Source organism: Micromonospora sp. NPDC049359, from assembly GCF_044466585.1.
In the GTDB taxonomy this organism is placed as follows: Bacteria; Actinomycetota; Actinomycetes; order Mycobacteriales; family Micromonosporaceae; genus Micromonospora.
Genome location: NZ_JBITMW010000014.1, coordinates 1 through 56,247 on the forward strand (window position 1 = coordinate 1; position 56,247 = coordinate 56,247).

Here is a 56,247-nt window from a genome sequence, read left to right on the forward strand (position 1 = left end):
CAGGGTGTCCAGCCGCAGCACCCCGCCGCTCTGCGTGGCGGCCACCGCCTGCTGGCCGGCGAACGCCAGATCCCGGCAGGTGCCGCCGATCCAGCCGGCCTGCACCGACTGCCATTTGACGTCGGACTCGAACAGCCGGGTGCGGTGACAGCCCTGACCGGGCTTCTTCGGGTCCGGCTCGCCCGCGCCGCTCCACAGCAGGGTGGCCGGGCCGTCGTACTGCACCGCGAGGACCCGGTTGTCCACGTTGGAGAGCCCGACGTGCGTGAAGCTGCCCGGCCGGCCGCCGGCCGTCGACAGGTACACCCCGAAGCTGGCCTGCGCCGCGACCGCCACGCCCGGCGCGCCGCGCTCGGAGACGAAGGCGCGGACCGCGTAGAAGCCCCGGTCGGCGTCGGAAGGGTCGACGAGGATCTGCAACGGCACCGCGCCGGGCAGCAGCGACACCTCGTACAGCCCGGTGTCGGTCGCGACCAGCAGCGCTCCCGCGCCGTCGCGGTCCAGCCACGCCACGTCGGAGATCCGCGAGTCCAGGTCGGTCAGCAGCGACCACGTCTCACCCAGGTCGGTGCTCAGTCGTACCCGGGAGCCGCCCGACTCGCGCACTGTCACCACGGCCACCGAGCCGGGACGCGCCACGATGCCGGGCCGCACCGGGGCGGGGGCGGGCGCGACCCGCAGCACCGTCTCGTCGTCGTCGAACCGGCCGGCCGGCTCCCAGCCCGAGCCCGCGTTGCTGGAGCGGAACAGCACCGGGCCACGCCCGGCGTACCAGGTGCGCGGCTGGTACGCGTCGACGGCGAGGGCGCGGACGTTGGCGTCGGGCGCCTCGTCGACCACGAACCGCACCGACTCGACGTACCGCACGCCCGGCTCGGCCTGCTCCAACAGCCGGTACACGTTGGACGCCCGCAGCGGCTCACCGAACGGCCACCCGCTCGGGTTGAGCGCGGTGGGCAGCGGGCTGAGCGTCTGGTGCAGCCGGTCGTGGATGCGCCGCCGGACCGCGTCCACGTCCTCCTCCCGCCGCACCACCACGCGGGCCCGCACCGACACCGCCTTGAACCGGGCCCAGCTCGCCCGCGAGCGGATACCGACCATCCGGCGCTGTTCCAGGTCCGCCTCGACGCGGTGGCGGGCCTCGGGCACCTCGTACTCGCGCAGCACCGCCACCGGCAGCCGGCCGCCCGGTCGGGCCGCCGGTGGCACGTACGGCACCAGCACCACCTCGACCTCACCCGGGCGGGCGAAGCTGTAGACGGCCGAGCGGGTGAAGGCGCGGGCCCGCGCCACCGCGCCCGAGCTGGTGGCCAGGACCTCGAAGTCGCGGGCGGTGACCGCGCGCTGCTGGGCGAAGAACTCGTACGGGCCGCGCAGCAGCACCGACTCCAACGCCTCCATCTCCCGGCCGCCGGCCGCCCGGGTGGGGTTGTCGACGCGTACCCCGGGCAGTGGATCGCGCAGGGTGGTCAGCGTGCCGGCGGCGACGTTGCCGGCCGGACCGCCGCCGGCCCGGTACCAGAGGCGGACCTGCCGCCCGGCCGGGGGCACGGCGGCCACCGGCGTCGGCCCGGCGGTGCCGTCGGCGGACGGCCGCAGGTCCAGGGCCGGGGCGAAGGTGACGGTGCCCGAGCAGCGGTCCACCAGGTACGCCTTGGCCTGCGGGCCGAGCCCGGCGAAGCTGTCCACCGGTTGCCAGATCTCGAACGTGTGGCCCTCGTGCTCGCGGGCCGCCGCTCCCAGCTCCACCGAGCCGGTCGGCACCTCCACGCCGAGCAGCAGGTCCAGCGGCTCGGCGGTGTGGGCCAGGGGAGCGCGGGCCGCGCGCAGCACCTGCCCCGGCTGGCCGGTGCCGAGACCCAGCAGCTCCGCGTCCACCGGCTCGCAGTGGTGCATCCGGACGGTCACCGAGGACTCGCCGGCCGGCAGCGTCGCCGGCTCGGTCGTGACGAACACGACGGGCCGGGGGTCGGCGCCACGCGCCGCCGCGACCCGCAGCCCGGCCGGGATCCGCACCGCCGAGGTGTCGACGCCGGCCCGGCTGAACACCACGTCCGCCCAGGCCGCGGTGGGCGCGTGCCGCGCCACCCCGAGCAGGTTCAGGAACTGCACGTACGCCTTCTCCGGCAACTGGTTCAGCCGGTAGATCATCACCTCGGTCAGGTGCGCGAACGCCTCCACCAGCGCCATGCCGGGGTCGTGCGCCGACAGGTCGGTCCAGCCGGGGCAGGACTGGCGGATCCGCTCGCGGGCCTCGGTGACGAGGTCGAGGAAACCTCGGTCGTCCAGGTGCGGCACGGGCAGCGTCATGACGATTCTCCCGGTTCGTCGTCGGCGGGGAGCAGATCCACGGAGAACACCAACTGACCGGGCGTCAGGCTGGCCCGCACCCGGTAGTCCAGCCGGATCACCAGCCGCCACGCGTCGTCCACGTCGGGCCCGGCGTCGACGTCGATGACCTCGACCCGGGGCTCCCAGCGGGCGATGGCCTGCCGCACGTAGTGGATCGCCAGCCCGGCCGTGGTGTCGTCGTTGGGCGCGAAGATCAGCCGGTGCAGCCGGGAGCCGTACCCGGGCCGCATCAGCCGCTCGCCGGGCGTCGTCGACAAGAGCAGGAACAGCGCCTGGCGTACGCTCTCGTCGCCCTCGGTCATGGCCAGCCCGCCGGCCGCGGTGAGGGCCAACCCGCCGCCCCGGCCGGCGTCGAAGCCGGCCCCGACGAAGCGGAACGCCCTCACCGGTCCGCCCCCAGGAAGCGCTGTCGGGGGTCGCGGACGGTGTGGTGGATCGCGTCCGGCGGTGTGCCGTCGGTGAACCCCTCCAGGTGCGAGAGCACCACCCGGCGTCCGTCGACGCGGAGCCAGTCGCTGTAGCCGACGCGGACGGTCAGCGTCTTCGCGCACGGTTTGATGGTCGGTCCGTAGTTCGGGCAGGCGACGATCTTCCGTCCCTCCGGGTCGTCGTCCACCAGCACCGGCACGGCGGTGACGGTCACCCACCGCTGCGACGGTTGGTTCTCGACCCGGCCGTCGTGGTCACAGGCGATCACCGAGTCGCGGTGGATCCAACGCATCAGCCGCCTCCTTCGTGGTGGGCGCGGGCGAGCGAACGGGCCTGCCGCGCCGCGGTGGTCGGGTCCTCGGTCGCCTCGGCGTGCAGGAAGTCCACGCTGCGGGCGCGGACCACCATGGCCCGGCCCGGTGCGGAGATCACCAGGTCGGTCGCCGCGTGCAGGGTGGCCAGCTCGGGGGTGAGCTCCAGCCAACTGCCGCCCTCGGTGCCGAGCCGCAGGCTGCGCTGGACGTCGTCCACGACGATCGACTGTCCGCCGGCTGTGCGCAGCGTCCAGCGCCGGGCCCGACCGTCGTCGATGCCCGCGTCGTACGGCTCGACGGCCCCGAACAGCGAACCCAGCACGATGCCCGAGGCCGGCTCGCCGCCGGGCAGCACCACCAGCACGGTGTCGTCCGGATCGGGGAGCGCCACCAGACCCTTGCCACGTCCCGCACCCGGGCAGAGCACGCCGAGCCAACCGGCGTCCAGATCCCCGTACGCGGGCAGGGTCAGCCGTACCCGGCCCAACCCGTCCGGGTCGGCCACGTCGGTCACGGTGCCGAGGGTGACGACCGCGCCGGCGACCGCCGTCGGCGGCACGACCGGCGGCACGGTCGAGAACCGGGTGAGGTACCCCTCGCCGTCCACGGTGTGCACCACCTCGGTCAGCACGTACGCCCCCGCGAGGGGGTCGGGAACCCCGGCCAGGTCGATCCGCCGGCCCGGCCGCAGCGCCGGGTCACCCTCGGCCACCCCCTCGGCGGTGGACAGGGCGGCGGCGCGCAGGTCCAGTCGCGCCTGGGCCAGCGCGGCCACCTCGTCGTCGCTGCGTCCCGGCTGGTCGACGCTGGTGCGGACGCCGTCGGCCCCCACGTCGGCCGGGTCCGGACGGTCACCGGACGGCCGACCGCAGCGCGCCTCGTCGGCCCGCTGGCTGATCGGCTCGGCCCGCTGCGGGTGCCACCCCAATGCGACGCTCGGGCCGCTGGCCTGGTCCGTGTTCGTGGACAACCGCAGGGTGTGCACGCCCGCGCCGAGGGTCAGCGGGACCGGCTCACCGTAGCCGGCGAGGGTCACCAGTCGTACGCCGTCGCCGTCGGCGGCCAGGTGCAGCCCGGCCCGCCCGGCGACCTCGCAGAGCAGCTCCAGGTCACTGTGCCGGTGCTGGACCAACCGTTCCAGCCGCGGGCCGTCGTCCTCGGCCGTCACGGTCAGCCCCACCCCGCCGCACAGGTCCCGGGCCAGCTCCGCCGCCGTCACCGAGGTGAAGACCCGCAGGTCCTGCCGCTTGCGTAGCCGGTGCAGCGCGTCGTACGCCCGCAGCCGCAGCACGACCGCGCCATCAGCGGCGTACTCGACCTCCACGCAGGTCACCTCCCCGACGAACAGCGCGTCGGTGTGGTCGGCGAGCCGTACGTCGAGGGTCGTTCCGGTGCGCACGGCCGGGTCGAGCGCCGCGGTGCCGGCCGCGGTCGCGAGCACCAGCTCGGCCTGGGTCGGCTGGTCGAGCCGGGCGGCCACCCGCAGCGAGCGGATCCGCTGGCGGGCCACGGCGTTCAGCTCGACGCCGTCGAGCAGAACGGTCAGCGCCCGGGGCGCGACGCTGGTCACGGCGTACCCCCCGCGACTGGTGCGCCGCCGGTCGACGCGGTCCCGCTCGCGGCGGCCGTTCCGGTCGGGCCGGCCCCGGTCGAGGCGGCCGTTGCGGTCGGGCCGGCCCCGGTCGAGGCGGCGATCGAGGCGGCCCAACTCGCGGCGGCGGCGATCGAGGCGTCCACGAACGACCCCCCGGCCCGTGCCATCGCGCCGAGCGTCGACTCCGGCGCGGAGCCGCCCGAGCCGACGGGGGGCACCGCCAGGGTCGTACCGGCCGGCACCGCGAGCGGGTCGGTGATCCGGTTGTGTTCGGCCAGCAGCCGCCACCGCAGCGGCGAGCCGAGCGCGTCGTTGGCCAGCAGGTCGAAACGGACCCCGGCGTGGCCCGGCTCGGTGGCCCCGTCGCCGGCCGCGACCACGGCGCTGCCCGGCGCGGCCACCGGCGTACTCGCCGCGGCGAGCTCCTCGGCGAACCCGGCCTGCGCCTGGTCGGCGCTCTCGGCGGTCCGGACCAGCTTCAGCCGCAGCCAGGAGCGCCGGGGCGAGCCGGTACCGGTGAACGCGTCGAACCGCTCGGCCACCGCCACGATCACGCCCGGCACGTTCCACGTCTTGCCCCAGACCACCCGGACCAGCGGCGGACGCAGCCAGCCGTGCTCGACGTCGGAGTTCTCCGCCAGCATCCACAACGGTCGGGTCAGCATCCGTACGTCGGTGGGGCGCGCCTGCGCCTGGACGAAGTCGACGTCGAAGAGCAGATCCAGCACCAACTCCGTACGGCCACCGCCGGTGAAGACCAGCGGGTCGTCGGCCAGACCGGAACCGGTGAGCTGCGCGCCGCCCGCACCCCGATGGCGTACGCCGGCGAGCCGGGTCACCTGCACGGTCTCCGGGTTGAGCAGGCAGTCCACCCGCTCCCCGGTGGAGTCGATGAGGAAGGCCACACGTTCCATCAGCCGCCCGCCTGCTCCCGGTCGAGCCGGCGCTCGTGGCCCGCGTCGAGCGTCGCGCCGGGCACCGTCCACAGCGGTCCGTCATCCGGTAGCGCCGGCCACGGGTCCACGCCGGGCGCGACGGCCGCCGACGGGAACGGCGCGCTGACCGGCCAGTGCCCGGCGCTGTCGACCTCGGCGGTGCCCGTCCGGTACCCCGGTTGAGCGTCCCACCGCCCGACCTCGCCGCCGCGCCGCCCATCGGCGTACGGGTTGTCGGCGCGCTGGTCGCGGTCCGGCCGGGTGTGCTGGCCGTGGTGCGGTGTGTCGTGCTGGTCGGGCCCCTCCGGCCCCCCGCGCCGGCCCGTTGGTTGCTGGTCAGGAAGCCGGTTCGCGTGCTGCTCGGGCAACGGCTTGGAGCGTCCCCGGCGGTGGTGCTCTCCGAGTCGCCCGGCCCGTTGGTCGGGGAGCCGGTCGCGGTGCTGTTCGAGATGGTGGCCGGCGTGGGGCCGGGCGTGCCGCTCGGTGGGGTGCTCTCCGAGCCGGGCCGGCCTGGCCGGCTCGCCCGGCAGAGCGGGCCAGGATGGTCCGTCCACCCTCCCGCCGCCGCGTCCGTGCCGCGCCGTCGTGGCGTCCAGAGTGGGTCGTCGAGAGGAAGCCCTTGCGGAGGTGTCGAAACCTTCGCCGGGTGGCACAGGTGTGGGGGGTAGCTGTGTCGCGGTGCCGGGGGTGGCGACCGTCTGCCCGGGGTGGGCGACACCGGGCGCTCGGAACGGCCTGCCGACGCTCGCCGCGCCGTCCCGCCCGTTCGCCGACGCTGCGCCGTCGGACCGGGCCGTCCCGCTCGACGATGTCGCGCCGTCCGGGGTCGCTGGTCGAATCTTCGGGAGCCGTCGTTCGGATTCGCCGTCCGGGTGTCCGGGACCGTCCGGCCCGGGGCCAGGGTAGGCGTGATCACCAGCGCCGCCCGGTCGGGCGCGCGGGTGCGGGTCGCCGGGTCGGCCGTGGGCGGCGGCGACCGGCCGGCCGGTCCGACCGGCGACCCGAGGGGAGGCCGAGTCGACCGGGTCGCCCGAGCGGTCCTGCCGCCGTGATGGCGGGGTCTCGTCCCGCGTCGGCGCGGCCTGGTCGACGTCGAGGTCCAGCTCACGGAGCAGGCCGGGGGCGTGCGCGGCGACCAGGTCCACCCAGTGCTGCGGCGGCTCGCCGAGACGACGCGGCGGGTCCGCCGGACGTTCCGGCTCGGCGGTCGGGGTGTCGACGCGTCCGGCGAGGCGCTGCACCGCGCCGGCCACCGAGCGGAGGCGACCGGCCAGCCAGCTACGCGGGCGTCGGCGCGGCGGCACCGCCGGCCTCCAGTTCGAGGCCCTCGTAGCGCAGCGTCAGCGACGCGATGGCGATCTCGTGGCTCACCGTGTTGAGGTGCGCTCCGCGCCACCGGGTGGGCCACGCGTCGATCAGGTTCCAGCGCAGCACCTCGGCGGTGCCCGCCGCGTCGAGCAGCACCACCGACACGTTGCGGCGGTTGAGGGTGCCCTTGGCGGTGGCGTTCACCCAGTCCCACAGCTCACGGGACGCGGTGAGGCCGAAGTGCAGTGTCACCGGCTCGTACTCGGCCTGGCCGGGGACCATCCGCGTCGGTCCGGGGCCGTGCTCCCGGTACGGCTGCCCGGGGATGTTCACCTCCAGTCCGCTCATCTCGGTGAAGTGGCCGTTGGTGACGCCGTTGATGAGCAGCCGGAAGTTGTAGGCCCGGTACGGGTCGACGGGCGCGCCGGGCTGTGGGGTGGCGGGGGTGGCCATGTCAGCCTCCGATCGTCTCGGTCTCGGTGCCGCCGGCCCACTGGCTGAGCTTGAACACCACGAATTCGGCGGGCTTGACGACGGCGATGCCGATGTGGGCGATCACCATGCCGGCGTCGCGGACGTCCGGCGGGTTGGTCTCCTCGTCGCACTTGACGAAGAACGCCTCCTCGGGGCTGCGCCCCAGCAGCGCGCCGTCGCGCCACACCCGGGTGAGGAACGCCCCGATGTCGCGCCGGATCGAGCGCCAGAGGGTGAAGTCGTTCGGTTCGAAGACCATCCACCGGGTGCCGTTGGCGATGGCCTGTTCGATGGCGATGCTGAGCCGCCGGACGTTGAGGTAGCGCCACTCGCTGGCCTCGGCGGCGAGCGTACGGGCGCCCCAGACGCGGATGCCCTCGCCGGCGAAGTAGCGGATCACGTTGACGCCCTTGGGGTTGAGCACGTCGTGCTCGGGGCGGGTGACCCGGTAGCCGAGGTCGACTGCGCCCCGGACCGGTTCGTTGGCCGGCGCCTTGTGCACGCCGCGCAGGGCGTCGGTGCGGGCCCAGATGCCGGCCAGGTGCCCGCTCGGCGGGGTCAGTTCCAGCTCGCCGGTGATCGGGTCACGGACCTGCAGGTACGGGTAGTAGAACGCGGCGAACTCGGACTGCCGGGGCCGGTACGCCGGCGGTCCCTCCCCGCCGCCCGGACCAGCGGCAGGGCCCGCACCCTCGGCGGGTTTCGGCGGCTTGCCGGAGGACGGGGTGGCGACCCGGGTCAGCGCGGAGATGTCGTCGATGTCCGGGGCCGGGTCGCAGATCGCCACCATGGTGCGGGTCCGCTCGGCCATGCTGATCAGCGCGTCGTGGGACACCGGGTCGGAGAAGCCCGGAGCGGCGATGATAGAGATCTCGTCGACGGCCTCCAGCAGTTGCAGGCCGCCGCGTTGCTTGCCGGCGCCGGTGATCGCGCCGCCGTCGCCGACGTTGACCACCCAGCAGCGCGCGCCCCCGTTGTCCAGGAAACCGAAGACGGCCCGCGCGAGGGGGGTGCTCTCGACCTGGTCGCCGTCGGCGAAGAGCCGTAGGAACTCGGTCCAGTTGTTGACCGGTACGGCCTTGCCCAGGTGGGCGTCGCGGTTCGGGGCGACGCCGACGAACGCGGCGATGCTGGTGCTCACCGGTCCGATCGGTCGGGCGCCGCTGGGGACCTCCTCGACGTAGATGCCGGGGGAGAAGTAGCTGGGCATCGGTCCTCCTGTGTGGGGCGGGCGTCAGTGGGTCGGTGGCGCGCAGACGATGACGATGTCGTCGTCGTCCGCGTCCACGTCGGCGGTGAGCACGAGCCCGCGACCGCTCAGTCGCAGTCGTACCGGATGAGGGTGTTCGGGGTCGTGCGGGACCCCGGCGATCAGGAACCGGCCGTCGGGCCCGGTGCGGGTCGCGGACGCCGTGCCGGGCACCTCGACGCGCATGGCGGCGAGGGGCTGGTCCTGCGGGCCGACGACCCGGCCGGCGAGCGCGCGCACCGCGACCTGACGCAGCCGCAGCGGCTGCAGGACCGGGGGCGCGGCCGGTGTCGGGTGGTCCACCTGAGCCGGTACGTCGATCAGCAGCGCCGGGCGGGGCGCGGCGTCCAGCGCGTGCCACAGCGCCGCCGCTCCGGCCTCCAGCACCACCGGGTAGCGGCCGTCCCGGGTCGTGGCGGCGAGCACCCGGTCCAGCACGGCGAGCCCGGCCGGACCGGCCACGCTGAGCAGGTAGCGGACCGTGAACCGGTACGGCTCGCGGACCGCGCCGCTGGAGCGGGTCTGCTGGGCCGGGCGCAGTTCGAGGGGCCACAGGGTCAGCCCGTCGGCGTCGCCACCCGCGCGGGGTGGACCGATCGGGACGGGTTCCCCCGCCGCGCCGGTCAGCCATTCGACCAGCTCGGCGGTGGCCGTCTCGATCGGTCCGCGCCCGTCAACGGTCATCGCGGCGGCGTCCCCTGGATGCGGTACGCGATGGCCTCGTTCCACACGTGCGGGTAGACGCCGATCTCGAAGTAGCGGGTGAACCGGTTGATCGGCGCGTTGGTGTGGTCGTGGTAGATCAGCCAGATCGGCGCGATGGTGAAGAGCGCGTAGTTCGCCAGCACCAGCGGGATGTACAGCGGTCCGAGCAGTCGCGCCTGGAAGATGTGCACGTCCTCGTGGCGTTGGATGCCGGAGTTGGAGCCCGCGCAGACGGTGCCGATGGTGGTGGCGTAGCGCGGGGAGACCCCCTGCACCACGCAGACCCGGCCGCTGGCGGCCGACGTGGGCCGGTCCAACGAGTGCCCGAAGACGAGGTGCACGACCAGGTAGACGGCCCCGACCACCGTGTTGAGCAGGCTCCACGTGTGGTCGACGACGAAGAGGACGATGCCGCGGGCGTCCGGGGCGTACACCCCGGCGGAGGTGACCGCCCAGCCGAACACGGCCCCGACCAGCAGGCCCACGACGGCCCCGACGAGCAGGCCGATCGGCCCGCCGGCCAGCAGGCCGAAGACGGCGCCGGCAGCCATCTGGATCACCGCGCTGAGGATTCCGAAGATCATGACGACACCCCCTCAGACCCAGGAGCGGAAGACGCGGGGCTCGCGACCGCTCGCGAGTTGGGTGGGTGTCGCCTGGCGGTTGCCGGGCGGGAACTGGTTGACGCCGAGCGCGGCGGAGAAGATGACCAGCGCGTTGAAGAACGCGATGACCCACTTCTCGCCGCCGACCTCGTCGGCGAACACCGCCGAGAGGTAGGACAGCAGCAGGGCGATGGCGATGGCGATCCACTTGCGCAGCTTGTCGCCGCTCGGACCGATCAACCCGCCGATGACGTTGGTGGCCAGCAGGGTGGCGGCGCTCGCTCCGGCGAGACTGCCCAGGGCTGCCCAGGTGAAGAGATCGTTCACGGCGATCCCCCCTTTTCTGCAGTGGTGCGACCGGGATGTGGTGGTGGTGAGGCCGGCGCTCCCGCGCGGGGAGTGCCGACGCCGGTCGCCGCCGTCGCGGGGCGGCCGGAGCAGGGACGCGGCCGGCGGAGGCCGGCCACCGGATGCGTCAGCCGGGCCCGGGCGCGCCGGCGGGCGGCCCCGGCGGGGTCGGGCCGGGCGCGGTCGGGTCGGTCGCGGTCGGACCGGCTGCCGCCGGCGCCGTCGAGCGACGGCGACGCAACAGGAGTACGGCCACAGCGGTGAGGACGAGCAGCAGGAGCACGCCGCCGACGACCAGCAGCCACGGGAAACCACCCGAGTCGGTGTCGGCGGCTGCCGGCGAGGCCGAGGGGCGCGGCGGCGCCTCGGCGACGGCGCGCAGTTCCATCGGCTTGTCCTGGTTGGCGTCGACCTTCCAGGTGACCGATCGACCGTTGACGGTGCCATTGGTGTCGATCACCCGTCCGGGAAAGGTCACCGAGATCTCGAACGACATCAGCTTGAGGAAGGCCTGCTGCTGTTGCGGATTCTGCTGGGCGGCTTTCCCGCCGTATTTCTTCGGATCCAGCGGTAACGTGAAACGGTAGAAGTCGCCGTCCCGGACCAGTTTGACGCTCTCGCTGTCGAAGCCGGCCAGCGGCGCCTTGCGATAATTGATCTGTGCGCCGAAGAGCTTGCTGTCCTCGTAGCCGGTCTCCTCGCCGGGAGGCAGCGCCGGAATGTTCTTCCGCAGCTCGGCGAACGCGGCCGGGATGTTCTTGTTCTGGGAGCTCAGCACCGACTTCTGGGCGGTCAGCAGCAACTGCCCGTCGACCGTGTCGTCGGCGTTCACGGTGAGCCCCATGTTGAGTTGCATGCAGCCGCTCAACGCGACGAGAAGAAGGAGGCACACCGCGACGCGGAGTGCCCTACCGCGGTTGACGCTCCTGTTCATGCGCTCAGTGTGTGTGATCCAATTCACCACGAGCAGTCAGCGATTGGTCACAAGGTAGTCGCCGATTGTACCGGCGCACTGTCGTATTTGGCCGAGGCGGAGAGCGGCCCCGAAGAATAGACTGAAGCTTTGCGCCGCCGGCCGGAATGGCGGGCGACTCAGCCCTGCGGCGGCCGCCAGTCGACGCACCAGGTCATGCTCCGCAGCGTGACGCTGGCCGGGACGAGGCGCAGCGCGGCGGTACGGGCCGCGAGGGCGAGAGGGTTCCGCAGTTGCTGGCCGTACCGCCCGGCGCGCAGGGACGCGCGGGCGATGGCCTGGGTGCGGGGGCGACGCTGCTCGTCGTACGCCGCCAGGGCGGCCGGCAACCCCTGCGCGCCCCCGGCGCAGGCCGCGCCGAGCACCACCGCGTCCTCGATGGCCTGGCCGGCGCCCTGCCCGAGGTTCGGCGTCATCGCGTGGGCCGCGTCGCCGAGCAGCGCCACCCGTCCCCGCACGTAGGACGGCAGCGCCGTGGCCAGGTGGTGGATGTCGTTGCGGAGAACCACTTTGGGTGGGGTGGCCGCCAGCAGCGCGGGGATGGGGTCGTGCCACGTGCCGAAGTGCTCCCGAACCGCCGCCAGCTCGTCCGGGGCGTGGCCGCCGGGCGGGGCGTTGCGGGCCGCGTACCAGTAGAGCCAGCCGTCGCCGATCGGCACCATGCCGAACTCGGCGGCCGGGCCCCAGGTGATCGCCGTCGGGATCGGCTCCGGGAACGCGATGGCGGCCCGCCAGGCCGTCGAGCCCGCGTACACCGGGGCGGGAATCTCCGGCCAGAGCTGGGCGCGCAGCCGGCTGCGCAGGCCGTCGGCACCGACCACCAGGTCGGCGTGGAGGGTTCGCGGGCCGTCGGGCCCGCGGTAGCGCACCGTCGCGTGGTCGGAGTCGGAGTCGACGTGCTCGACCTCGGCCCCGGTGTGCAGCGACGACGCGGGCAGCGCCTCGCGCAGGATGCGGTGCAGGGTGGCCCGGTGGACGCCGAGCGCGCTGGTGCCAAGCTGTCGGACCATCTCTGCCGCGTCCATGCGGGACAGCCACCGGCCCCGCCGGTCGCGGACCCCGCCGGGGGCCTCGGCGTGTGCGTTGGACCGCAGGGCAGAGCTGAGGCCGAGGGCGTCCAGGGCGCGTAGCGCGTTGGCCATCAGGCTCAACCCAGCGCCCACCTCGCGCAGTTCGGGGGCGCGTTCCAGGACGGTGACCCGCCAGTCACGCCGGTGCAGGGCGAGCGCCGCGCTCAGCCCTCCGATGCCCCCGCCGACCACCACCGCGTGTGGCTCGTCCATGTCGTCCACCCTTCTACACCTGTAGAAGGGGGATACTACCTGCGCACCGCGCAGAGGAGGAACCCCGTTGAACGCCCGCGCCCACCGGATCGCGCTGTTGACCGACGCGGCCATCGAGCTGATCGCCGACGGCGGCATGCGGGCGCTCACCCACCGGGCCGTCGACGCCCGCGCCGAGCTGCCGCCCGGCACCACCTCGGCGTACCTGCGCACCCGCCAGGCGCTGATCGAGGCGGTGGTGCGGCGCCTCGTCGAGCGTGACCGGGCCGACCTGGCCGCGTACGACCTGCCGACCGAGCCGCCCGCCCCGCAGGCGGGCCCCCGCCTGGACGGCGACGACCTCGACCAGCTCGCCGCCGGGGTGGCCGAGGTGCTCGACCGCTGGCTGGGCGTCGGACGCAGCCGTACCCTGACCCGCTACGCCTGCCTGCTGGAGGCGGTGCACCGCCCCGAACTACGCGGCATCCTGCGACACGGCATCGGCATCCGGGCCCAGTCCCGCGATCTGCTGACCCGCGCCGGCGCCACCGACCCGGACCGGCAGGGCGACCAGTTCGTCGCGTACGTCGACGGGCTCCTCTTCGACCGGCTGGTCGGCGCGGGAGCGCTCACCGCCCCGACCCCCGGCACCCCGGACAGCCGCGCCGATCTCGCGGACGCCGTCCGTACGCTGCTGCGCGCCCTGACCGGGAGGTGACCGGAGCCGGTGATCGCGCGCCGGACGCGACGGCGGCCGACGGGCGGCCCGGTCGGCGGCTCCGCCGGCCGATGGTGGACGATCGCGGAGGGCGAGCCGGCGGACGCCGGTGATCGCTGACGGCCGCACAACGCGTCGGTCGACCGGTGGGAGGTGCCGATGGCGTGGTTCGCGGGCCTGCGGGTCGCCGGCCACCGGTTGCGGCAGGGGTGGCGGCCGGTGCTGGAGGCGACCGTCGCGGCGACCGTGGCCTGGCTGCTCGCCACCCGCCTGCTCGGGCATCCGCAGCCGTTCTTCGCGCCGGCCGCCGCGCTGATCGTCCTCGGTCAGGCCCGTGGGCAGCGCATCCGGCGGGCCGTCGAGGTCGTGCTCGGGGTGGCCGCCGGGGTGCTCGTCGCGGACCTGGTCGTGCAGGCGCTGGGCCCCGGCAGCACCTGGACGGTCTGCACGGTCATCCTGCTCACCGTCCTGCTCGCGGTCGCCTTCGGGGCCACCGGCGTCACCCTCGTACAGGCCGCCGTCTCCGCGCTCTACCTGGTGGTGGTCGCGCCGCCGGACGGGTCGCTGGTGCCGTTCCGCTTCGTCGACGCGCTGATCGGCGGCGCGGTGGCGCTCGCCGTCAGCCTGCTCGTCGACGCCCGGCACCCGCTCGCGCCGCTCGTCGTCGAGGTGCGGCGCACGTTCGACGAGCTGGCCGGCCTGCTGGGCGGGATCGCCGACGCGCTGGACGGGCGCGACGAGCCGGCGGCGGTGGCCGCCCTGGCGCGCGCCCGGGGCATGGACGCCCGGGTCGACGGGCTGCGGGACGGCGTGCTGGCCGCCGGCGAGGCGCTGCGGCTCAACGTGCGCCGACGCCGGCACATCGGCCGGTTGCGGTCGGTGGACGAGTCGGTCCGGCAGATCGACTACGTGGTCCGCAACGTCCGGGTGCTGGCCCGCGCGGGCGTGACGCTCAGTCGACTCGGGACCTCCACCCCGCCCGAGCTGGGCGACGCGCTGCGCTGCCTGGTGGAGGCGGTCCGGGAGGCCGGCGCGGCGCTCGCCGCCGACCTGGACGGGCAGGAGGAGGTCGCCGACCGGCACGCCCTGCGGGCGGACGAGGCGGCGCTGGCGGCCGTCCGTACCGCGGGGCAGCTCTTCGGGTCGACCCAGACCCTCCCCCTCGCCATGATCATCGGCCAGGTCCGGGCGACGGCGATCGACCTGCTGCGGGGCGTGCATCCCGACGACGACGTCGCCGTCCTGGCCCGCGTGGACGCGGCCCTCGGCCTACCCGCCGTCTGACCGACACCGGGGGTCACCCGGTGAGCCACCCGGTGGCCCTCGCCCGGATCTCCGCGGGCAGCTCATGGCCGCCGGTGAACTCCTCGTAGGTGACGTCGTAGCCGATTCCGCGCAGGTGCGGCACGAAGCGGCGGCTGCACACGTCGACGGGCAGCACCGGGTCGTCCACCCCGTGCGAGACGAAGATCCGTGGTCGCCCACGGACGACCGGCGGCGCGGCGAAGCCGGGGGAGAAGGCCAGCACCGCGTCGACCAGGTCGCCGTTGGCCAGGCCCAGCGAGAGCGCGTACGAGGCTCCGTCGGAGAAACCGCCGAGCGTCACACCCTGTACGGGGTAGCCGTCGAACGCGCTGGCCAGCAACGCGTCGATGTGCCCGACGTCCACCCCGAGGCCACCGGCGATCAGGTCCCAACTGGTCGCCGACGACTGCGGGGCGATCAGCAGCAGGTGCTGCGCGTCCGCCTCCGCGAGCAGCAGGTCCAGTCCGTGCCGCGCGGAACCACCCGCCCCGTGCAGGAGCACCACCAGCCGGTACGCGGCCCCGTCGGCGGCCGGCTCCGGCACGTACGCCATCGCGGGCCGACCACCGTCACCGCCGGGCAGCGGCACGATGCCGGTCGGCCCGGTCACCACCGGCGGGTGTGGGCGGGTGGTCAACCGGCCGTGCCGGTGACCCTGCGCGGGCGCCCGGCTCGGCGGCACGGGGTCGGACACGGGCCACCAACTCCTCGCGGTCGACGAGAGGTGCGAGGCGGTTACCCGGCCGGCCGCCGGTTAACCGGGCGGCCGCTCAGGCGCTGTCCCGGGCCACCAGGTCGGACGGGAAGAGCGTCACCGGCGCTCCCGGGCGACCGGCCAGCACGGCGGCGGCCGCCGCGGCGGCGATCCGGCCCACGGGGTGGCTCGCGGTGGTCAGCGCCGGCGCGGTCATGCCGGCCAGCGGGATGTCGTCGAAGCCGGCCACCGCGACGTCACCGGGCACCCGGACGCCGTCCTCACGCAGCTCCGCGATCACGCCCAGGGCCGTCTCGTCGCTGATCGCGTAGATCGCGTCGACGTCCGGCCAGCGCCGCAGCGCCTCGCCGGCCGCCTCCCGGCCCCGCGCCGCCGTGAAGTCCCCCCGCACGACCCGCTCCGGCAGGCCGGCCTCGCGCATCAGGTGGCGGTACGCCCGCACCGGCCGCTGCGCGCACGGCAGCCACCGTGGACCGGTCACCATGGCGATCCGGCGGCGGCCCGTGCCGTACAGGTGGCGTAACACCGCGCCCGCGCCGGTGGTGTTGTCGACGTCGAACGACGGCACCGTGGCCGAGCCGATGCCGATCGAGGCGATCCGGCCGTGCAGCGCCCGGGGTACGGCCGCCAGCAGGTCCTCGGTGGTGTTGACCAGCACGACCCCGCACACGCTGCGGTCGGCGGCGAGCTGGTCGAGGCCGCGCGGGTCACCCAGCGGCAGCCAGTGCAGGGCCACCCCGACGCCGGCCGGCGCGCACACCCGGGCGGCCGAGCCGACCACGCGGTCCACGTACGGGTCGTCCAGCACGGCCGCGCTGGTCCCCAGGGCGGCCACCACCAGCCGTACGCCGCCGCCGCGGACCAGTGCGCGGGCGGCCGGGTTGGGCACGTAGCCGAGCTGGTCGGCGGCCGTCACCACCCGTGCCCGGGCGGCCGGCGAGGCGAACCCGGTGCCGGCGATCACCCGCGAGGCGGTGGACCGGGACACTCCGGCGGCCCGGGCGACGTCCTCCAGGGTGGCTGGGCGCGGTGCCGCTGCCGTCATCGTGTCCTCCCCGACGACGCCCGCCCCCGGCGGGCGTGCGCCTGCCGGCCATCATCCCCCGACCTGCGGGCCTGCGGTAAGGGGTGGGGCCCGCTTGTGGTGGTAGCGCTCTCAGGTGTGCGATCGTGCCAGGAGATCACCCCTAGGAAGAGGACCACCCCGTGAGTGCCCCCACCAGTCCCGCCATCGCCCCGGACGCCACCGCGCCGGCGCGGGCCGTCGTGCTCGCCCGCAACGGCGTCGCCCTGACCTTCACCCTGAACGGCCTGGCCGTCGGTAGCTGGTTCTCCCGGGTGCCGGCCGTCCGGGAGGCGCTGGACCTGTCCGCCGGCCGCCTCGGGCTGCTGTTGCTCGCGTTGAGCGTCGGCGCGCTGCTCGCCATGCCGACGTCCGGGCTGCTCGCCCAGCGCCTCGGCTCCGCCCGCACCGTGACCCTCTCGACCGTGCTGGTCGCGGTGGGCCTGATCGTGGCTGGGCTGGGCGCGACGGTCGCCGGGTCGGCCGCCGTCGTCGCGCTGGGCATGGTCGCCTTCGGCTACGGCTCCGGCGCGTGTGACGTGGCGATGAACGTCGAGGGCGCGGCGGTGGAGCGTCGGTTGGGGCGTACCGTCATGCCCCGTTTCCACGCGGCCTGGAGCCTCGGGTCGGTGGCCGGCGCGGGCGTCGGCGCCGGGGCGGCCCGCCTGGACGTGCCGGTGGGCGCGCACCTCGCCGTGGTGGCCGTGGTGGTCCTGGTCGGCACCGTCTTCGCGTCCCGGGCGTACCTGCCCCAGCCCGTCGTGGACGCGGCCAACGGGCCGACGGACACCAGCCCGGCCGGCCGTCGGCGGGCCCAGCTCGCCGCCTGGCGCGAGCCGCGCACCCTGCTGATCGGGTTGTTCGTGCTGGTGGCGGCCTTCACCGAGGGCAGCGCCAACGACTGGCTGGCGGTCGCGTTCGTGGACGGCCGGGACCTGAGCGAGGCGGCCGGTGCCGCGGTCTTCGGTGTGTTCGTCGTCGGCATGACCCTCGGTCGTACCGCCGGCACGGTCGCGCTGGACCGTTGGGGGCGGGTGCCGGTCCTCACCGGCACCGTCCTGCTCGCCGCCGCCGGCGCGACGCTGGCCGTGCTGGCCGGCTCGGGGCCGGTGGCCATCGTCGGCGTCGCGCTGTGGGGGATCGGCGCGTCTCTCGGCTTCCCCGTCGGCATGAGCGCGGCGGCCGACGAGGAGGCGCACGCGGCGGTACGGGTCAGCGTCGTCGCCGTGATCGGCTACACGGCCTTCCTGGGTGGCCCGCCGCTGCTGGGCCTGCTCGGCGACCACGTCGGCGTCCTGCGGGCGCTGCTGGTGGTGCCGCTGCTGCTCCTGCCGACGTTGGCCCTGGTGCCGGCGCTGCGCCCGCCGCGCGCCGCCGAGCGGGAGCAGTCGTCGGCAGCACAACAAAACTAGCCCGGATCAGGGCGTGCCGGTATCGGGCGCGCGGCCGAGTGCGCCGCACGCCCGTGCTGGCTACGGTCGCCCGATGCCAATCGACGAGATCACCGCCGCCGCGGCGGGCACCTGGACCCTGGGCGACCGCACGGTGCGCCGGATGGGCTTCGGCTCGATGCGGATCACCGCGAACCCCGACCGCGAGCGCGCGATCGCGCTGCTGCGCCGCGCCGTCGAGCTGGGCGTCAACCACCTCGACACGGCCGCGTTCTACGTCTCGCCCGGCGGGACCCTGCGGGTGGGCACCGGTCCCGCCCGGTACGCCACCGAGCTGATCCGGGCGGCCCTCGCCCCGTACCCCGAGGATCTGGTGATCGCCACCAAGGTCGGCTTCGGCTACGACCCGGTGGACGGGTTCACCGAGGCGTTCACCCCCGCGCAGTTGCGCGCGCAGGTCGAGGAGAACCTGCGTCGTCTCGGCCGCGACCAGCTCGACGTGGTGAACCTACGGCTCGGCCGGGGGCCGGGGGCGGTGCCGCTGGCCGAGCGGTTCGGCGCCCTGGCCGAGCTGCGCGACGCCGGGCTGATCCGGCACCTCGGGCTGTCCAACGTCCGGCCCGAGCAGCTGGACGAGGTGGCCGGCATCGCGCCGGTGGTCTGCGTGCAGAACAACTACGGCTTGGACGCCTACCGGGAACAGGACGCCTTCGTCCGGGCCTGCGGCGAGCGGGGAGTCGCCTACGTGCCGTTCTTCGCGCTGGCCGGAACCTCCCGGGAGGCGGGAGCGACCGCCGCGCCGGGCGCGGCCGTCGAGGCGGTCGCCCGCGACCACGGCGTCACCCCTTCGCAGGTACGCCTGGCCTGGACCCTGCACCAGGGCCCGCACGTCCTCGCCATCCCCGGCACCAGCGACCCCGCACACCTCGAGGAGAACATAGCCGCCGCGTCCCTGGACCTGACCCCGGAGGACCTGACCCGCCTGGGCTGACGCCGTCCCCCACCCCCGTCCCGCCGGCGTTGATCATGAAGTTGTTGCCATCGATGTCGGCGTGTCGTGGCAATAACTTCATGATCAACGGAGCCAGATGCGCAGGAGGCCCGCGGGGTGGAAGCCGGCTCGGCGGGCCGGGGGCAGGTCGGGCGCGGACTCGTAGCCGACCAGGGGTACGTCGGGCAGGGTGGCGGAGATCGCCAGCCAGATCTCGTCCGGATCGTCGCTGGTGCTGAACAGGTTGGAGACGCCCGACGGATCGTCGCCGCTGACCACCGCCCCACCCACGACAGCGCCCCGCCCGTCGTGCCGGGCCAGCACCCGGATGCCCGGGTCGGCCAGCAGCGCCGGGCGGAACAGCTCCCCACCGCCGTGCGCGCTCGCCCACTCCGCGAGCCCCCGCGCCGTGGTGACCCGGTCGAGCGGCACGCCGGTCGGCGGATCGGTCGGCGGGCGGTGGATCCACTGCGCGTCGAAGAGGACCCGGAACCCGTACGCCGCGAGGTCGAGGTCGGCGAAGCTGTCCTTCACCGACGCGCCGGCCCCGGCGTCGATCCGCGCGAGCAGCGCCTCGGGGTCGACGCCGGGGCGCAGGGTGACCGCGTCCGGATACCAGGGCGGGGAGCGGCGGGGCACCGACCACGCGTCGGCGTCGATCCGGCCGACCAGGCCGTGGCTGGCGCACACCACGTCGCACCATTGCGCGTTGTTGTGCGCCGCCGCCTCCCGCACGTCGTTTGGCACGTCCGGCAGCCTAATCGGTGAGCACGACGAGCCGCTGGGTCGCGCGCGTCATCGCGACGTACCTGTCGACCGCCCCCTGGACGCCCTCACCGAACGCCTCCGGATCGACGAGGACGACCAGGTCGAACTCCAGCCCCTTGGACAGTTCCGGACTCAGCGACCGGACGCGACTCGTCGCCGGCCGGAACGTGGGGTCGCCGATGACGCAGGCGATTCCCTCGGCGTGCTCCGCGAGCCAGCCGTCGACGATCGCGTCCCGGTCGCGCACCGATCCGTGGGTGACGGGGATCCCGTTGCCGCGGATCGAGGTCGGCACGTTCGCGTCCGGGAGTACGGCCCGGATGACCGGTTCGGCCTGCGCCATGACCTCCCGGGGCGTCCGGTAGTTGACGGTCAACGAGGTCAGGGTCACCTCGTTGAGCCCGACGCGGGCGAGCCGTTCGCGCCACGACCCGGTGAATCCGTGCCGGGCCTGGGCCCGGTCCCCGACGATCGTGAAGCTGCGCGACGGGCACCGCGACAGCAGCATCTGCCACTGCGCGTCGGTCAGCTCCTGCGCCTCGTCCACCACGATGTGCGCGAACGGGCCGGCCAGCAGATCCGCGGCGACGCCCGGCAGCACGGCCTCGTCGACAAGCGCGTCCTGCAGGTCCAGTTGGCGCAGGCTCGACAGCACGCCCTCGCCGTCGTCGTAGGCGTGCGCCTCGATCAGCTCGTCGACCACCGTCGCCATGCGTTCCCGTTCGGCGGCGATCGTGGCGTCGCGGCGGCGGGTACGCCCTGACGCCTCCGCATCGCCGAGCCGCTGTCGTGCCGCGTCCAGCAGCGGCAGGTCGGACACCGTCCACGCGCGGGCGTCGGCGCGCTGGAGCCGGCGGACGTCGTCGGGACCGAGCCAGGGGGCGCACCTGCGCAGATAGGCGGGCACCGACCACAGGTCCGCGACGATGTCGGCCGCGTCGAGCAGCGGCCAGGCGCGGTTGACCGTGGTACGGATTTCCGCGTCGCGCCGCAGCGACGCGCGGACGAGGTCCTCGGGTTCGTCGCCGTCGTACCTGCCGAGCAGGATGCTCAGCAGTTCGTCCCAGATCTCGTCGCGGGCCTCGTTGTGCGGGGTGCCCGATCCGGGCGCCTCGAACGCCTGGGCCCAGTCGTCGGCGCTCAGCCGGATGTCGGTGTCGCCGGCCGCGACGGTCAGCGCCGTCGTCGGCGGCTCCTCGTAGAAGCGGACGGCCGCGTCGATCGCCCGTACCAGGCCGAGCGAGGACTTGAGGCGGTCCACCTCCGGGTCGCTCTCGGCGGCGGCCGAGGCGCCCTGCGGTACCAGGTCCCGCAGGGTGCAGGTCTGCACGTCCTCCTCGCCGAGGCTGGGCAGGACGTCGGCGACGTACGCCAGGTAGGGCTGGTGCGGCCCGACGAACAGCACCCCGCCGCGCCCCTGCCGCAGGCGCGGGTCGGAGTAGAGCAGGTACGCGGTGCGGTGCAGGGCGACGACGGTCTTGCCCGTGCCCGGACCGCCGTCGACGACGAGCGCGCCGCGTGATCCGGCCCGGATGATGGCGTCCTGGTCGGCCTGGATGGTGCCGAGCACGTCGCGCATCCGGGCGGAGCGGTTGCCGCCGAGGCTGGCGATGAACGCCGACTGGTCGTCCAGCGCGGCGTGCCCCTCGAACCCGTCCGGGGTGAACACCTCGTCCCAGTAGTCGCTGATCCGGCCGAGGGTCCAGCGATACCGGCGTCGGCTCGCGAGGCCCATCGGGTTGGCGTGGGTCGCTCCGAAGAACGGCGCGGCGGCCGGTGAACGCCAGTCGAGCAGCAGCCGGCGGCCATCGCCGTCGCTGAGGCCGAACCGTCCGATATAGACGGGCTCGGGGTCGTCCGCGTGGACCATGCGACCGAGACACAGATCCAGACCGAAACGGCGCAGCGCACGCAGGCGGGCGGTCAGCCGCCGGACCTCCTCGTCCCGGACGACCGCCTGCCGACCCTTGCCCGCCGGTGCCCGGCGCTCGGCGTCCAGGCGGTCGGACAGGTCGGCGATCGACCGCTGAAGGCTCGCCGCGATCACGGCGAAGTGCTGCTCGTCCCGGGCGACGAGCGCCGGGTCGGCCTTGGCGGCGAGGTTCTCGGGGAGGTCGAACACACTGGCCGCCGCCGACGACACGTTCATCTTCATGGCTCCCGTTTGCGCAGGTCATGGCCTTGGACGGGCCATTCTGCGGCACAGCGGGGGCCTTGCCGCAAGTCCCCCCATGCGGTATATGTTGGATATGGCGGGAGGGGTTGTTCCTCGTCGTCACGGCTTCCGCTCGGCGTAGACGAGATCCATCGTGTCGGCGCGCCCGCCCCAGCTCAGGTCGAGATGCCAGCACCCCGCTCGCGGCATGTCGATGATCGACGGCGCTGGCCCGCCGGCGACCTCGTGGGTCACTCGCGTGTCGGTGCCGTCCAACGTGGCGATGATCTTCAGGGTGGTCGACGCGCCCGGGGGCGGCGAGGTCGTGGCGGGCCGGGCCACCCAGAGGATCTTGTTGCTCGACGCGTCCGGTCGGACCTGCGCCAGCGGGTGGCCGAACAGCACCGCCACGATCTCACCCCGTGCGCCGAAGACGTGCGGCATGCGGGTGTCCCCGTGGAACCCCTCGTCCGCCCAGTCGGGCAGCGACCCCGTCTCGACCCGCGACGCGCAGCCGACCGCCGCAGTGGTTGGACCGCCGGCAGTCGTCGCCGGCCCGTCACCGGCCGTGCCGCAGCCCGCCAGCACCAGAACCGACCCCAGCAGAAACCTGCCCCAAGTGATCATCTCGCTCCCTCCCACAAGGACGTGTCCCGTACCAGAGAGACACCGGTCGGGCCGGGCGGGTTCCTAGGGGAGCGAGCCGGCGATCTCGAGCGCCTCGGCCATGCTGCGCGCGCCCTCCAGCCGGTAGGTCACGCCGGCCTGCTCCCAGATCAGGGTCGACGCGGCGAGTCGTGCGGTCTCCCGGCGGATCTGCCCCGACCGGTCGACGTAGGACAGCACGTGCGGACCGTCGACCCAGACGGCGAAGTCACCGTCGACCTGCGTCCACTCCGCACCCGGCCGGCTGGTCCGCTTGTGGAAGGTCAGGTCGAGACGACCGTCGAACGCGTCGAGACGCACCCCGCCGCCCTCGTACAGCAGCGTCGCGACCCGGTACGCGCCGGTGCCGTCGGGGTCGGCGACCGACACCCGCTCCGGCGGCCCGAGCGCGGCCGGCACCCGGATCGGGAAGCGGACCGCCCGCCGTGCCTCGTCGAGCCCCACCATCCGCAGCGACGGCAGGGGCGACGGCTCGTCCTCGGGCGGCGACGGCGTGGACGACGTGACGATGCCGACGCCGGCGAAGCGCAGCACCTCGCCGACCGCGTCGGCGACGGCCGCACGCGTCGGCGGCAGCGCCGCGACCAGCAGGGCAACGAGCGCCGCCGCGGCCAGGGAGCGCCACCGACGTCGCCCGCGTACGTCCCCGACGAGCCGGTCGCGCACCCGTGCGGTCACGTCCGGCGTGGCGGGCGTGTCCAACCAGACGCCGAGGTCACGCAGCTCCGCCTCTAGGCCGTCCCGGGCGAGGTCATCCATGACGCACCTCCTCGTCGGCGAGCAGGGCGCGCAGCTTCGCCAGTGCCCGTGAGGTACGCGACTTCACCGTTCCCCGGGGCCAGCCCAGCATGACGCCCGTCTCCTGCTCGCCGAGATCGAGGAAGAACCGGCAGACGATCACCTCGCGGTCGCGTACCGGCAGTTGCCGCAGGGCCGCCACCAGCGCGGCCCGCCGCTCGCCGGCCAGGACGGCGTCAACGGCGTCATCCTCGGCGACCTCGGGCGGGGGGTTCGCCGCCGCCCGCAGGACCAGGCCCTCCCGGCGCGTGCGGGACCGGTGCAGGTTGCGGGTCTCGTTGGCGACGATCGCGAGCAACCAGGAGCGGAAGGACGACTCTCCCCGGTAGCGCGACAGCTTGCGGTAGCCCTTCACGAACGCCTCCTGGACGACGTCCTCGGAGTCCGAACCCGCGCCGAGCAGCACCGCCGTCCGGTACGCGGACGCGGTGTGCCGGGCGACCAGGAGGTCGTACGCCTCCAGGTCACCGGCTCGGGCGCGGGTGACGAGCACGTCGTCGTCCAGGGGTACCTCCGGTCGGACTCGCACTGATGACACCGCCCGCGCCCGTCGGGTTCCGCCCCAGCGGAGTCAGATTTCTCCCACCCGCCGTGCAGCCTATTGCCAGGAATCGGTGCTGAACTGGGAGTGGCGTCGAAGGAGAGGGGCTGGGCATGGGCTGGTTCAACCGGCGGTCTCGCGGCGGCGAGGCGACCCCGACGAAGCTGGACCGTGAGGCCACCCGGGACGACCTCGCCGCGCTGGAGGCGTTCGTCGCCAGCCGGCGAGGGGTGGAGTTCTACCTGGAACCGGAGACGACCGCCACCGACACCACCGTGGTCGCGATCGCCTACGACGGTGAGTGGATCCGTCGCCGCACCGGCACACCCCGGGCGGCGGGCGACATCGCCCGCAAACACGCGGTGCCGCTGTACGAGGCGGCCCGCACCGGCTACCCGGAGCGGATGCGGGTGTGGAATCGGGCCCACCCGGAACGCCACGCCCGCTGAGCCGGTCAGGCCGTAACCGGGCTCAAGCGGGTTTCGCCTGCGCGAGTGATCGCTGGATGAGCGTGAGGACGGGTGGAAGGATCAGCTCACCGCCGCCGATCGTGGCGCCAGCGTTCACGTGGTGGGGCGTGCCGTCAATGTCGACCACCAGCGCGCCAGCCTCCCTGGCGATGACGACGCCCGCGACGGTGTCCCACGGGTTGTTGTTGAGCATGACGAACGCGTCGATCCGGCCGTGCGCCAACCAGGCGAGGTCGATTGCGGCTGACCCGTGCATGCGTATCCGTTGGACGTGTCGGGTGAGCTGCTCGGTGATGGCGAGTCGCTCGGTGTTCTTCCGGCTGGCCTCGGCACCGACCGCATAGTCGCCGATGGCGACGACGGCGTCCCGCAGATCGGTGACCTGGCTGGCGCGGATGCGCCGGTTGTCGGCATAGGCGCCGTGCCCCTGCACGGCGTGGTAGCGGGTGCCGAGGAACGGAAGGTCGATGACACCGAGGACGGCGTGTGTGCGGTGGATGAGGCCGAGAGAGATCGCGCACAGGGGCGAGCCGTGGATGAAGTTGACGGTGCCGTCGACTGGATCGAGTGCCCAGGTCAGCGCGCTGGTGTCGCCGCTGCTGCCGTACTCCTCACCGAGGAAACCGATGTCAGGCGCCTTGGCGGCCAGATGCTCGCGGACCGCTCGCTCGATGGCGTAATCCACGTCCGAGGCCATGTCGCGGTCACCCTTGAAGGTCAGCGCACCGGGCTGGAGCCTGCGCATCAGGTCGTGGGCCAGGTCGACGGCCTCCTGTGCGAGAGGGAGGAGGTGCGCGTAGCCGGTCATAGCTGGCGGCTGCGCTCCCACAGCGAGTTGAACATCTCGTCGAATATCGGGTAGAGGCCGGAAGGGCTGGGGCTGGCGCTGCGCTCGATGACCAGCGTCGGGCAGTCGACACCGCGCATCTGCGGTAGGTAGTGCTGGACAACGCAGAGTCGACCATCGATCAGAAGGACGTTGGCGCGGATGGATTCGTCGTAGACGCCGATGGTGAGGTTGTCCCGGGCATCCGCCGGGAGCCGGTCACGAATGCGGCGGGCCAAGTTCTGGATGTTGAGTTCGGTGAGCGCGCTGAGGTGCCCATCTGGATAGTCGTCCTCCCGCTCCTGCCGCCTGATCGCCTCGCCGGCCGGGTCAAGGAACAGGCAGCGGAGGCGGGTGCCGGCGGCGAGGAGTCTCAGGAGGCGATTGTCGCCGTACTGCTGACAGATGAGGTTCAGTGACAGCCCGGCCGCTCGGATGTCCGTGGCATGGTCGAAAAGGGCTTGCGGGGGCAGCTCCGCCATAAAATCTGATCGGCTGGAATAGATCGCGCTGACATCAGCGCATTGGTTCCGTACGGCCGTGCTGAGCTGGTGTCCGGCGAGGTCCGGGGCCGGCTCGCGTTCGCCGAGGAGAAGCGTCATTCGTGCGTGGCGGGGCATGGACAGGCCGGTGCAGATGCGGGTGAGGACATCGATGCTGCTGACCCGGCGGGCACCGCTGGTGATCTCGCTGATCTGAGCCTGGCTGAGGCCGGTGGCGACGCCGAGAGTGGTCTGGCTGGCGCGGGTGGCTCGCTGGACGAGGCGGAATACCTGAGCGATGTTACGAGCGGCCAGGGCGTCGAGCATGTCAGTGGTGTCCCACAGCAGGTCGTCAGTGGTAAGCGTGGCAGTTGTGCGGACGCTCACGGCTGGCTTCCTTCCTGCTACAAGGGCCGAGGGCCAGCTTATCCAGTAGTGGGATGGCATGCCGGGAGGACATCCAGAGGGCGGATGAAAGTTATCCATCGAGGATTCACCCGCCGTGATGGATCGCTGCGGTTGTGGTGAGCAGGGTCGTGGTGTGAGTCTGCGGTCCCGCCCCCACCTGCCCATGCGCCCCGCCTGGTTGTGCCGCAACTGTGCCGCAGCATGGCCATGCTCCCGCGCCCAACTCGATCTCGTCGCCGAGTTCTACGGTCACTCGCTGGCGCTGGCCCTCTACCTTACGTCCTGCATGAACGAGGCCATCCACGACTTGTACGGTCTCGGCGGTCGCCCCGACCTTGCCCTGATGCACGCGCGTTTCCTCGGCTGGCTGTCGTTGACTCGCCGGCCGCGTCGCTTCAACCATGAGTGACTCGCCCCGATATCTTCGCAGGTCAATGTGGTGCTCGTGACCGGGCGGCACCGGGGTCCGCGTTGACCGGCGGCGCGAGGGTGTGGCAGCATTCGCGGCCTGACGGCAGTGAAGGAAGTCGGTGCGAATCCGACGCGGTCCCGCCACTGTCACCGGGGAGTGATCCCCCCTCGCGAGTCACGGCCGTGTGTCTGCGGTTGGAAGGCCGGGGGAGAGCGTCGATCCGGAAGCCAGGATACTTCGGCCGTCGGGACGTACCCCAGGGCGTGGACACCCGAGGAGGACCCGATGACGCATGGCGTCTTGCGCACCCACGAGCACCGTCGTACCCCGAGCGGCGGTCGCACCGCCGCGCCCCGACCCGGCCGCACAACCGCGCCGGCATCCGCTCGCTTGGGCGTCGTTTCCCGCTGAGTTCCGCGCCACGCCACCCGTCGCCGCCGGCCCCGTGCCGGTGAGCGGTCCGGGTCGCGGTGCCCGCTGAACCCCGCGCCCACCCGCACGTCGTCGCCGAACCGCTTCCGCGAGCGCGCCGACGTTACCGTCCGGAGCCTGCCGTGCGCATTCTGCTGCTCTCCACCGCCGACACCGACCTGCTGGCCGCCCGCGCCAGCGACGCCGACTACCGGCTCGCCAACCCTGCCCGGGTGGCGGCCGACGAGGTGCCCGCCCTGCTCGACGGGGTCGACCTCGCCGTCGTACGCCTGCTCGGCGGTCGGCAGGCGTGGCCGGACGGCCTCGCCGCCGTGCTCGCCAGCGGCGTGCCCACGGTCGTCCTTGGCGGCGAGGCGCTGCCGGACGCGGAGCTGATGGCGGTCTCCACGGTGCCGTCCGGGGTGGTCGCCCAGGCCCTCGCGTACCTGGTCGAGGGTGGCCCGGACAACCTGGGGGAGTTGGCCCGGTTCCTCTCCGACACGGTCCTGCTCACCGGGGAGGGGTTCGCACCGCCCGCGCCGACCCCGGCGTACGGCGTGCACGGCGAGCACCCCACCGAACCGGGTCGGCCCACCATCGGAATCGTCTTCTACCGGGCGCACGCCCTGGCCGGCAACACCGCGTTCGTCGACGTGCTGGCCGAGGCGGTCCGCGCGGCCGGCGGCAACCCCCTGCCGATCTTCTGCGGCTCGCTGCGCGGGCTGACGGCCGGCGCCGGCCCCCTCGGGCTCTTCGCCCGCTGCGACGCGCTGCTGGTCACCGTCCTCGCGGCCGGCGGCGCGGTCGCCGCCGACGCCTCCTCCGGCGGCGACGAGGACGCCTGGGACGTCGGCGCGCTCGCCGCCCTGGACGTGCCGGTCATCCAGGCGCTCTGCCTCACCAGCACGCGCGAGCAGTGGGCCGCCAGCGACGCCGGACTGTCCCCGTTGGACGCGGCGATGCAGGTGGCCATCCCCGAGTTCGACGGCCGGATCGTCACCGTGCCGTTCTCGTTCAAGCAGGTCGACGCCGACGGTCTTTCGGTGTACGCCGCCGACCCCGAGCGGGCCGCCCGCGTCGCCGGGATCGCGGTGCGGCACGCCCGGCTGCGGTACGTGCCGAACGCCGACAAGCGGATCGCCGTGGTGCTCAGCTCGTACCCCACCAAGCACTCGCGGGTCGGCAACGCCGTCGGGCTGGACACCCCGGCCTCGGCGGTCCGGCTGTTCGCCGCGCTCGCCGAGGCGGGCTACGACCTCGGCGGCACGCCGCCGCCCACGGACGGTGACGCGCTGATCCACGCGCTGATCGCCGCCGGCGGGCACGACGTGGAGTGGCTCACCCCGGATCAGTTGGCCGCCGCCGAGGCGCGGATACCGGGGCAGACGTACCGGCGCTGGTTCGAGGCGGTCCCGGTCGAGCTGCGCGAGCGGATGCGGCAACACTGGGGCGAGCCGCCCGGCGAGCTGTACACCGACGGCGGGGACGTCGTGCTGGCCGGGCTGCGCTTCGGCAACGTGGCGCTGCTGATCCAGCCGCCGCGTGGTTTCGGGGAGAACCCGATCGCCATCTACCACGACCCGGACCTGCCGCCGAGCCACCACTACCTGGCCGCGTACCGCTGGCTCGCCGCGCCGGTCTCCGACGGCGGCTTCGGCGCGGACGCCGTGGTGCACCTGGGCAAGCACGGCACCCTGGAGTGGCTGCCCGGCAAGGGCCTCGGCCTGGCCGCCGGCTGCGCGCCCGACGCGGTCCTCGCGGACCTGCCGCTGGTGTACCCGTTCATCGTCAACGACCCCGGCGAGGGCACCCAGGCCAAGCGGCGGGCGCACGCCGTGGTCATCGACCACCTGGTGCCGCCGATGGCCCGCGCCGAGACCTACGGCGACCTGGCCAAACTGGAGCAACTGCTCGACGAGTACGCCACCGTGCAGGCGCTCGACCCGGCGAAGGTGCCGACCGTGCGGGCGCAGATCTGGGACCTGGTCCGCGCCGCCGAGCTGCACCACGACCTGCACACCGAGGCGATGCCCGACGCGGACGACTTCGACGACTTCGTGCTGCACCTCGACGGCTACCTGTGCGAGGTCAAGGACGTGCAGATCCGCGACGGCCTGCACATCCTCGCCGACGCGCCCACCGGCGAGCCGCGGGTCAACCTGGTCCTCGCGGTGCTGCGCGCCCCGCAGATCTGGGGTGGCGTCCAGGCCCTGCCCGGCCTGCGGCAGGCCCTCGCCACCGCGTACGGCCTCGACGAACAGGAACTGCTTGCCATGCCGGGCCGGCGGATCGCCCTGCCGGCCGCGTTGACCGACGCGGTGGACGGGCCGGCCGGCACCGCCGCCGATGCCATCGACCTGATCGAAACCCTCGCCCGGCGGCTGGTCGTCGGCATGGAGACCCTGGGCTGGACCGCCGACACGGCCGAGGCGGTCGTCGCCGAGGTGACCGGCCAGCCGATCCCGGACGCCGCCGAGGTGCTGCGCTTCGCCGCCACCGAGTTGGTGCCCCGGCTGGTTCGCACCACCGACGAGCTGACCAACACCCTCGGTGCGCTCGACGGCCGGTTCGTGCCGCCCGGCCCGTCCGGCTCACCCACCCGGGGCCTGGTCAACGTGTTGCCCACCGGCCGGAACTTCTACTCCGTCGACCCGAAGGCCATCCCCAGCCGCAACGCCTGGGACGTCGGCGTGGCCCTGGCCGACTCGCTGCTGGCCCGGCACCTCGCCGACACCGGCGCGTACCCCCGCTCGGTGGGGTTGACCGTGTGGGGCACCAGCGCCATGCGGACGCAGGGCGACGACATCGCCGAGGTGCTCGCGCTTATCGGCTGCCGGCCGGTGTGGGACGAGCGGTCCCGGCGGGTCACCGGCGTCGAGGTGGTGCCGACCGCCGAGCTGGGTCGGCCCCGCGTCGACGTCACCGTACGGATCTCCGGGTTCTTCCGCGACGCGTTCCCGCACGTGGTGGCGCTGCTCGACGACGCCGTCCGGCAGGTCGCCGCCCTGAACGAGCCGGCCGAGGAGAACTACCTGCGCGCCCACGTGGCCGCCGACCTCGCCGAGCACGGTGACGAGCGGCGGGCCACCGCCCGGATCTTCGGCTCCAAACCCGGGGCGTACGGCGCGGGCCTGCTGCCGCTGATCGACGCCCGGACCTGGCGCAGCGACGCCGACCTGGCCGAGGTGTACGCGGTGTGGGGTGGCTACGCGTACGGCCGGGGCCTGGACGGTCGGGAGGCGCGCGCCGACATGGAACGCTCCTTCGCGCGGATCTCGGTCGCGGTGAAGAACCAGGACACCCGCGAGCACGACATCGTCGACTCCGACGACTACTTCCAGTATCACGGCGGGATGGTGGCGATGGTCCGCCACCTCACCGGCACGTCCCCGGCCGCGTACGTGGGCGACTCGGCGATGCCGCACGACGTGCGGACCCGCACGCTGGGCGAGGAGACCCGGCGGGTGTTCCGGGCCCGGGTGGTCAACCCGAAGTGGATCGCCGCGATGCGCCGGCACGGCTACAAGGGCGCGTTCGAGCTGGCCGCCACCGTGGACTACCTGTTCGGCTACGACGCCACCGCCGGTGTGGTGGACGACTGGATGTACGAGCACCTGGCCGCCGCGTACCTGTTCGACGACACCACCCGCGAGTTCCTGGAGAAGTCCAACCCGTGGGCGCTACGCGGCATCACCGAGCGGCTATTGGAGGCCGCCGACCGGGGGCTGTGGGCCAAGCCCGAGCCGGCCACCCTGGACCGCCTGCGCGACACCTACCTGGCCAGCGAGGGCGACCTGGAGGACCGGGCATGACCACGACCTACCCGTTCAGCGCCGTGCTCGGCATGGCCGACATGCGGCTGGCGTTGCTGCTCAACGCCGTGTCCCCGGCGATCGGTGGGGTCCTCGTGCGGGGCGAGAAGGGCACCGCCAAGTCCACCGCCGTACGCGCCCTCGCCGCGCTGCTGCCCCCGGTGCGCCGGGTCGCCGGCTGCCGCTTCGGGTGTGATCCGGCCGAACCCGACCCGGGCTGCCCGGACGGGCCGCACCCGGTCGGGGCGGCCGTCGAGACCGGGCCGGCGCGCCTCGTCGAACTGCCCGTCGGAGCGGCCGAGGACCGGGTGGTCGGGTCGCTGGACCTGGAGAAGGCCCTCGGCGAGGGCGTACGCGCCTTCGAACCGGGCCTGCTCGCCGCCGCCCACCGGGGCGTGCTCTACGTGGACGAGGTCAACCTGCTGCACGACCACCTCGTCGACCTGCTGCTGGACGCGGCGGCGATGGGCCGCAGCCACGTCGAGCGCGAGGGCGTCTCGGTCAGCCACGCGGCCCGGTTCCTGCTGGTCGGCACCATGAACCCGGAGGAGGGGGAGCTGCGCCCGCAGCTGCTCGACCGGTTCGGGCTGACCGTGGAGGTGAACGCCAGCCGGGACCCGGAGATCCGGGTGGAGGTCGTCCGCCGGCGGCTCGCCGCCGACGCCGACCCGGCCGGGTTCGCCGCCCGCTGGGCCGACGCCGACGCCGAGATCGCCGCCCAGGTGGCCGCCGCCCGCCGCCGGCTTCCCGGGGTACGCCTGCCGGACGCCGCGCTGCGGCAGATCGCCGAGGTGTGCGCGGCGTTCGACGTGGACGGGATGCGCGCCGACATCGTCACCGCGCGTACCGCCCTCGCCCACGCCGCCTGGCACGACCGGGACCGGGTCACCAGCGACGACGTGCGGGTGGCGGCCCGACTCGCCCTGCCGCACCGCCGTCGCCGCGACCCGTTCGACACGCCGGGGCTGGACGAGAAGCGCCTCGACGAGGCGCTGCAACGGGCCCAGGACAACCACCCCGACGACCCGGACGACGACGGCCGCCCGGACGACGGCGGCTCCGCCGGCCCGCGCCCCGACGGTCCCGATGGTGGCGGTGGGGGCGGCCCCGGCGGCAGTGCCGGCGACCTGGGCGGCTCCTCCGGCGTGGACGGCGACACCGGGGAACATCGTCACGATGGGAACGGCCCCGACGGCGACGCCCTCGATCCCGCCGACGTGGACGGTGGGGAGTCGGGCAGCGGCGGGCACGATTCCGGCGCCGGCGAGTCCGGAAGGGCCGACGGCCCGGAGCCGCACGCCGCCGACGTCGGCGCGGACGGGGACTTCTCGGGGGTGAACGGTCGGGGCGGTCGCCGTCAGCGGGCCGAGGAGGGTGAGCGCAGCGGCACCGGGAACGACCGGGAGCGCGAGGGTGGACGGGTGGCCGTACCCCGGGGTGGTCTGCGAGCCCGGCTGCTGACCGCGCCCGGCGTCGGTGACGGGGTGCCGGGCCGGCGGTCGCGGGCCCGGACCGGGAGGGGCCGCACCACCGGGGCCCGGGTGCCGAACGGTCGGGTCGGCGCGCTGCACCTGCCGGCCACCATCCGCGCCGCCGCACCCCACCAGGCGGCTCGGGGCCGACTGGCGGGCCCGCTGCGTCTGCGTCCGGACGACGTCCGCGAGGCGGTCCGGGAGGGGCGCGAGGGCAACCTGGTGCTGTTCGTGGTGGACGCCAGCGGTTCGATGGGCGCCCGGCAGCGGATGGTCACCGTGAAGGATGCCGTGCTCGCCCTGCTCACCGACGCGTACCAGCGGCGGGACAAGGTCGCGGTGATCGCCTTCCGGGGAGCCGGCGCGCGCACCGTGCTGCCGGCGACCTCGTCGGTGCTGGCCGCCTCGACCCGTCTGGCCGAGTTGCCCACCGGCGGGCGGACACCACTGGCCGAGGGTCTGCTGGCCGCCGCGGACCTGCTGCGGGTGGAGCGCCTGCGCGACCCGAAGCGCCGCCCCCTGGTCCTGGTGGTCACCGACGGCCGCGCCACCGCCGGAACCCGCCCGCTCGACCGGGCGGCAGGAGCGGCGGCAATCCTCGCGGCGACGGGTGCCCCCTGCGTGGTCGTCGACTGCGAATCCGGCCCGATCCGCCTGCACCTGGCCCGCCGCCTGGCCACCCAACTCAACGCCCCCCTGCACCCCCTGCACGCCCTGACCCACCCCGCCCCCCGCGATCTTGCAGTTTCTGTCGCCACATAAGAGGACGAGATACGCATATGAGCAACAGAAACTGCAAGATCGCGGAGGGCGCGCGGGGCGCGGAGGGCGCGCGGGGCGCGGAGGGCGCGCGGGGCGCGGAAGGCGCGCGGGGCGCGGAGGGCGCGCGGGGCTTGACGATGAGGGGGGAACTCTGATGCCGCAGGGACAGCCGAGTCACGTGCCCGCGGACGGGTTGACGACGCGGCAGCGGCGGAATCGGCCGCTGCTCGCCGTCCACACCGGACAGATGAAGGGGAAGTCGACGGCCGCCTTCGGGCTGGCGCTGCGGGCCTGGACGGCCGGCCTGCCGATCGGAGTCTTCCAGTTCGTCAAGAGCGCCAAGTGGCGGGTCGGGGAGGAGAACGCCTTCCGGGCGCTCGGCGAGGTGCACGAGCGTACCGGCCAGGGCGCGCCGGTCGCCTGGCACAAGATGGGTGAGGGCTGGTCCTGGATCCAGCGCGGCGGCGAGGCCGACCACGCCGCCGACGCCCTGGAGGGGTGGCGGCAGATCCAGCGGGACCTGGCCGCCGAGCGTTACGGGCTGTACGTGCTGGACGAGTTCACCTACCCGATGAAGTGGGGCTGGGTGGACGTCGACGAGGTGGTCGCCACCCTCGCCGACCGGCCCGGCTTCCAACACGTCGTCATCACCGGTCGCGACGCCGACCCGCGCCTGGTCGCCGCCGCCGACCTGGTCGCCGAGCTGACCAAGGTCAAGCACCCGATGGACGCCGGTCAGAAGGGTCAGAAGGGCATCGAGTGGTGATCGCCCCCGCCGAACCGTTGTCGCTGCCCCGGGTGGTGGTCGCCGCGCCGGCCAGCGGCCACGGCAAGACGACGGTCGCCACCGGGCTGCTCGCCGCGCTGCGTCGACGCGGCCTCACGGTCAGCCCGCACAAGGTCGGCCCGGACTACATCGACCCCGGCTACCACGCCCTCGCCGCCGGCCGGCCCGGTCGCAACCTCGACCCGTTCCTGGTCGGGGCCGAGCGGATCGCCGGCCTGCTGCGGCACGGCGCGAGCGTCCCCACGCCCGCCGACATCGCCGTGGTGGAGGGCGTCATGGGCCTGCACGACGGCGCGGTGGGCCGGCGCGACTTCGCCTCCACGGCACACGTCGCCCGGCTCGTCGACGCGCCCGTGCTGCTGGTGCTGGACACCACCGCGCAGGGCCGCTCCGCCGCGGCGCTGACCCTCGGCATGGCCGCGTTCGACCCCGCCGTGCGGATCGGCGGCGTGATCCTCAACCGGGTCGGCTCGCCCCGGCACGAGACGCTGCTGCGCGACGCCCTCGCCGAGGTGGGCGTACCGGTGCTCGGGGCCGTCACCCGCGCCGCCGAGGTCGCCGCGCCGGCCCGGCACCTCGGGCTGGTACCGGTCGCCGAACGGACCCCCGAATCGCTCGCCATCGTCACCGCGCTCGCCGAACTGGTCGAGGCCACCGTCGACCTCGACGCCGTCCTCGACCTGGCCCGCAGCGCCGGGCCGCTGACCGCCCCGGCCTGGGACCCGGTCCAGGCCGTCGGCGGGCCGGCCGGCGTCGGGCGGCCACGGGTCGCGCTCGCCGGTGGTCCGGCCTTCACCTTCTCGTACGCCGAGACCGCCGAACTCCTCACGGCTGCCGGCGCGGACATCGTCACCGTCGACCCGCTGCGCGACCCGGCGCTGCCCAGCGGCACCCGGGCGGTGGTCATCGGCGGCGGCTTCCCCGAGGCGTACGCCGAGGCCCTCGCGGGCAACGGCACGCTCCGCGCCGAGCTGGCCGACTTCGACGGGCCGATCGTGGCCGAGTGCGCCGGGCTGCTCTACCTCGGGCGGTCCCTGGACGGCGTACCCATGTGCGGGCGGCTGGACCTGACCGCCCAGATGACCGGCCGGCTCACCCTCGGCTACCGCGAGGCCGTCGCCGTCACCGACTCACCGGTGGCCCGGACGGGCGAGCCGGTACGCGGCCACGAGTTCCACCGCACCACCACCGACCCCGGACACGGCAAGGCGCCGGCGTGGCGTTGGAACGACACCGAGCACGGCTTCGTCGACGGTCGGGTGCACGCCTCCTACCTGCACACCCACTGGGCCGGGCACCCCGCGGCGGCCCGCCGGCTGGTCGAGGCGGCCCGATGACCGCCACGCTGACCGGCGTCGGCGTCGGACCGGGCGACCCGGAACTGCTCACCGTCAAGGCGGTGCGGGTCCTGCGCGAGGCCGACGTGGTCTTCGTACCCGTGATGGCGGACCGGGCCGAGACCAGCGCGACGACCGGTCCGACGCCGCCGGGCGCGGACGCCGGACGGGCCGAGGCGACCGTCCGGGCCTACGTCGCGGCGGACCGGCTGCGCCGGCTGCCGTTCGCCCTCGACGATCGAGGTGGGGTGACCGCCCGCCGCACGGCGGCCTGGGACGAGGCCGCCGGGACGGTCGTCGAGGCGATCGACGCGGGCGCGCGATCGCTGGCCTTCGCCACCATCGGCGACCCCAACGTCTACTCCACCTTCGGCTACCTGGCGCAGAGCGTGCGGGCCCTGCGCCCCGCCGTGCGGGTGGCGACGGTGCCCGGCGTCACCGCCATGCAGGAGCTGGCCGCGCGCAGCGGCACCCCGCTCGTGGAGGGACGCGAACCGCTCACGCTGCTGCCGGCCACCGCCGGCCTCGCGCCGTTCGCCGACGCCCTCGCCGGGCCGGGCACCGTGGTCGTCTACAAGGGCTGGCGACGGCACCCCGAGCTGCTGGCCGAGTTACGCCGGCAGGACCGCCTTCCCGACGCGGTGCTCGGGCGCGCCCTGGGCCTGCCCGGCGAACGGATCGGCCCGGTCGACGACGCCGGGCCCGACCTGCCGTACCTGTCCACGCTGCTGGTCCCCGCCCGGCGCGCGTACCGAGGAGGAAAACTGTGACCAGCGACGGCAAGGTGTGGTTCGTCGGCGCCGGCCCGGGCGCGGCGGACCTGCTGACCCTGCGGGCCGCCCGCGTGATCGCCACGGCGGACGTCGTGATCTGGGCGGCCAGCCTGGTGCACGCCGACGTGCTCGACCACGCCCGCCCCGACGCGAAGGTCGTCGACTCGTCGCAACTGCCCATCGAGGGGGTGTTGCCGCTCTACGAGCGGGCCGCCGCGCAGGGGCTGACCGTGGCGCGCATCCACTCCGGCGACCCGGCCCTCTGGGGCGCGGTGCAGGAGCAACTGGACCTGTGCCGGGCGCTCGACCTGGCCGTCGAGATCGTCCCCGGGGTGTCGTCGTTCACCGCCGTGGCCGCGATCGTCGGGCGGGAACTGACCGTGCCCGAGGTCGCCCAGTCGGTGATCCTCACCCGCCTCGAAGGCGGCAAGACCCCCATGCCGCCCGGCGAGCGGGTCCGCGACTTCGCCCGGCACGGCACCACCATGGCGCTGTTCCTCTCCGCCGCCCGCTCCGGGCAGGTGCAGGCCGAACTGCTGGCCGGCGGCTACCCGGCGGACACTCCGGCCGTCGTGGCGTACCAGGCCACCTGGCCCGACGAGCTGGTCGTGCGCTGCACGGTCGGCACCCTGGAGGCCACCGTCAAGCGGCACAAGCTGTGGAAACACACCTTGTTCCTGGTCGGCCCGGCCCTCGCCGCGACGGGCACCCGCTCGCACCTCTACCACCCGGGGCACTTCCACACCTTCCGTCGCGCCGAACCGGCCGCCCGCGCCGAGCTGCGCCGCGCCCGCGCCGGAGAGACAGAAACCCCATGACGTACGCCGAACCGCCGCTGCGCGAGCCGGACCTGCCGCGTACGGCGAAGGTCCGGCCCACCGCGCTACGGACCGGCTGGACCACCGGCGCGTGCGCGACCGCGGCGGCCAAGGCGGCGGTCACCGCCCTGGTCACCGGCGAAATCCAACCTGAGGTGGAGATCGGCCTGCCCGCCGGGCGACGGGTGCGCTTCCCGGTGGAACGCTGCGAGGTGACCGGCAGCCCACCGGTGCGCGCCGAGGCGGTCGTGGTCAAGGACGCCGGGGACGACCCGGACGTCACCCACGGCGCCGAGCTGACCGCCACCGTGGACTACACGGACGCCCCTGGGCTGCGGTTGGCCGGCGGCACCGGCGTCGGCACCGTCACCAAACCCGGCCTCGGGCTCGCCGTCGGCGGACCGGCCATCAACGACACGCCCCGCCGGATGATCGGCGAGGCGGTGGCCGAGGTCGTCGACCTCACCGAGGTCGGTGTGCGCGTGGTCATCAGCGTGCCCCGGGGCGAGATCATGGCCCGCAAGACCACCAACCGGCGGCTCGGCATCCTCGGCGGCATCTCGATCCTCGGCACCACCGGAATCGTCCGGCCCTTCTCCACCGCCTCCTGGCGGGCCAGCGTGGTGCAGGCCGTGCACGTCATGGCCGCCCAGGGCGAGCGGACCGTGGTGCTGTGCACCGGTGGGCGTACCGAGCGGGCCGCCCGCGCGCTGCTGCCCGACCTGCCCGAGGTGTGCTTCGTCGAGGTGGGCGACTTCACCGGCGCGGCGGTGAGCGCCGCCGTCGAGGACGCGATGACCGGCGTGGTCTTCGTCGGCATGGCCGGCAAGCTCGCCAAGCTCGCCGCCGGCATTCTGATGACCCACTACACCCGCTCCACGGTGGACCTGTCCCTGCTCGGCGCGGTGACCGCCGACGCCGGTGGCGATCCGGCGCTCGTCGCCGCCGTGACCGAGGCCAACACCGGGCGGCACGCGTACGAGCTGTGGGAGGCGGCCGGCCTGCTCGGTGCGGCCGGGGACCTGCTCTGCCAACGGGTCCAGGCGGTGCTACGACGCTTCGCCGGGCCGACGGTCACCGTGGACGTGGCGATGGTCGACTTCGCCGGCGCGCGGGTCGTCGCCTCGTCCGGCCGGTGGCCGCGATGAGCGCCCCGGACGCGCTGGTGGGCGGAGTGACCTCAAGCGAAGCGACGGCGACGGTGGCATCCCCGGACGCGCTGGTGACCGTGGTCGGGCTCGACGCCGCCGGGGCGCCGCCGCATCCCGCCCTCGCCTCCGCGCTGGCCGGCGCGGGACTGGTGGTCGGGGCGGCCCGGCACCTGGCCGCGGTGCCCGTACCGGGGAGCGCGCAGACCATCGTCCTCGGACCGCTCGCCCCGGCCCTGCGCCGGTTGGCCGACGCCGTCGACGCCCGGGTGCCGGCCGTCGTGCTGGCCAGCGGCGATCCCGGCCTGTTCGGGATCGTCCGGCGGCTGCGCGCGGCCGGGCTGCCGCTGCGGGTGGTGCCGGCGGTGTCCAGTGTGGCCGCCGCGTTCGCCCGCGCCGGACTGTCCTGGGACGGCGCGGCCGTGGTGACCGCGCACGGCCGCGACCTCCGACCGGCGCTGAACGCCTGCCGGGCGCTGCCGCTGGTCGCGGTCCTCACCGCGCCGGGGGCCGGGGCCGCCGAAGTGGGCGCCGGCCTCGTCGGCTGGTCCCGACGCCTGCTGGTCGCCGAGAACCTCGGCACCGACGCCGAACGGGTGCGGGAGATGAGCCCTGCGCAAGCCGCCGCCGGCACCTGGCCCGACCCACACGTCCTGCTCAGCGTCGCCGTGTCCGAGCCCGCCGTGCCCGTGCCCGCCGTGCCCGTGCCCGCCGTGCCCGTGCCCGCCGTGTCCGAGCCAGCCGTGCCCGTGTCTGCGCCCGCGCGGGCCGTGCCCGCGCCAGCTCCCGAACCCGTCGCGGTCGGTGGGATGCGCGTCGACAACCAGCCGGCCGCCGCGCCGGTCGGCGGCTGGGCGCTGCCGGAGAGCCGGTACGCCCACCGCGACTCGATGATCACCAAGTCGGAGGTGCGTGCCCTGGTCGTCGCGCGGCTGCGCCCCCGGCTGGGTCGCCTCGTCTGGGACGTCGGCGCGGGCAGCGGCTCGGTCGGCATCGAGTGCGCGCTACTCGGCGCGGCCGTGCTCGCCGTCGAGCAGGACCCGGCGTCCGCCGCGACGATTCGGGAGAACGCCGCCACGCACGCCGTCGACGTCCGGATCGTCGTCGGGCGTGCCCCGACGGCGCTTGATGGTCTGCCCGAACCGGACGCGGTCTTCGTGGGTGGCGGCGGCGTCGACGTCCTCGCCGCCGTGGTGGCCCGCCGCCCCGAGCGGATCGTGCTCACCCTGGCCGCGCTGGATCGCGTCGCGCCGGCGGTGGCGCTGCTGCGCGCCGCCGGCTACCGGGTCGAGGGCAGCCAGCTCGCCGCCGCCCGCCTCGCCGACCTGCCCGGCGGGTCGATCCGTCTCGCGGCCACCAACCCGGTGGTCGTCCTCACCGGGGAGCGCCCGTGAACGACAACACTCCGGCGCGGATCGGCCTGGTGGCGGCCACCGCCGCCGGTCGGCGGCACGCCGACATCCTGGCCGCCGCCTGGCCGCACGCCCGGCTGGTCGAGGGCGACGGCGTCGCCGACGCGCTACGCGCCGCCTGGGCGGAATGTGACGCGGTGGTCGCGTTCCTGGCCACCGGCGCGGTGGTACGCGTCCTCGCGCCGCTGCTCGGCGACAAGCGCACCGACCCGGCCGTGGTGGTCGTCGACGAGGCGGCCCGGCACTCGGTGGCGCTGCTGGGCGGTCACGCCGGCGGCGGCAACGACCTCGCCGAGCGGGTCGGCGCGCTACTGGACGCCCAACCGGTGGTCACCACCGCCACCGACGCGGTCGGGCTGCCCGGGCTGGACACCCTCGGCTGGCCCGTGCGGGGCGCGGTCGCCGCGGTGTCCCGGGCCATCCTGGACGGTGAGCCGGTCGAGCTGGTCGCCGACGCCGCCTGGCCGCTACCCGCCCTGCCACCGAACGTGCGCGTCGTCCAGCCCGAGGCCGGCGCCGGCCATGCCGGCCACCCCGGGGCCACGTCCGTCGAAGGCGTGGCCGTTGAAGGCGCGTTCGTCGAAGGCGCGTTCGTCGAAGGCGCGTTCGACGAGGGCGTCACCGGCAGCGCGGCCGACGAGAAGGCGACCGGCGGTCACTACCGACTGCTGGTCACCGATCGGGTGGTGCCGATCGACGCGCGGACCGCCGTGCTGCGACCGCCGTCGCTGGTCGCCGGTGTCGGGGCGAGTCGGGGCGTACCGGCCGCCGAGGTGGCCGAACTGCTGCACCGGGTGCTGGCCGAGGCCGGCGTCGACCCGGCGAGCCTGAGCTGCCTGGCCAGCGCCGACATCAAGGCTGACGAGGCGGGCATCCGCAGCACCGCCGACGCGCTCGGCGTACCCCTGGTGACCTGGCCCGCGACGCGCCTCGCCGCGGTCGACGTGCCGCACCCCAGCGAGGTGGTCCGGGCGGCGGTCGGCACGCCGAGCGTCGCGGAGGCCGCGGCCCTGCTCGGCGCGGACGGCCGGGCCGGCGACGCGACGCTGCTGGTGGGCAAGACCGCGTCGGCGATGGCGACCGTGGCGGTGGCGCGGCACGCGCCGCGCGGCCGGCTCGCCGTCGTCGGTCTCGGGCCGGGCGCGGCCGACCTGCGCGCTCCCCGGGCGGTGGCGGAGCTGCGCCGCGCGGCCGTGGTGGTGGGCCTGGACCAGTACGTCGACCAGGTCCGCGACGTGCTGCGGCCGGGCACCCGGGTGCTCGCCAGCTCGCTCGGCGCGGAGGAGGCGCGGGCCAGGGCCGCCGTGGCCGAGGCCGCCGCCGGCCGCGCGGTCGCGCTCATCGGGTCCGGCGACGCCGGGGTGTACGCGATGGCGAGCCCCGCCCTGGAGTACGCCGACGAGCGGATCGACGTGGTGGGCGTGCCCGGGGTGACCGCCGCCCTCGCCGCCGGGGCGCTGCTCGGCGCGCCACTCGGGCACGACCACGCCTACGTCAGTCTGTCCGATCTGCACACTCCGTGGGAGGTCATCGAGCGGCGGGTGAGCGCCGCCGCCGAGGGTGACTTCGTGACGGTGTTCTACAACCCGCGCAGCCGCGCCCGCGACTGGCAGCTCGGCAAGGCGCTCGGCATCCTCGCCGCGCACCGGCCGCCGGACACCCCGGTCGGGGTGGTGCGCAACGCCAGCCGCCCCGGCGAGCGGGTGCACCTCGCGACGGTGGCCACGCTCGACGCGGCCATCGTCGACATGTACAGCGTGGTGGTGGTGGGCAACAGCGACACCCGGCTGGTCGCCGGGCGGATGGTCACACCCCGGGGGTACCGGTGGCGCTCGTGACCATCGACGCCTGCCAGGGCTGCGGCGCGTGCCTGCTGACCTGCCCCACGCACGCGATCAGGCCGGTCGCCGGCGGCCTCACGGTACGCGCCGACCGGTGCACCGGCTGCCTGGAGTGCCTGGAGATCTGCCCGGTCGACGCGATCCGCGTGACCGAGCCCTGGGAAGGAGCCCGATGAGCCGGACGGTGCATCCCATCGAGGTCGAGTCGTACCGCATCCTGCGCGAGCGCGTCGACCTGTCGCACCTGCCACCACTGACCCGGGCGGTTACCGAGCGGGTGGTGCACGCCAGCGCCGACCTCGCGTACGTCGACGAGCTGGTCTGCGACGAGGTGGCCCTGGAGGCGGGGCTGGCCGCGCTGCGCGCGGGCGCACCCGTGGTGACGGACGTGGCGATGGTCGCCGCCGGCATCACCCGGGCCGGACTGGAACTCGTCTGCCCGGTCGCCGAGCCGGCCGCCGCCGAGCTGGGCCGCGCGGCCGGCATCACCCGCTCGGCGGCGGCCGTGCGGATCGCCCTGGACCGGGTCGGCCCCGGCGCGGTCTGGGTGGTCGGCTGCGCGCCGACCGCGCTCGTCGAACTACTCACCCTGGACGCCGCCCCGGCGCTGGTCGTCGGCCTGCCGGTCGGCTTCGTGGGCGCGGCCGAATCGAAGGCGGCGCTGCGGGCCAGCGGCCTGCCCGGGGTGTCCAACGTGGGCGAGAAGGGCGGCTCGGCGGTCGCCGCCGCCGCCCTCAATGCCCTGCTCTACAGCGAGGAGAGGTCATGACCGGGTTGGTCATCGTCGGGCACGGCACGCGCAGCGCGGCCGGGGTCGACCAGTTCGCCGCGCTCGTCGAGCGGGTCCGCCGTCGGGGTGAGATCGGCGACGTGGAGGGCGGTTTCATCGAGCTGTCCCGTCCGCCGCTCACCGACGCGGTCGGCACGCTCGTCGGGCGCGGTCACCGGAACCTGGTCGCGCTGCCGCTGGTGCTCACCGGCGCCGGGCACGGCAAGGGCGACATCCCGGCCGCGATGGCCCGTGAACAGCAGCGGCACCCCGGGTTGACGTACCGCTACGGGCGTCCGCTCGGCCCTCACCCGTTGCTGCACACGGCCCTCGAGGAGCGCATCGACGCCGCCTTGGCGGGCACCACGTCGGCGGACGCCGACCGGGCCGGTACCTGGGTGGCGCTCATCGGGCGCGGCTCCACCGACCCGGACGCCAACGCCGAGGTCGCCAAGGTCGCCCGGCTGCTCTGGGAGGGGCGCGGGTACGCGGGCGTCGAGCCCGGGTTCATCTCCCTCGCCGAACCGTCCGTGCCGGCGGTGCTGGAACGGCTGCGCCGGCTCGGCGCGCGGCGGATCGTCGTCGCGCCGTACTTCCTGTTCGCCGGGGTGCTGCCCGACCGGATCGTCGCCCAGTCGGCCGAGTTCGCCGCCGCCCACCCCAACCTGGACGTCCGCGTCGCCGACGTGATCGGCGACTGCGACGCCCTCGCCGACCTGGTGCGCGAACGTTACGACGAGGCGCTGGGCGGGGACATCCGGATGAACTGCGACACCTGCGCCTACCGGGTCCTGATGCCCGGCTTCGCCGACAAGGTGGGCCGCCCGCAGCAACCGCACGACCACCCCGACGACCCGGTTGGCCACCACCATCACCACCACCACGGGCACGGGGCGATCGCGGTGGCCACCGGGTCCTGACGCTCACTCGCTGCGGGCCGTCTCCGGGCCGGTGACGCGTTCCAACAGCGGCATGGTCGAGGCGATGACGCCCAGGCAGGCAGCCAGGCCGACGACGACGATCAGAGCGAAGCGCGGCGGCGGCGCGACGAGCGTGTAGTGCATCTGCGCCCGCAGGAACAGGTGCCCGGCGAGCAGTCCCATCCCGATGGCGACGGCGGCGACGGCGAGCATCGGTACGGCGCTCTCCAGCGCCACCACCCGGCGCAGGACCCGTACCGGGGCGCCGCTGAGGCGTAGCAGGCTGAACGGTCGACGGCGTTCGGTGAGACCGCCGATCACACTGACCGCGAGGCTGCACCCGCCGAGCGCGAGGCTGGCCACGATGATCACGTTGGCCAGTTGTTCCCAGCCGCGCAGCGTGTCGGCGAAGTCCGACTCGAAGTCGCCGGGCACGTTCGGCCCCACCCAGAAGGTCGGGAAGGCGACCTCCAGCACGGTGCGGACGCCCTCGATGGCGGTGGCGGACCCGTCCGTGCCGACGACCACCGACAACACCGGTAGCCGTTGGAGGTCGTCGAGGGTGAGCGAGGCGGCGGGCCAGACCGTCGCGGGCGATGCCGACTCCCGCCAGCGGCTGAGGCCCATCGGCACCTCGATGACGCTCGCGCCTTCGGCGCACCGGCCGTACGCGCTCGGGAGGTCGGCGCACGCGATCACCCCGACCTCGCCGGAGCCGGTGGGCGCCGGGTTCTCCCGGATGGCGGTCGCCGACCGCACACCGCTGATCGCGTGCAGGTCGGCGAAGAGCGTGTCGGGCACCGACTGCGCCTTCTCGTCGAAGACGGTGTTCACCGTGCCCGCGTCGGTCGAGCCCACCGGCGCCGGACCACGGTTGGCGACGATCGTGGTGATCACGCCGACGGCCACGCTCGTCACGAACAGCGCGAGCATGATGCCGCTGATCGCCCGGAACCCGGCCTTCGGGTTGTCGGCGAGACGTCGCGCGGCGATGAGCGTGGCGGGACGGTTGGCGTACCGGGCCATCACCCGCGCGCCGACCATCGTCAGCCAGGGACCGGCGAGGACCAGGCCGGCCATGATGAGCAGCAGGCCGGGCAGGAACACCGCGGTCTGGCCGTCGGACGTCGCGGGCTTGAAGCCGAGGGCGAAGAGCAGCACGGCGACGCCGAGCACCATCGGGATCAGCCGGTACGCGCGTGGGGCGCGGGGAGTGACCCGTCGGGTGACGCCCAGCGGCGAGATCCGGACCCGGCGCAGCGAGATCTGGGCCGCCAGCGCCGCGCCGGCCGGGACGCCGAGCGCCACCAGCAGGATGTTCAGCACGCCCAGGGACATGTCGCTGGGGAAGAACGGCATGCCGGTGAACGGGATGCCCGCGAGCGGGTCGCGGAAGGCGTAGAACAGACCGAAGCCGACGGCGGTGCCGGCGAGGGCGGCGGCGGTCGCCTCCACGGCGGCGACCGTCGAGATCTGCCGGGGCGTCGCGCCGACCAGGCGCATCGCGGCGAAGCGCTGCTCCCGGCGGGCGGCGCTGAGCCGGGTGGCGGTGCCGATGAAGATCAGCACCGGGAACAGCAACCCGCCGGCGATCACGCCCAGGATGAGGTCCACCGTGGTCTCGGGGAGGGCGGGGGTGTCGCCGACGCTGGTGACCTGCTTGGCGGCGGGCAGAGCGGCGACCTGGTCGGGGGTGCCGCCCACGATGATGAGCAGGGTGTCCGGCGAGGTCAGCGCGGCCGGACCCACCGTGCCGAGGTTACGCCCCGGGTAGCGGTCGCCCAGTTCGGCGGCCGGGTGGGCGGCCAGCAGATCGCGGAACGCGGGCGAGGCGTAGAACTCCCCGGAGCCGGGGACGGTCGGGACGCCGACCGGGGTGGGCGACGTCGAGCCGGTCGCGGCGACGTCGATGCGGATGATCTGCTTGCCACGGAAGTAGTCCTGACGGGTCGACCACCACAGCGGGTCGACGTCGCCGGCCGAGGCGTTGGGATACATCGAGGCGTACCGGGTGAGCTGGGCGTTGACGGCGTTGACCCCGGCCAGGGTGGTGAGCAGCAGCCCGCTGCCGATCGCGACGGCGGCGGCGATGACGAGCAGGCGGGTGAGTGCCTCCCGGCCACCGGCCACGGCGAGGCGGAGGCCGAAGCGGATCATGAGGCGATCCGTTCCGGCGCGTTCACGCGCCCGTCGCGGACCATGACCTCGCGATCGGCGTACGCGGCGATCCGCGCCTCGTGGGTCACCAGGATGACTGTGGTGCCCTGCTCGCGGGCGGAGCTGACCAGCAGGTCCATCACCTGTTCGCCGGTGAGCGAGTCGAGCGCGCCGGTCGGCTCGTCGGCGAAGAGCACCTGCGGCTCGGCGACCAGGCCGCGGGCCAGGGCGACGCGTTGCGCTTGCCCGCCGGAGAGCTCGCCGGAGCGGCGCTGCTCCAGGCCGTCCAGGCCGAGGCGCGTGAACCAGGCGCTCGCCTTCGGCAGCGCCTGCTTGCGGTGTACGCCGTCGAGCAGCAACGGCAGCGCGACGTTCTCCACGGCGGTCAGCTCGGGGACGAGTTGGCCGAACTGGAACACGAAGCCGAACCGGTCCCGGCGCAGACCGCTGCGCCGGCTTTCGTCCATGGCGTCGACGCGTGCCCCGTCGAAGAGGATCGCGCCGGAGTCGGGCACCAGGATGCCGGCCAGGCAGTGCAGCAGGGTGGACTTGCCCGAGCCGCTGGGCCCCATGATCGCGACGATCTCGCCGGTGTCGACGCTGATGGTTGCACCCCGCAGGGCGGGCGTCTGTCCGAAGGCGAACGTCACGTTACGGGCTTCGATGACGACGCTCATGGCCGCACCTCCTTGCGCAGGGCGTCCAGTCGGGCGCCGGTCATCTCGATCCACCGGAGGTCGGCCTCCAGGTGGTAGAGGCCGTGGTCGGCCAGGAGCGCGTCGACCAGGTTGCCGGCGCGCTTGATCTCGGTCAGCTCGCGCATCCGGTGCAGGTGCGCCCTGCGCTGGGTGTCGAGGTAGTCGGCGGCCGGCCGGTCCAGCATCAGCGCGAGGACGACCTTGGCGAAGAGCACCGTCTGTAGGTGCGGCTCCGGGTCGACGGGCTGGGTCAACCACTGCTCGACCTCGGTCGCACCGACGTCGGTGATGATGTAGCGCTTGCGGTCGGGCCCCGCGCCGGGTGCGACGTCGCTGATCACCACCTTTCCGTCCCGGGCGAGCCGGCTGAGGGTCGAGTAGACCTGGCCGAACGGCAGTGGCTTGCCCCGGCCGAAGAAGGCGTCGTAGTCGCGCTTCAGGTCGTAGCCGTGGCTGGGTTCTCGTTCGAGGAGACCGAGCAGGGTCAGTGGCACGCTCATGCCCAGGAGACTACACCGAGGGTATACCTCGCGTATATACCCTCGGGGTGCTCGCCGTCGCGCTCCTGGTCCGGGGGTGTGCTGGGTGTTTGCAAGGAAGGGCCCGTTACTAACGCATAGCGTTAGTAACGGGCCCTTCCTTGCGGGTCAGGCCGTCAGGGCGTGGGTCAGGGCGTAGCCGGCGCTGGCCGCGGTGAGCCCGGCGGCGACGCTGCCCGCCACGTTGGCCAGCGCGAACAGCCGGCGACCGCCCCTGGCCAGCCGCAGCGTCTCGTAGCTGAACGTCGAGTAGGTGGTCAGCGCCCCACAGAATCCGGTGCCGACGAGAGCGCTGACCGCCGGACCCGCCGGTACGCCGACGAGAGCGCCGAGCAGCAGCGAGCCCACCACGTTGACGGTCAACGTGCCCCAGGGGAACGCCGAGGTGTGCCGGGACTGCACGGCCCGGTCGGCGAGGTAGCGCAGGGGAGCGCCGACGGCCGCGCCCAGGGCGATCAGCAGGACGGTCATCGGGCCGCCGCGCCGCTCAGCAGTCGGGCGGTGACGGCGTCACCCAGCGCGACCGCGACGAGCGCCCCGAGCAGCGTCGCGGCCAGGTTGGTCAGCGCGGTGCCCGCGGCGCCCGCGACCAGCGCCTGCTGGATGTCGACCGCGTAGGTGGAGAACGTGGTGAAGCCGCCGAGAATCCCGACCCCGAGGAACGGGCGCGCGAGGGGGTGCCCGCCGCCGAGGTGCCCGAGCACCGCCATCAGCACGCCGATCAGCAGACAGCCGGACGTGTTGACGGCGAACGTCGCCCACGGGAAGCCGGTCGACGCGTGCGGAGCGAGGTGTTGCAGCCCGGCCCGGCCCAGCGCGCCGAGCACGCCGCCCGCCGCGATGGCGGCGACGATCGCCGCGGGGTGCGCGGTCAGCTCACCCCGGTCGGCGGGCACCCGGAGGTCGACGTCTGGGTCGGTGCGCGGGTCCAGCGGCTCTGCCACGGGTTCTCAGCGTACTGCCGCCGCCGGCGGTGTCCGCGTACGGCTCACGGACGCCGGCGGCCGCGCGTGTCAGCCTCAGCGTACGGCCGCGACGGCGGCGTCCGCGCCGCCTCGCCAGAGGGTGCCGACCTGGTCGAAGCCGGCCGCCGTGAGGGCGGTCAGGTGCCAGGAGACCGGCGGGGTCCACTCGGGGCTGTGCCCACTCGGATAGATCGTCTGCCGCTGGGCGACCAGCGGGGCGAGCGCCGGGTCGGCGCCGGCGCGGGCCCACCAGTCCGACCAGGACAGCGTCGAGCCGGCGGCGTAGCGGGCTTCGCGCCGGTCACGTGCCCGATCCAGGAGCCGCTTGGTCAGCGCCGGCAGCGCGTCGTCGGGCATGTGGTCGGCGTTGACGAGGACGCCGCCCGGGCGCAGCACGTCGCGCAGTTCGGCGTAGAGCTGCCCGAGCCGGTCGGCCGGCAGCCAGTGCAGGGCGGTGGCGGTGAGGACGGCGTCGTAGTCGCGATGGGGGAGCGCGGCGTGCCAGTCGGGGGCGCCGAGGTCGGCGGTGACGATCGTGGCGCGTCCGCCGAGCGAGGCGCGGGCGATGGCGAGCAGCGCCGGATCGAGGTCGACCAGGGTCACCTCGGCGTCGGGGAAGCGGGCCAGCGTGCGCAGCGAGATGGTCCCGGTGCCACCCGCCAGGTCGAGCACGCGCGGCGGTCGACCGTCGACGACCGCGTCGACGGTGTCGAGCATGGCGGTGAAGCGGTGTTCCCGGTCCGGCAGGTACGCCTCCTGCTGGCGGTCCCAGCTCTCCTGCCATGCCCAGGGATCGGTGATGTAAGGACTCATAAGAAAAAGGCTAGTTACAGCACCGGAGTGTTGTCCAGACCTTGTTGCACATCTTTTGCAACTGCGAGAAGATGGCAGGGCGATGATCGAGGTGACGCCGGGTCAGGCAACCGCCCGACCCGGCGTCGTCGTCCCGGCGGTCAGGCCGCCGTCTCCGCCACCTCCGTGTCGGCCGTCGGTGCCGGCTCGCTCCGCCGAGCCAGCCGCAGCGCCCCGACGAGGACCAGCAGCCCGGCCAGGGTGAGCGCGGCGCCGGCCCAGATCGGCGAGGTGTAGCCGAACCCGGCGGCGATGGTCACCCCGCCGATCCAGGCGCCCAGCGCGTTGCCGAGGTTGAACGCGGCGATGTTCGCGCCGGACGCCAGGGTCGGTGCCTGGCGGGCGTAGTGCATGATCCGCATCTGCAGCGGCGGGACGGTGGCGAAGCCGAACCCACCCATCAGCACCAGCGCGACGATGGTCAGGGTCGGGCTCGTCGCGGTCAGCGCGAAGCCGACGAGGACCACGGTGAGCGCCGCCAGGACGGTGACCAGCGTGCGTGACAGCGACCGGTCGGCCGCCCGGCCACCGAGCAGGTTGCCGGCGAAGAGGCCCACCCCGAAGAGGACGAGCAGCCACGGCACCGTGCCGCTGGCGAAGCCGCTGACCTCGGTGAGGGTGTAGGCGATGTAGGTGAACGCGCCGAACATCCCGCCGAAGCCGAGGACGGTGATCACCAGCGACAGCCAGACCTGGGTGTGGGTGAAGGCTCCCAGCTCGCCGCGCAGGCCGCCGGCGGGGCGGTCGGTGTCGGCGGTGTCGCGGGCCGGGATGAGCACGGCCAACCCGATCAGGGCGACCACGCCGATGGCGGTGATCGCCCAGAACGTGGAGCGCCAGCCGAAGTGCTGCCCGAGGAAGGTGCCGAAGGGTACGCCGAGCACGTTCGCGATGGTCAGTCCGGCGAACATCATGGCGATGGCGCCGGCGCGACGGGCCGGCGCGACCAGGCCGGCGGCCACCACGGCGCCGATGCCGAAGAACGCGCCGTGGCAGAGCGCGGCGACGACGCGACCGGCCATCATCACCGGATAGTTCCCCGCGACGGCGGAGAGGAGATTGCCGACGATGAAGAGCACCATCAGGCCGAGCAGTACGGGCTTACGGGGCAGTCGGGTGACCGCCGCGGTGAGGGCGACTCCGCCGACGGCCACGCTGAGCGCGTAGCCGGAGATCAGCCAGCCGGCGACCGGCTCGGTGACCGCGAAGTCGGCGGCCACCTCGGGCAGCAATCCCATGATGACGAATTCGGTGAGGCCGATACCGAAGGCGCCGATGGCCAGCGCGATCAGGCCGGGCGGCAGGGACTGTTGGCGTGCGGACATGGTCATCCCATCGGGGAGGGGTCGGATGTGCAGCGTGTGCAACTACACGCGTTGACAACGAGATGCTTGCACACGCTCTATATAAGCGCAAGCGTGGTAGCCTGGGCTCCAGGTCAGATCACATCGAGGAGGCCGAGATGGGCATCGCCGACGACGCGGTCGAGATCCGCGCCCAGGGCTGGCGCACCCTCGCCGCCCTGCACGGGCTCATCGAGGCGTCCCTGGAACGGGCGCTGCAGGCCGGCCACGAGCTGTCCGTCGTCGAGTACACGGTGCTCGACGCGCTCTCGCGGCAGGACGGCTGGCACATGCGGATGAGCCAACTCGCCCGCGCCGCCGCGCTCTCCGGAAGCGCCACCACCCGCCTCGTCACCCGGCTGGAGCAGCGCGGACTGTTGACCCGCATCCTCTGCGCCGACGACCGGCGCGGCATCTACACCGAGCTGACCCCGGCCGGGTCCGAGCTGCTCGCCCGCGCCCGACCCACCCACGACCGGGTACTCACCGACGCGCTCGCCGAGGCGCACGCCACCCCCGAGCTGGCCCCACTGGTCGACGCCCTGCACCGGCTGCCGGCCGTCCGCTGACCGCCCGGTCAGGCTGACGACGGCGGGCGTACGGTACCCGGGATCGCCGCACCAAGGGAGGCACGCGATGCAGGACCGCACCCCGGCGCTCCAGGAGTTGGAGCCGATCGAGCGCGCCGACGTCGACGAGCTGCGCGCCCTGCAACGCGAGCGACTGCGCTGGTCGCTGCGGCACGCGTACGACAACGTGCCGCACTACCGCCGGGCCTTCGACGCCGTCGGAGCGCACCCCGACGACTGCCGGGACCTCGCCGACCTGGCCCGTTTCCCGTTCACCGGCAAGGCGGAGCTGCGCGACAACTACCCGTTCGGCATGTTCGCCGTACCCCGGGAGCAGGTGGCCCGACTGCACGCGTCCTCCGGCACCACCGGCCGACCCACCGTGGTCGGCTACACCCGCGACGACCTGCGCACCTGGGCCCGGCTGATGGCCCGGTCCATCCGCGCCTCCGGCGGACGACCCGGCGACCGGGTGCACGTCGCGTACGGCTACGGGCTCTTCACCGGCGGCCTCGGCGCCCACTACGGCGCCGAGGAGTTGGGGTGCACGGTCATCCCGGTCTCCGGTGGCATGACCGAACGGCAGGTCATGCTGATCCGCGACTTCGAGCCCGAGATCATCATGGTGACGCCCAGTTACATGCTCGCCATCGTCGACGAGATGCGGCGTCAGGGCGTCGACCCGCGCAGCACCTCGCTGCGGGTCGGCATCTTCGGCGCGGAGCCGTGGACCGAGGACATGCGCCGTGAGATGGAGCAGCGCCTGGACATCCACGCGCTGGACATCTACGGGCTCTCCGAGGTGATGGGCCCCGGCGTGGCCACCGAGTGCGTCGAGACCAAGGACGGGTTGCACCTCTGGGAGGACCACTTCTACCCGGAGATCATCGACCCGGTCACCGGCGCGGTGCTGCCCGACGGCGAGCAGGGCGAACTGGTGCTCACCTCGCTGACCAAACAGGCGATGCCGGTCGTGCGCTACCGCACCCGCGACCTCACCCGGCTGTTGCCCGGCACCGCGCGCCCCATGCGCCGGATCGAGAAGATCACCGGCCGGACGGACGACATGATGATCGTGCGGGGGGTGAACGTCTTCCCCACCCAGATCGAGGAGCTGATCCTGCGGACGCCCCAGCTCTCGCCGCACTTTCAGTGCGTCCTGGACCGGCAGGGCCGGCTGGACACCCTCACCGTACGGGTTGAGCGACGCGCCGACGTGGCCGTGGACGCCGCCGAGCGGGCAGGTGCCGCCCTGGTGGAGCTGGTGAAGAACACGATCGGGGTGAGCGTCACTGTGGACGTGCTCGCCCCGGACGCGGTGGAGCGGTCGATGGGCAAGATGCGCCGTATCGTCGACCAGCGACGGGCCAGCTGACCCCGTCCGGTCAGCGGGACAACGGGTCGGCCGGTGTCGACCTAGGATCGACGCCATGCGTGTGCTGGTGGTCTCCGCTCCGCTGGTCGGGCACGCCTTCCCCCTGGTGCCGCTGGCGGTCGCGCTGCGCGACGCCGGCCACGACGTGCTGCTGGCCACCGGCGGCGGCGCCCTGGCCGCCGCCGACGCCGGACTGGCCGTGCACGACATCGCGCCGGGCTTCGACTTCGGCCGGATCGCCCGGCGGGTCTTCCTCCGCCATCCGCTGATCGCCCGTGCCGAGATGGCCGGCACCGCCGACACCCGGGGCGCGGGGCTGCTCTTCGGCGCGCTCAACGACCAGCTCACCGACCCGGTCGTCACGCTGGCTACGCAGTGGCGACCGGACCTGGTGCTGCACGAGCCGTTCGCGGTCGCTGGGGCGGTCGCCGCCGCACGGCTGGGCGTGCCCGCCGTACGCCAGGAGAACAGCCTCTTCGACGGCCGGGAGCTGGTCGCCGCCACCGTCGTCCGGCTCGGCGCCGCGCTGCGCCGGCACGGCCTGTCCGAGCTGCCCGCCCCGGCCGCCGCCCTCGCCGTGGCGCCACCCAGCGTCGCGACCCAGGACGGCTGGCCGCTGCGCCACACCTCCTACGTGGGCGGCGGTGAGCTGCCGGACTGGCTGCGGGAGCCCGCCGAACGGCCCCGGATCCTGGTCACCCGCAGCACGCTGACCGGCCCCGGCGACCGGGGCCCGATGCCCGCCGTGGTCGCGGCCGCGCCCGACGTGGACGCCGAGATCGTGCTGGTCCGCCCCGACCGGCGTACGGCGGCCGGTCCGTTGCCGGCCAACGTCCGGGTCGTCGACTGGATCCCGCTCGACGAGGCGTTGCCGGCGAGCGCGGCGCTGGTTCATCACGGGGGCGCGGGCAGCGCGCTCGGCGCCCTCGCCGCCGGCCTGCCGCAACTGGCGACCGTCGGTCCGGGGGACCGGCGGCACAACGCGGAGCTGGTGGCTCGCCGGGGCGCGGGTCTCGCGTCCCGCCCGGCCGACATCACCGCGCGCACGCTGACCCGGCTCCTCACCGACGAGACCCTGCGGACCGTCGCCGTGCAGGTCAGCCAGGAGATCGCCGCGATGCCACCGCCGTCGGCCCTGATCGCCCGGCTGGCGGCGCTGGTCTGAGCCCACCCCCGCGTGTCCCCGCCGGTCGGCGGCCCGGCGGCGGCAGGATGACCGGATGCGCCACGTCGTGCTGTTCCACTCCGTGTACGGGCTGCGGCCCGCCGTCCGCGCCGCCGCCGACCGGTTGCGCGCCGCCGGGCACCAGGTCACGACCCCCGACCTGTACGGCGTGCCCGCCGCCGACACCGTCGAGGACGGCTTCGCGCTGCTCGACAAGATCGGCCACGAGCTGGTGCTCGACCGGGCCCGCGCCGCGCTGCGCGACCTGCCGCCGCAGACGGTCCTCGCCGGCTTCTCGATGGGCGCGGGGGTGGCCGGGGCGCTGCTCGCCGAACGCCCCGACGCCGCCGCCCTCCTCCTGCTGCACGGCACCGGCGGTGCGCCGGACGTCGTGCGGCCCGGGTTGCCGGTGCAGTTGCACGTCGCCGACCCGGACCCGTACGACGCGCCGGACGAAATCGACGAGTGGCAACGGGCGATGACCGCCGCCGGCGCCGACCTGACGGTGTTCCGCTACCCCGGCGTGGGTCACCTGTTCACCGACCCGGCCCTGACCGAGTACGCCCCGGACGCCGCCACGGCGCTCTGGCCCCGCGCGCTGGCCTTCCTCGCCGACACCTGACCGCGCGTCCGCGCGGTCAGGTGTCGCCCCTGCGCCTCGCCACCCCAGCTCGGCGGCGTCTTCGCCTGCCGCCCCTCCCGGCTCGGCTTCGCCTGCCGTCCCTCCCGGAGCGGCGTCTTCGCCGCGGTGCCACCCCGGCCCGGCGACGTCCGTCGCCGGCGCCCCCAATCGCCGACCCCGATTGGCGTGCGTCGACCCCGCCGCCCCCTCGTCGGCGCGGTCGATTCGCCGCGAGCGAAGTGTTCAGCTTGCGGTCGCGCCGATGCGTGGGGGCGTGGCCGTGCCGTGGACGCGCTTGGCGTACGTGCGGTAGAGCCGGGGTCCGACGATCGGCATGAGCAGCCGCGCCGGCAGCGGGGCGTGCGCGAGCACCGCCTTGATCACCGCGGCGTCGCCCTCGTACATCGCCATCCCGAAGATCAGCGGCAGGTCCTTCTTCGGGGTGTCGTTGAGCCCGTGCTCACCGAGCTTCGCCCATTCGGCCGCGGTGACGTACCGCTGCGCCAGCGGCAGGATCTCGGCCTCCTCGAGGGCCATGTGCTCGGCGGCGACGGTCCGGAGCTGCTCCAGGGCGTCGGCCACGGCCGCGCCGTCGTGTCCGGTCCGACGCCATGCGGGGAGCAGCGCGACGACCGCCTCGTAGGCCTGCTCGATGCCGTGGTGCTGGGCCTGCATCGCGGGGACGACGGCGGCCGCCTCCGCGCCACCGCGCTCGGCGAGCAGCGGCCACAGGAAGAGGTCCTCACCCTCGTGGTGCAGGTGCAACTGCTGGCACAGGAGCGCGGCGTGGGCGCCGACGACGTCCGCGCGCTTCGCGTCGCCGGGCCGTACGCCGCGGACGAGTTGTGGGAGCAGGCCGAGCTCGCGACGGAACATGATGTGCACCATGTACATGTCGCGGACGTCGGCCATCGCTTCCTGGTGGGTCTGGTTCACGGTTCCCTTTCCACGGACTCGGTGGGTCGAACACGACGATCATTCGCGCCGCCACTTGGAACCCACTTGGAAGGAGGGAGTCAGTCGGCCAGCGCCGCCGTCGCCTGGGCCAGCCAGTGCGGCGACTCCCACCGGCGCGCCAGCGCCGCCGCCAGCCGGAAGTGTTCCGCGGCCTCCTCGGTACGACCTGTCAGGCGGAACAGCTCCCCGAGCGTCAGCGCGACCGGTCGTACCACGGCCGCCGTGGTGGAGAGCCCGGCCAGTTGATCACGGAACGGGAGCAGCGCGTCGATCACCGGCTGCGCCAGGTCCCGCCGACCCAGGGCCACGATGACCATCGCCCGTACGCTCAGCAGGGACGACTGGAAGTAGTCGGGGCGGTAGGTGTGCCGGCCGATCGGCATGGCCCGTGCCTCGTCCACCCGGCCGCTCTCGATCAGCGCCAACGCCAGCAGGTCGTCCACGATCGGCCCCAACGACGGCCGCATCCTGCGGGTCGCCTCCACGTGCTCGCCGAAACGGCCCTGGCTCATCAGCAGGGTCGCCACGGCAAGGTAGTGGAAGGCCTCCGCGTGCAGCGATCCCTGCCGCCGCATCTGCTCGGCGACCTCGTCGTAGTGCTTCCGCGCGGTCACGAAGTCACCGGCGACGTGTGCGAGCACGGCCAGGGAACACAGGTGGAGAACCTGCGCCTCCTTGAGCTGGTACGTCTCGGCCAGCTGCCCCTGCCGCGTGACGCTGGCCCGGAGCTGCTCCGGGTCGTTGAGCGCGGCGGCGCAGTGACCGACCACCTGCTCGGCGACCCAGCGCCAGGTCACCAGGCCGTGCTCGTCGGCGAGGTCCCGCAGCTCCCGGGCCAGCTCCAGGCGCTGCGGGGCCTCCAACTCGTAGTTCAGGGTGCGGGCGCGGGCGGCCAGCGCGAGGGCGCGCAGCTCGGGGTCATCCAGCCGCCGGGAGACCGCCACGGCCTCCCTCCCGGCCGCCACGCCGCGTGGGTCCGCTTCCCCGTCCAGCTCGGTGGCGAGCGCGTCGAGCAGCCGGCACCGGGTGACCGGGTCCAAGTGGTCGGCGCGCAACAGCCGCGTGAGCAGCTCGACAGCGGTGGGGTCCACGGCGCCGTACTCGTGGCGCAGCCAGGGGCTCGGCACGGTCCACGCGGTGAAGGCCGCGATGAGCAGCTCGTCGCGGCCGGCCGCGATGGCGATGTCGACGGCCCGCGTCCGCGTCCGCTGGGCGGCGGCCACCGCGCCGGCCCGGGCCTGGGCGCGCAGCAGCCGGCCCAGCAGGTCGACCCGGAGCGCGTCCCGGTCCCCGGGCACCGACGCGGCCGCGTCGACGGCGTTTGCGAGCAGTTCGATGGCGGCGTCGTACGCGTACCGACGCTCGGCCAGCTCGGCGGCGCGGACGGCGTACTCGACGGCGAGGGGCGCGGTGTCGGTCGACGCGGCGCGCGAGTAGTGGTACGCCAGGGCCGGATAGTCGTCCGGGTCGAGTCGGCGGGTGACGGCGGCGATCCGGGCGTGCAGGCGGGTACGGCGTAGCTGCGGCAGGTCGCGGTAGATGGTGTCGCAGACCAGACCGTGGACGAAGCGGACCCGTCCCGGCGCCGGCTCGGTGAGCAGACCGGCGCTCAGTCCGGCTTCCAGCCCGCCCAGGACGGTGCCCTCGTCGGCGCCGGAGGCGTCGACGAGGGTCCGCACGTCCGCCTCCCGGCCCACGGTCGCGGTGAGGCGCAGCACCGACACCGCCGCCGACGGCAGGTGGGCGAGTCGTCGACGCAGCACGTCGCGGACGCCCTCGGGCACGTCGGAGGTGGCGACGAGGGTGCCCTCGGCGGCGAGCAACCGGGCCGACTCGCGGACGTAGAAGGGGTTGCCGCCGGTGCGTTCGGCCAGCGCGGCGACGGTGTCCGGATCGACGCTGGTCCGGGCCAGCGCGCCGAGCAGCCGTTCGACCTCGGGCGTCGTCAGACCGCCCAACGCGATCCGCTGCGGCGACCGGCGGGCCAGGACGGCCATGGTGTCGGCGAGCCGTTCGGCGTTGTCGGCGGGCCGTAACGCCGCGACGAACAGCACCGCGCCCGCCGTCGTCTCGGCCACGCTGGTCAACAACAGCAGCGTCTCGGCGTCCGCGGCGTGCAGGTCGTCGAGTACGACGGCGACCGGTCGGCCGGCGGCCGCGGCGTCCAACCAGGCGGCCACGGCGCGATGCAGCCGGAACCGGCCGGCGGTGACGTCCCCACCGACCTCCCCGTCGCCCTCGTCGAGCAGCGGTGCGAGCGCCGGGGCGAGAGCACCGGGCGGCGCCTGGAGCGCGAGGCGCCGTAGCGCCTCGACCCACGCCCAGGCCGGCGGGGCGCCCTCGGCCTCGGGGCAGCGACCGAGGGCGACCAGCCAGCCGGTGGCGTTCAGGTCCTCGACGAACCGGCTGAGCAGACGCGTCTTGCCGGCGCCCGCCTCCCCGCTGACCAGCGCGACACGCGGGCCACCTACCCGCGCCTCGGCGGC

General features: G+C 74.3%; 51 protein-coding genes, 3 pseudogenes and 1 riboswitch (1 of these 55 only partly in view). Of the genes and pseudogenes, 23 read left to right on the forward strand and 31 right to left on the reverse strand.

Going from position 1 to position 56,247, the window contains the following annotated elements; translation table 11 throughout:
- From ACIBTX_RS27075 to ACIBTX_RS27135, 13 genes are all read right to left on the reverse strand, one after another.
- The coding region (locus tag ACIBTX_RS27075; protein ID WP_396833162.1) for a putative baseplate assembly protein at nucleotides 1-2,310 on the reverse strand (2,310 nt) is incomplete at its 3' end.
- Nucleotides 2,307-2,738: a GPW/gp25 family protein gene (locus ACIBTX_RS27080; RefSeq protein WP_355051213.1), complete on the reverse strand. Its 432-nt coding sequence runs from the start codon at nucleotides 2,736-2,738 to the stop codon at nucleotides 2,307-2,309. The genes ACIBTX_RS27080 and ACIBTX_RS27075, both read right to left, overlap by 4 nt.
- Entirely contained in the window at nucleotides 2,735-3,073 is a 339-nt protein-coding gene (locus ACIBTX_RS27085; RefSeq protein WP_357118257.1) for a hypothetical protein, read from the reverse strand. Before ACIBTX_RS27085 ends, ACIBTX_RS27080 begins: the two co-directional genes overlap by 4 nt.
- Nucleotides 3,073-4,665 (reverse strand): contractile injection system protein, VgrG/Pvc8 family, encoded by a 1,593-nt coding sequence (locus ACIBTX_RS27090; protein WP_357169866.1) that lies wholly within the window; start codon nucleotides 4,663-4,665, stop codon nucleotides 3,073-3,075. The genes ACIBTX_RS27085 and ACIBTX_RS27090 overlap by 1 nt, the downstream gene beginning before the upstream one ends.
- Entirely contained in the window at nucleotides 4,662-5,603 is a 942-nt protein-coding gene (locus tag ACIBTX_RS27095) for a hypothetical protein (protein WP_357169869.1), read from the reverse strand. Before ACIBTX_RS27095 ends, ACIBTX_RS27090 begins: the two co-directional genes overlap by 4 nt.
- The gene (locus ACIBTX_RS27100) at nucleotides 5,603-6,928 is read right to left on the reverse strand and encodes a hypothetical protein (RefSeq protein WP_357169872.1); all 1,326 of its coding nucleotides are present in this window, start codon (nucleotides 6,926-6,928) and stop codon (nucleotides 5,603-5,605) included. The genes ACIBTX_RS27095 and ACIBTX_RS27100 overlap by 1 nt, the downstream gene beginning before the upstream one ends.
- Entirely contained in the window at nucleotides 6,903-7,385 is a 483-nt protein-coding gene (locus ACIBTX_RS27105; RefSeq protein WP_355051208.1) for a phage tail protein, read from the reverse strand. Before ACIBTX_RS27105 ends, ACIBTX_RS27100 begins: the two co-directional genes overlap by 26 nt.
- A gap of 1 nt (nucleotide 7,386) precedes the next feature.
- Complete coding sequence (locus ACIBTX_RS27110; protein WP_357118271.1) at nucleotides 7,387-8,616, reverse strand: phage tail sheath subtilisin-like domain-containing protein; 1,230 nt, start codon at nucleotides 8,614-8,616, stop codon at nucleotides 7,387-7,389.
- A gap of 24 nt (nucleotides 8,617-8,640) precedes the next feature.
- Complete coding sequence (locus ACIBTX_RS27115; protein ID WP_357169875.1) at nucleotides 8,641-9,339, reverse strand: carboxypeptidase regulatory-like domain-containing protein; 699 nt, start codon at nucleotides 9,337-9,339, stop codon at nucleotides 8,641-8,643.
- On the reverse strand, nucleotides 9,336-9,944 hold the full coding sequence (locus tag ACIBTX_RS27120) for a glycine zipper family protein (protein WP_357169878.1): 609 nt from the start codon (nucleotides 9,942-9,944) through the stop codon (nucleotides 9,336-9,338). The genes ACIBTX_RS27115 and ACIBTX_RS27120 overlap by 4 nt, the downstream gene beginning before the upstream one ends.
- A gap of 12 nt (nucleotides 9,945-9,956) precedes the next feature.
- On the reverse strand, nucleotides 9,957-10,292 hold the full coding sequence (locus tag ACIBTX_RS27125; protein ID WP_357118280.1) for a hypothetical protein: 336 nt from the start codon (nucleotides 10,290-10,292) through the stop codon (nucleotides 9,957-9,959).
- Nucleotides 10,293-10,440: 148 nt separating this feature from the next.
- On the reverse strand, nucleotides 10,441-11,247 hold the full coding sequence (locus tag ACIBTX_RS27130) for an LppM family (lipo)protein (protein ID WP_357169881.1): 807 nt from the start codon (nucleotides 11,245-11,247) through the stop codon (nucleotides 10,441-10,443).
- 158 nt (nucleotides 11,248-11,405) lie between these two features.
- The gene (locus ACIBTX_RS27135) at nucleotides 11,406-12,569 is read right to left on the reverse strand and encodes an FAD-dependent oxidoreductase (protein WP_357169884.1); all 1,164 of its coding nucleotides are present in this window, start codon (nucleotides 12,567-12,569) and stop codon (nucleotides 11,406-11,408) included.
- Nucleotides 12,570-12,636: 67 nt separating this feature from the next.
- Between ACIBTX_RS27135 and ACIBTX_RS27140 the strand changes: the two genes are divergently transcribed.
- Nucleotides 12,637-13,266, forward strand: coding sequence for a TetR/AcrR family transcriptional regulator (locus tag ACIBTX_RS27140; protein WP_357118290.1), 630 nt, complete (start codon nucleotides 12,637-12,639; stop codon nucleotides 13,264-13,266).
- Between the two features lie 159 nt (nucleotides 13,267-13,425).
- Complete coding sequence (locus tag ACIBTX_RS27145) at nucleotides 13,426-14,550, forward strand: FUSC family protein (protein WP_357169887.1); 1,125 nt, start codon at nucleotides 13,426-13,428, stop codon at nucleotides 14,548-14,550.
- 13 nt (nucleotides 14,551-14,563) lie between these two features.
- Here ACIBTX_RS27145 and ACIBTX_RS27150 read toward each other — a convergent pair whose 3' ends face one another.
- Both ACIBTX_RS27150 and ACIBTX_RS27155 read right to left on the reverse strand, forming a co-directional pair.
- A complete protein-coding gene (locus tag ACIBTX_RS27150; RefSeq protein ID WP_357118296.1) occupies nucleotides 14,564-15,265 on the reverse strand; it encodes a phospholipase in 702 nt (233 codons plus the stop codon).
- Between the two features lie 76 nt (nucleotides 15,266-15,341).
- Nucleotides 15,342-16,331, reverse strand: a complete 990-nt coding sequence (locus ACIBTX_RS27155; protein ID WP_357169892.1) for a LacI family DNA-binding transcriptional regulator — start codon at nucleotides 16,329-16,331, stop codon at nucleotides 15,342-15,344.
- A gap of 161 nt (nucleotides 16,332-16,492) precedes the next feature.
- On the opposite strand from ACIBTX_RS27155, the gene ACIBTX_RS27160 reads away from it, so the two are divergent.
- Nucleotides 16,493-17,761: an MFS transporter gene (locus tag ACIBTX_RS27160; protein WP_357169895.1), complete on the forward strand. Its 1,269-nt coding sequence runs from the start codon at nucleotides 16,493-16,495 to the stop codon at nucleotides 17,759-17,761.
- A gap of 73 nt (nucleotides 17,762-17,834) precedes the next feature.
- On the forward strand, nucleotides 17,835-18,731 hold the full coding sequence (locus tag ACIBTX_RS27165) for an aldo/keto reductase (protein WP_357169898.1): 897 nt from the start codon (nucleotides 17,835-17,837) through the stop codon (nucleotides 18,729-18,731).
- 84 nt (nucleotides 18,732-18,815) lie between these two features.
- Here the strand turns inward: ACIBTX_RS27165 and ACIBTX_RS27170 are convergent, their stop codons facing one another.
- The 5 genes from ACIBTX_RS27170 to ACIBTX_RS27190 all read right to left on the reverse strand — a co-directional run bounded on the left by ACIBTX_RS27170 (nucleotide 18,816) and on the right by ACIBTX_RS27190 (nucleotide 23,647).
- Entirely contained in the window at nucleotides 18,816-19,478 is a 663-nt protein-coding gene (locus ACIBTX_RS27170) for a hypothetical protein (RefSeq protein ID WP_357169901.1), read from the reverse strand.
- 10 nt (nucleotides 19,479-19,488) lie between these two features.
- A complete protein-coding gene (helR, locus tag ACIBTX_RS27175; RefSeq protein WP_357170565.1) occupies nucleotides 19,489-21,648 on the reverse strand; it encodes an RNA polymerase recycling motor ATPase HelR in 2,160 nt (719 codons plus the stop codon).
- A 126-nt stretch (nucleotides 21,649-21,774) separates the two neighbouring features.
- Nucleotides 21,775-22,281, reverse strand: coding sequence for a hypothetical protein (locus ACIBTX_RS27180; protein ID WP_357169905.1), 507 nt, complete (start codon nucleotides 22,279-22,281; stop codon nucleotides 21,775-21,777).
- A gap of 63 nt (nucleotides 22,282-22,344) precedes the next feature.
- Nucleotides 22,345-23,079, reverse strand: coding sequence for a hypothetical protein (locus ACIBTX_RS27185; RefSeq protein WP_357169908.1), 735 nt, complete (start codon nucleotides 23,077-23,079; stop codon nucleotides 22,345-22,347).
- Nucleotides 23,072-23,647 (reverse strand): RNA polymerase sigma factor, encoded by a 576-nt coding sequence (locus ACIBTX_RS27190; protein WP_357169911.1) that lies wholly within the window; start codon nucleotides 23,645-23,647, stop codon nucleotides 23,072-23,074. The genes ACIBTX_RS27185 and ACIBTX_RS27190 overlap by 8 nt, the downstream gene beginning before the upstream one ends.
- Before the next feature lie 125 nt (nucleotides 23,648-23,772).
- Between ACIBTX_RS27190 and ACIBTX_RS27195 the strand changes: the two genes are divergently transcribed.
- Nucleotides 23,773-24,108, forward strand: coding sequence for a hypothetical protein (locus ACIBTX_RS27195; protein WP_357118321.1), 336 nt, complete (start codon nucleotides 23,773-23,775; stop codon nucleotides 24,106-24,108).
- Nucleotides 24,109-24,130: 22 nt separating this feature from the next.
- On the opposite strand, the gene ACIBTX_RS27200 is transcribed toward ACIBTX_RS27195, so the two are convergent.
- Nucleotides 24,131-24,958 carry an inositol monophosphatase family protein gene (locus tag ACIBTX_RS27200; RefSeq protein ID WP_357118324.1) on the reverse strand — a complete coding sequence of 276 codons (828 nt, stop codon included), beginning with the start codon at nucleotides 24,956-24,958 and terminating at the stop codon, nucleotides 24,131-24,133.
- Nucleotides 24,934-25,824 carry a DUF5919 domain-containing protein gene (locus ACIBTX_RS27205; RefSeq protein ID WP_357169917.1) on the reverse strand — a complete coding sequence of 297 codons (891 nt, stop codon included), beginning with the start codon at nucleotides 25,822-25,824 and terminating at the stop codon, nucleotides 24,934-24,936. Before ACIBTX_RS27205 ends, ACIBTX_RS27200 begins: the two co-directional genes overlap by 25 nt.
- 307 nt (nucleotides 25,825-26,131) lie before the next feature.
- On the opposite strand from ACIBTX_RS27205, the gene ACIBTX_RS27210 reads away from it, so the two are divergent.
- The 14 genes and pseudogenes from ACIBTX_RS27210 to ACIBTX_RS27275 form a co-directional block, all read left to right on the forward strand.
- Nucleotides 26,132-26,254 carry a hypothetical protein gene (locus ACIBTX_RS27210; RefSeq protein WP_357118330.1) on the forward strand — a complete coding sequence of 41 codons (123 nt, stop codon included), beginning with the start codon at nucleotides 26,132-26,134 and terminating at the stop codon, nucleotides 26,252-26,254.
- Between the two features lie 111 nt (nucleotides 26,255-26,365).
- A riboswitch (cobalamin riboswitch) is annotated at nucleotides 26,366-26,495 on the forward strand.
- 316 nt (nucleotides 26,496-26,811) lie between these two features.
- Nucleotides 26,812-30,480 carry a cobaltochelatase subunit CobN gene (gene cobN, locus ACIBTX_RS27215; protein ID WP_357169920.1) on the forward strand — a complete coding sequence of 1,223 codons (3,669 nt, stop codon included), beginning with the start codon at nucleotides 26,812-26,814 and terminating at the stop codon, nucleotides 30,478-30,480.
- Entirely contained in the window at nucleotides 30,477-32,714 is a 2,238-nt protein-coding gene (locus tag ACIBTX_RS27220) for a magnesium chelatase subunit D family protein (protein ID WP_357169923.1), read from the forward strand. Before cobN ends, ACIBTX_RS27220 begins: the two co-directional genes overlap by 4 nt.
- Before the next feature lie 154 nt (nucleotides 32,715-32,868).
- Complete coding sequence (cobO, locus tag ACIBTX_RS27225; protein WP_357169926.1) at nucleotides 32,869-33,480, forward strand: cob(I)yrinic acid a,c-diamide adenosyltransferase; 612 nt, start codon at nucleotides 32,869-32,871, stop codon at nucleotides 33,478-33,480.
- A complete protein-coding gene (locus ACIBTX_RS27230; protein WP_357170567.1) occupies nucleotides 33,480-34,838 on the forward strand; it encodes a cobyrinate a,c-diamide synthase in 1,359 nt (452 codons plus the stop codon). Before cobO ends, ACIBTX_RS27230 begins: the two co-directional genes overlap by 1 nt.
- Nucleotides 34,835-35,608, forward strand: coding sequence for a precorrin-2 C(20)-methyltransferase (gene cobI / locus ACIBTX_RS27235; RefSeq protein WP_357169929.1), 774 nt, complete (start codon nucleotides 34,835-34,837; stop codon nucleotides 35,606-35,608). Before ACIBTX_RS27230 ends, cobI begins: the two co-directional genes overlap by 4 nt.
- Complete coding sequence (gene cobM, locus ACIBTX_RS27240; RefSeq protein ID WP_357169932.1) at nucleotides 35,605-36,429, forward strand: precorrin-4 C(11)-methyltransferase; 825 nt, start codon at nucleotides 35,605-35,607, stop codon at nucleotides 36,427-36,429. Before cobI ends, cobM begins: the two co-directional genes overlap by 4 nt.
- Nucleotides 36,426-37,577: a cobalt-precorrin-5B (C(1))-methyltransferase gene (locus ACIBTX_RS27245; RefSeq protein WP_357169935.1), complete on the forward strand. Its 1,152-nt coding sequence runs from the start codon at nucleotides 36,426-36,428 to the stop codon at nucleotides 37,575-37,577. The genes cobM and ACIBTX_RS27245 overlap by 4 nt, the downstream gene beginning before the upstream one ends.
- Nucleotides 37,574-38,971 (forward strand): precorrin-6y C5,15-methyltransferase (decarboxylating) subunit CbiE, encoded by a 1,398-nt coding sequence (cbiE, locus tag ACIBTX_RS27250; RefSeq protein WP_357169938.1) that lies wholly within the window; start codon nucleotides 37,574-37,576, stop codon nucleotides 38,969-38,971. Before ACIBTX_RS27245 ends, cbiE begins: the two co-directional genes overlap by 4 nt.
- Nucleotides 38,968-39,510: pseudogene (locus tag ACIBTX_RS27255) on the forward strand (precorrin-3B C(17)-methyltransferase); the annotation flags it as partial. The gene cbiE and the pseudogene ACIBTX_RS27255, both read left to right, overlap by 4 nt.
- A 123-nt stretch (nucleotides 39,511-39,633) precedes the next feature.
- A pseudogene (cobJ, locus tag ACIBTX_RS27260) lies at nucleotides 39,634-40,827 on the forward strand (precorrin-3B C(17)-methyltransferase); the annotation flags it as partial.
- Nucleotides 40,815-41,006, forward strand: a complete 192-nt coding sequence (locus ACIBTX_RS27265; protein ID WP_357169944.1) for a 4Fe-4S binding protein — start codon at nucleotides 40,815-40,817, stop codon at nucleotides 41,004-41,006. The pseudogene cobJ and the gene ACIBTX_RS27265, both read left to right, overlap by 13 nt.
- On the forward strand, nucleotides 41,003-41,599 hold the full coding sequence (locus tag ACIBTX_RS27270; protein WP_357169947.1) for a precorrin-8X methylmutase: 597 nt from the start codon (nucleotides 41,003-41,005) through the stop codon (nucleotides 41,597-41,599). Before ACIBTX_RS27265 ends, ACIBTX_RS27270 begins: the two co-directional genes overlap by 4 nt.
- Nucleotides 41,596-42,513 (forward strand): annotated as a pseudogene (locus ACIBTX_RS27275) (sirohydrochlorin chelatase); the annotation flags it as partial. The gene ACIBTX_RS27270 and the pseudogene ACIBTX_RS27275, both read left to right, overlap by 4 nt.
- A 9-nt stretch (nucleotides 42,514-42,522) precedes the next feature.
- Here ACIBTX_RS27275 and ACIBTX_RS27280 read toward each other — a convergent pair.
- The 7 genes from ACIBTX_RS27280 to ACIBTX_RS27310 form a co-directional block, all read right to left on the reverse strand.
- The gene (locus ACIBTX_RS27280; protein WP_357169950.1) at nucleotides 42,523-44,676 is read right to left on the reverse strand and encodes an FtsX-like permease family protein; all 2,154 of its coding nucleotides are present in this window, start codon (nucleotides 44,674-44,676) and stop codon (nucleotides 42,523-42,525) included.
- On the reverse strand, nucleotides 44,673-45,353 hold the full coding sequence (locus tag ACIBTX_RS27285; RefSeq protein ID WP_357169953.1) for an ABC transporter ATP-binding protein: 681 nt from the start codon (nucleotides 45,351-45,353) through the stop codon (nucleotides 44,673-44,675). Before ACIBTX_RS27285 ends, ACIBTX_RS27280 begins: the two co-directional genes overlap by 4 nt.
- A complete protein-coding gene (locus tag ACIBTX_RS27290) occupies nucleotides 45,350-45,874 on the reverse strand; it encodes a PadR family transcriptional regulator (RefSeq protein WP_357118364.1) in 525 nt (174 codons plus the stop codon). Before ACIBTX_RS27290 ends, ACIBTX_RS27285 begins: the two co-directional genes overlap by 4 nt.
- A gap of 147 nt (nucleotides 45,875-46,021) precedes the next feature.
- Nucleotides 46,022-46,384, reverse strand: coding sequence for a fluoride efflux transporter CrcB (gene crcB / locus ACIBTX_RS27295; protein ID WP_357169956.1), 363 nt, complete (start codon nucleotides 46,382-46,384; stop codon nucleotides 46,022-46,024).
- Nucleotides 46,381-46,857, reverse strand: coding sequence for a CrcB family protein (locus tag ACIBTX_RS27300; protein ID WP_357169959.1), 477 nt, complete (start codon nucleotides 46,855-46,857; stop codon nucleotides 46,381-46,383). The genes crcB and ACIBTX_RS27300 overlap by 4 nt, the downstream gene beginning before the upstream one ends.
- A gap of 75 nt (nucleotides 46,858-46,932) precedes the next feature.
- Nucleotides 46,933-47,691, reverse strand: a complete 759-nt coding sequence (locus ACIBTX_RS27305; protein WP_357118373.1) for a class I SAM-dependent methyltransferase — start codon at nucleotides 47,689-47,691, stop codon at nucleotides 46,933-46,935.
- Between the two features lie 140 nt (nucleotides 47,692-47,831).
- The gene (locus tag ACIBTX_RS27310) at nucleotides 47,832-49,055 is read right to left on the reverse strand and encodes an MFS transporter (protein WP_357169963.1); all 1,224 of its coding nucleotides are present in this window, start codon (nucleotides 49,053-49,055) and stop codon (nucleotides 47,832-47,834) included.
- A gap of 137 nt (nucleotides 49,056-49,192) precedes the next feature.
- On the opposite strand from ACIBTX_RS27310, the gene ACIBTX_RS27315 reads away from it, so the two are divergent.
- The 4 genes from ACIBTX_RS27315 to ACIBTX_RS27330 all read left to right on the forward strand — a co-directional run bounded on the left by ACIBTX_RS27315 (nucleotide 49,193) and on the right by ACIBTX_RS27330 (nucleotide 52,804).
- The gene (locus tag ACIBTX_RS27315) at nucleotides 49,193-49,642 is read left to right on the forward strand and encodes a MarR family transcriptional regulator (RefSeq protein ID WP_357118380.1); all 450 of its coding nucleotides are present in this window, start codon (nucleotides 49,193-49,195) and stop codon (nucleotides 49,640-49,642) included.
- A gap of 67 nt (nucleotides 49,643-49,709) precedes the next feature.
- Complete coding sequence (gene paaK / locus ACIBTX_RS27320; RefSeq protein ID WP_357118383.1) at nucleotides 49,710-51,017, forward strand: phenylacetate--CoA ligase PaaK; 1,308 nt, start codon at nucleotides 49,710-49,712, stop codon at nucleotides 51,015-51,017.
- A 55-nt stretch (nucleotides 51,018-51,072) separates the two neighbouring features.
- On the forward strand, nucleotides 51,073-52,182 hold the full coding sequence (locus ACIBTX_RS27325) for a nucleotide disphospho-sugar-binding domain-containing protein (protein WP_357169966.1): 1,110 nt from the start codon (nucleotides 51,073-51,075) through the stop codon (nucleotides 52,180-52,182).
- Between the two features lie 55 nt (nucleotides 52,183-52,237).
- Nucleotides 52,238-52,804 (forward strand): dienelactone hydrolase family protein, encoded by a 567-nt coding sequence (locus ACIBTX_RS27330; RefSeq protein ID WP_357118389.1) that lies wholly within the window; start codon nucleotides 52,238-52,240, stop codon nucleotides 52,802-52,804.
- A gap of 243 nt (nucleotides 52,805-53,047) precedes the next feature.
- Here the strand turns inward: ACIBTX_RS27330 and ACIBTX_RS27335 are convergent, their stop codons facing one another.
- Entirely contained in the window at nucleotides 53,048-53,740 is a 693-nt protein-coding gene (locus tag ACIBTX_RS27335) for a hemerythrin domain-containing protein (protein ID WP_357118392.1), read from the reverse strand.
- Between the two features lie 80 nt (nucleotides 53,741-53,820).
- A protein-coding gene (locus ACIBTX_RS27340) for a BTAD domain-containing putative transcriptional regulator (protein ID WP_357118395.1) crosses the window boundary here: on the reverse strand, nucleotides 53,821-56,247 show its 3' portion. Its footprint extends 843 nt past the window's final position; the window shows 2,427 of its 3,270 coding nt (coding positions 844-3,270); its start codon lies off the right edge, out of view; the stop codon is at nucleotides 53,821-53,823.

Excerpts from the sequence above, each read along its gene's own strand:
- ACIBTX_RS27135 (WP_357169884.1), bottom strand. The coding sequence starts at position 12,569 with ATGGACGAGCCACACGCGGTGGTGGTCGGCGGGGGCATCGGAGGGCTG.
- paaK (WP_357118383.1), top strand. The coding sequence starts at position 49,710 with ATGCAGGACCGCACCCCGGCGCTCCAGGAGTTGGAGCCGATCGAGCGC.
- ACIBTX_RS27085 (WP_357118257.1), bottom strand. The coding sequence starts at position 3,073 with ATGCGTTGGATCCACCGCGACTCGGTGATCGCCTGTGACCACGACGGC.
- ACIBTX_RS27155 (WP_357169892.1), bottom strand. The coding sequence starts at position 16,331 with ATGACGGCAGCGGCACCGCGCCCAGCCACCCTGGAGGACGTCGCCCGG.
- ACIBTX_RS27165 (WP_357169898.1), top strand. The coding sequence starts at position 17,835 with ATGCCAATCGACGAGATCACCGCCGCCGCGGCGGGCACCTGGACCCTG.
- ACIBTX_RS27305 (WP_357118373.1), bottom strand. The coding sequence starts at position 47,691 with ATGAGTCCTTACATCACCGATCCCTGGGCATGGCAGGAGAGCTGGGAC.
- ACIBTX_RS27180 (WP_357169905.1), bottom strand. The coding sequence starts at position 22,281 with ATGATCACTTGGGGCAGGTTTCTGCTGGGGTCGGTTCTGGTGCTGGCG.
- cobO (WP_357169926.1), top strand. The coding sequence starts at position 32,869 with ATGCCGCAGGGACAGCCGAGTCACGTGCCCGCGGACGGGTTGACGACG.
- ACIBTX_RS27330 (WP_357118389.1), top strand. The coding sequence starts at position 52,238 with ATGCGCCACGTCGTGCTGTTCCACTCCGTGTACGGGCTGCGGCCCGCC.
- ACIBTX_RS27285 (WP_357169953.1), bottom strand. The coding sequence starts at position 45,353 with ATGAGCGTCGTCATCGAAGCCCGTAACGTGACGTTCGCCTTCGGACAG.
- ACIBTX_RS27195 (WP_357118321.1), top strand. The coding sequence starts at position 23,773 with ATGGGCTGGTTCAACCGGCGGTCTCGCGGCGGCGAGGCGACCCCGACG.
- ACIBTX_RS27105 (WP_355051208.1), bottom strand. The coding sequence starts at position 7,385 with ATGGCCACCCCCGCCACCCCACAGCCCGGCGCGCCCGTCGACCCGTAC.
- ACIBTX_RS27245 (WP_357169935.1), top strand. The coding sequence starts at position 36,426 with ATGACGTACGCCGAACCGCCGCTGCGCGAGCCGGACCTGCCGCGTACG.
- crcB (WP_357169956.1), bottom strand. The coding sequence starts at position 46,384 with ATGACCGTCCTGCTGATCGCCCTGGGCGCGGCCGTCGGCGCTCCCCTG.
- helR (WP_357170565.1), bottom strand. The coding sequence starts at position 21,648 with ATGAACGTGTCGTCGGCGGCGGCCAGTGTGTTCGACCTCCCCGAGAAC.
- ACIBTX_RS27290 (WP_357118364.1), bottom strand. The coding sequence starts at position 45,874 with ATGAGCGTGCCACTGACCCTGCTCGGTCTCCTCGAACGAGAACCCAGC.
- ACIBTX_RS27110 (WP_357118271.1), bottom strand. The coding sequence starts at position 8,616 with ATGCCCAGCTACTTCTCCCCCGGCATCTACGTCGAGGAGGTCCCCAGC.
- ACIBTX_RS27115 (WP_357169875.1), bottom strand. The coding sequence starts at position 9,339 with ATGACCGTTGACGGGCGCGGACCGATCGAGACGGCCACCGCCGAGCTG.
- ACIBTX_RS27270 (WP_357169947.1), top strand. The coding sequence starts at position 41,003 with ATGAGCCGGACGGTGCATCCCATCGAGGTCGAGTCGTACCGCATCCTG.
- ACIBTX_RS27220 (WP_357169923.1), top strand. The coding sequence starts at position 30,477 with ATGACCACGACCTACCCGTTCAGCGCCGTGCTCGGCATGGCCGACATG.
- ACIBTX_RS27145 (WP_357169887.1), top strand. The coding sequence starts at position 13,426 with ATGGCGTGGTTCGCGGGCCTGCGGGTCGCCGGCCACCGGTTGCGGCAG.
- ACIBTX_RS27325 (WP_357169966.1), top strand. The coding sequence starts at position 51,073 with ATGCGTGTGCTGGTGGTCTCCGCTCCGCTGGTCGGGCACGCCTTCCCC.
- ACIBTX_RS27280 (WP_357169950.1), bottom strand. The coding sequence starts at position 44,676 with ATGATCCGCTTCGGCCTCCGCCTCGCCGTGGCCGGTGGCCGGGAGGCA.
- ACIBTX_RS27130 (WP_357169881.1), bottom strand. The coding sequence starts at position 11,247 with ATGAACAGGAGCGTCAACCGCGGTAGGGCACTCCGCGTCGCGGTGTGC.
- ACIBTX_RS27120 (WP_357169878.1), bottom strand. The coding sequence starts at position 9,944 with ATGATCTTCGGAATCCTCAGCGCGGTGATCCAGATGGCTGCCGGCGCC.
- ACIBTX_RS27095 (WP_357169869.1), bottom strand. The coding sequence starts at position 5,603 with ATGGAACGTGTGGCCTTCCTCATCGACTCCACCGGGGAGCGGGTGGAC.
- ACIBTX_RS27210 (WP_357118330.1), top strand. The coding sequence starts at position 26,132 with ATGAACGAGGCCATCCACGACTTGTACGGTCTCGGCGGTCGCCCCGAC.
- cobI (WP_357169929.1), top strand. The coding sequence starts at position 34,835 with ATGACCGCCACGCTGACCGGCGTCGGCGTCGGACCGGGCGACCCGGAA.
- ACIBTX_RS27315 (WP_357118380.1), top strand. The coding sequence starts at position 49,193 with ATGGGCATCGCCGACGACGCGGTCGAGATCCGCGCCCAGGGCTGGCGC.
- ACIBTX_RS27185 (WP_357169908.1), bottom strand. The coding sequence starts at position 23,079 with ATGGATGACCTCGCCCGGGACGGCCTAGAGGCGGAGCTGCGTGACCTC.
- ACIBTX_RS27310 (WP_357169963.1), bottom strand. The coding sequence starts at position 49,055 with ATGTCCGCACGCCAACAGTCCCTGCCGCCCGGCCTGATCGCGCTGGCC.
- cbiE (WP_357169938.1), top strand. The coding sequence starts at position 37,574 with ATGAGCGCCCCGGACGCGCTGGTGGGCGGAGTGACCTCAAGCGAAGCG.